Raw genomic sequence first — 56,418 nt, 5'->3', positions numbered from 1 at the left:
TTTGGAAACAGTTAACTTACTGAAGACCCTTATAAAAGAAGAAAATGAAAACAAGTCCGAAGTAAAGAAAAATTTGATTTCAATAAATAAGGTATTTGGAAATGCTCTTGAAAATAAGACTCCAATGCAATTAGCTGGAGGTGTTTTATAATGGCAAGAACTTCCAAAAGATATATTGAAAAGAAAAGTGAAAAGATAGAAAGAAAAGTCTTTAAGGCCGGAATTTATACAAGACTATCTAACGAAAGAACAGAAGAGTGGAGAGAAAAATCATACTCAATAGAAACTCAAATCCTATCTTGTAAAGAATATGCATTAAAAGAAAATATAGATGTTTTAGAAGTTTACACCGACTATGAATATAGTGGGACAAACTTTGAAAGACCATCATTTCAGAATATTATGCAAGATATTAGGGATAGAAGAATCAATTGTATTATTATCAGAGATTTATCAAGACTTGGAAGAGAATATCTTGAAATGGGAAGATTGATTGATAAAGTGTTTCCATTTTTAGGTGTTAGATTTATTTCAGTTAATGATAAATTGGATACAGTCAAAGAAACAGATTCAAAGAAATCTTTTGAGGTTACTCTTAAAAATATTATCAACGATATGTATGCTAAGGATATTTCAGTTAAGATAAAAACCTCAAAACACAATAGAGCAAGAAATGGATACTTTATTGGATCTGTTCCACCTTACGGGTACAAGATTAAAAAATCTAAAGAAGGTCAAAAGCTTGTAATTGATGAAAATGTTAGATTTATAGTTGAAGAGATGTTTGATTTAACTCTTCAAGGCAAAAGCCAGTATGAAGTAGCAAAGCATTTTAATGAAAAAGGGTATGCTCCTGGAATGATTTACTATAAAACTGGGAGAGTTTACAGAGAAAATGATGATCCTGAATGGAATAAAGGGACAATTTCTAAAATGCTTACAAATCCAGCTTATACGGGGACTTTAGTACAAGGAGTTAAGCAACAAAATCTTGCAAAAGGAATTAAACAACATTTTGTAGACGAAAGTCAGTATATAATTTGTGAGAATGCACATGAAGCAATCATTTCTAAGGAAGTTCATGAAAGAATATTACAAGAAAGACGAGAAAGAAAGAAAAATCATGTTTTCAGTTCGCCAATGCACAATTTTGAAAATAGGGACTATGAGAACAGATTTAAAGGTCTTGTAATCAATAATAATACTGGCAAAGAACTTAATAGAAGAACTCGTATCTATGGTAAGAATAGAGATAGACTTTACTATTCATTTCAGAATGAGAGGTTTAGTGGAAGTATAAAACCCGAAAAATCAGTATTCATTATGGAAAGAGATTTAGATCAGGCTATTAGTGATAAGATTTCTGAGTTTATTATGAAGACAACTAGCAAGACAAAATTTGTTAACCGAATTAAAGCTAGATTTAATAACGCAATAGATACTTTTAAGAAAGACATTGAAAATCTTAAAAGAAAAAATCTAAATGAAGAAAATATCATTCAAAGAGCCTATGAAGAATATAGTCTAGGCAAGATTGATAGAGACGAGTATCTATTAAAAAGAGAGATTGCTCAAAGTCATATGTCTACATTTGATAACGAGATTTCAGCAATTGAAGTTAATATATCAAAACTTAAAAAAGAAAGATCAAAATCAACAAAATGGATAAATGATTTATATGCTTCAAAGAATTTGGAAAAGCTATCTGGCGATTTAATCCATAGCTTAATCGAAAAAATAATAGTTTATGATAAACACGAATTTGAAATAGTCTTTAAATTCAATATAGATAATTTGGTAGGAGGAATAGACGATGAGTAAGATAGCTCTTTATATTAGATTATCCGTTGAAGATATGATAAAGACTGATGAAAGTGAAAGTATCATAAACCAAAGAGCATATTTAAACGATTATCTCGACAAGAATGAAGAATTTAAAAACTTCACAAGAGAAGAATATGTCGATGATGGATATTCTGGAACAAATGAAAATAGACCAGCCTTTCAAAGAATGCTCGAAGATGTAAAGAAAAATAATATCCAGACGATAATTGTAAAAGACTTATCCAGATTTATGAGAGATTATATAACACTTGGAGATTATCTTGAAAATATATTTCCATTCCTTGGAGTAAGATTTATTGCCATAAATGATGGCTATGATAGTAAGAAAGAAAAGGGAAATGGAACAGATTTAGACATTCAATTCAAGGGACTATTATATGATTTCTACACAAAAGATATTTCTGAAAAGGTAAAGTCATCTATGACTACACTTAAAAAACAAGGAAAATTTTTAGCTTGGAGTCCACCATTGGGATATATGAAAGATCCTAATGACAAACACAAAATCATAGTTGACGAAGAAACTGCTTGGATAGTAAAGAAGATTTTCAAACTTGCACTTGATGGCATATCTTCAAGAAATATAGCTAAGATATTAAATGAAGAAAAGATTCCGACACCATCAAAAAGAAAGAGTGAACTAACAAATCTTGATTTTGAATATTCGATAATTAGAACAGCTAAAAAGCCTAGACCAACTTGGACTAATGGCAATGTAATAGATGTATTGGCAAATGAAAATTATACTGGAACTTACACTTTCAATATGCAAGATAAGTCAGTATTAAATCCATCTTCTTTTAAATTCAAACCAAAAGAAGAATGGGGAAGAGTTGAGAATAATCATGAAGCTATTATATCTAAAGAAGACTTTGAAAAAGTTCAGAAGATTAAAGAGAAGAATCTATTTATGAAAGGTAAAAATACCGATTATGAATGGAGAAAGAAATCTCCACTACAAGGTTTTGCAAAATGTCCAACTTGTAATCACATTTTAGGATGTACTCAATCTAAACACAAAAGACCTGATGGAAGCCTTAGAGTACACACATATTTTACTTGTAGGATATGTAAGTGTAATAATGTAAAACATAAGAACTCAAGAGCAGGAAGCCTTGAAGAGCAAGTATTTGAAGCTATAAAAGAAAAATATGGTCTAGAAGATCCAAACAAGGATGAAAAAGTAAAAGTTAAACCTATGGGAAAATCTATCGAAGATCTTGAAGCTAAGAAAATGCAGAATTTTGAGAAGTATAAATTAGGTAAGATGAGTAGACAAAAATTCATTGACTCTAAAAATTTGATAGATGAAGATATACAAGCAATAAAAGAAAAAATACAAAAAGCAAAAGAAGAAAAAGAAGTAATAGACAACACTAAACTTACCAGAGAATTGATGGAAAAATATATAGACTCAGTATTCTGTGAAGGAAACGAAGTGTTGAACATAATATGGAAGTAGCAAAGGGAGTGAGCAATCACTCTCTTTTAAATTACATAACAATAACCTCTTTTTTGTCATAAGCTTGACATGAGAGGGCAGCGGGTCACTCCTTCTACAGATGAAAAAACACTTCCAGGCCCACATCATTGAAGAAGGTTTTTTTGGCCAGGAAATCAATATGACTAATTTCAACCTGGCCCGGATGAACATGTTCCTCCATAATATCAACTACAACAACTTCTCCATCAAGCGGGGCGACACCCTCCTAAACCCCCTGCACCTGGAGGAAAAACCCTTTGACGCCATTGTTTCCAATCCCCCCTACTCCATCAAGTGGGTTGGGGATGCAGACCCCACCCTCATTAATGACGACCGCTTTGCCCCGGCCGGCAAGCTGGCCCCTAAAAGCTACGCCGACTACGCCTTCATCATGCACGCCCTCAACCACCTGTCCAGCAAGGGCCGGGCCGCCATCGTCTGCTTCCCGGGCATCTTTTACCGGAAAGGGGCCGAAAAGACCATCCGCAAGTACCTGGTGGATAACAACTTTATAGACTGCGTCATCCAACTGCCGGATAACCTCTTCTTCGGCACCTCCATCGCCACCTGCATCCTGGTCATGGCCAAAAACAAGACGGAAAATAAAATTCTCTTCATAGATGCCGGCCAGGAATTCAAGAAAGAAACCAATAACAATATCCTGGAAGAGAAAAATATAGATAAGATTGTGACCACCTTTAGCCAAAAGACCGACACCCAATACTTTTCCAGATACGTCCCCCTGGCTGAAATTGAAGAAAATGACTACAACCTCTCCGTCTCCACCTATGTGGAAAAAGAAGACACCCGGGAAAAAATCGACATCAAGGCCCTGAACCGGGAAATCGCCGAAACCGTCGCCAGGATTGACACCCTTCGGGCTTCTATTGATCAGATTGTAAAGGAGCTTGAAGATGAGTAGGATTGATGAACTCTTGAAAGATGAGCCGGTGGAATGGAAGAAAATATGGGAGGTGACTATTTGGGATAAAAACTTTCAAGGTGTTGAAAAATATAAACAAGCTGAAGTTCACAAGTATCATTATTATTTAGCTAAAGATATAAAAAAAGTACAATCAGAGCATGGAAATATTAAAATTCTTACGACAAATAAAAGTGACATTTACGCAGATTATGAGCTGGTTAAGAGTCATATAAAAGTAGGAGAAGTTGTGTATATCCCTTGGGGCGGGAACCCAATAGTTCAATATTATAACGGAGAATTTATCACGAGTGATAATCGTATTGCTACGTCAAAAAATACGACAGTGCTTAATAATAAGTTTTTATACTATACGCTTGCTAACAGGATTGAGGAAATAGCAAGTTATTATAGAGGGTCTGGGATTAAGCACCCGGATATGAGGAGGATACTAGAGATGGAAATTCCTATCCCCTCTCTTAAAACCCAAGAAAAAATCGTAAAAACACTTGACAATTTCACAAATTATGTTACTGAATTACAGGCTGAATTACAGGCTGAATTACAGGCTCGTATTAAGCAATATGATTATTTTAGAGACCTGCTAACAAGTCAAGACTACCTGGAAAAATTAGTCAAAGACCCCGGTATGCTTGGCAACCAGGAAGTCAAGTTAACCAGGCTAGGGGATATTGGTCAATTTACCAGGGGAAATGGTTTGCAGAAAAAGGACTTTCAACCGCAGGGCAGGCCGGTTATTCATTATGGGCAAATCTATACCAAATATGGATTTTCGGCGGAAGAAACCATTTCTTATACTGATGAAGAGACTTTTTCTAAGCTCAAGAAGGCAAAACCTAATGATATTCTGATGGCAACTACATCAGAGAATATTGAAGATGTGGGCAAGGCGGTTGTTTGGCTTGGAACCGAAGAAATAGGCTTTTCCGGGGATATGTATAGTTATCGGACCAGTGAAAATGCGAAGTATCTAGCCTATTACTTTCAGTCAGCAGCTTTTCAACGGCAAAAAGAGAGAAAGGTTACCGGTACAAAGCTTATTCGTATTCATGAAAATGATATGGCTAAATTTACGATACATCTTCCGCCGCTAGCCATTCAACAGCAAGTGGTTCAAATCCTGGATAAGTTCCAGGCCCTGATGGCCGATATCCGGGGGCTCTTGCCCCGGGAGATTGACCAGCGGCAAAAACAGTATGAATATTATCGGGACAGGCTCTTGACATTTAATCAGGTATCTGGTAGCAAGCAAGCAAGCAAGCAAGCAAGCAAGCAAGCAAGCAAGCAAGCAAGCAATTAATACCTAAAGACTATTTTGTCCTGCTTGAAGAGGCAGCCAATATTGTCGGGCTTAGCCTGTTTTCAATTGCCGATAAAAAATTGGGCGATGTTGTCCAGGTTGTATTGGGCGGAACGCCTAATAAGCAAAAGCAGGACTACTGGGAAGGGGGGACTATCCCCTGGATGAGTAGCGGTGAAGTTAATAAAAAGACCGTTTATGAGACAGAAGGCTTTATTACACAAAAAGGATACGATAATTCTAGTGCGACCATGGTACCGGCAGAATCAACAGTCATTGCCTTGGCAGGGCAAGGAAAGACCCGAGGCATGGTTGCTCGGATTAAAATCCCCTTGTCTACGAACCAGTCTTTGGCAACCTTAATTCCCAATGAAGGGTTGTTGAATGATTTTCTTTATTATTACTTGCAGGGGGAATATTTGAGGTTGCGTGATGTATCATCAGGGGATGGGTCGCGAGGTGGCTTGAATAAAGAGATATTAAAAAAATATCCGATTCTTATTCCCTCCCTCCACATCCAGGCCCATATTGTTGGTATCCTTGACCAGTTTGAGGCCCTGGTCCATGACCTATCTCAAGGACTACCGAAAGAAATAGCCTTGCGCCAAGACCAGTACGAGTATTACCGGGACCGTTTACTAGACTTCCCGAGACCTTAAAGGGGTGATTGTATGCCGGAAGACCAAGCCGGGTATGAACTGGCGACGATAGCGGAAATGACCGGGGGGATTATTCTCTCCCATTACAAAAGAGAAGATGGTGTCCAGGAAACGGCCTACCAGACGGAGGCGGAGCTGGAGGACCGGCTCATGGCCAACTTACAGGCCCAGGGCTATGCTTATCTGGCGGCCCGGACCTCGGCAGACTTATATGCCAACCTAAAAATCCAGCTGGAAAGGTTGAACCAGGTGGTTTTTTCGCCCAATGAGTGGCGGCGGTTTCTGCTGGAGTACCTGGATGCCCCCGGTGATGGGATGATTGAAAAGACGGCTAAAATCCAGGAAGACCATATCTATGACTTTACCTTTGATGATGGCCATGTGCAGAATATTAAAATCCTGGATAAGAAGAATATCCATAATAACTTCCTCCAGGTGACCCACCAGGTGGAGCAGGCAGGGACCCATGCCAACCGCTATGATGTGACCATCCTGGTCAATGGCCTGCCTCTGGTCCATGTTGAGCTGAAAAAGCGGGGGGTCAACCTGCAAGAGGCCTTTAACCAGATCCACCGGTATAGCAAGGAAAGCTTTAATGATGGGAACTCCCTCTATAAGTATGTCCAAATCTTTGTGATTTCCAATGGGACCTATACCCGCTACTTTGCCAATACCACGGCCCGGAGTAAAAACAATTACGAATTTACCATTGAATGGGCGGATGCCCGGAACCGGGTCATCCGGGACTTGGAGGACTTTACCAAGACCTTCTTTGAAAAGCGGGTGGTTTTGGAAATTTTGACCAAGTACTGTGTTTTTGACAGCTCCAATACCCTCCTGATCATGCGGCCCTACCAGATTGCGGCCACAGAGCGGATTTTGTGGAAAATCCGGTCCGGCTATGAGGGGAAAAAGGCGGGGACCATTGATGCCGGGGGCTTTATCTGGCATACGACCGGGTCCGGGAAGACGCTGACTTCTTTTAAGGCGGCCCGGCTGGCCTGTGGTCTGGACTTTATTGACAAGGTCTTCTTTGTGGTGGACCGGAAGGATTTAGACTTTCAGACCATGAAGGAGTACCAAAAGTTCCAGGCGGACAGTGTCAATGGGAGTGTGGACACCAGGGCCTTAAAGGCCAATATTGAAAAGGATGACAACCGGATAGTGGTCACCACCATCCAAAAGCTCTACGAATTCATCAAGAAAAACCCCAACCATCCCATTTACCAAAAGCACTGTGTCCTCATCTTTGATGAGTGCCACCGGTCCCAGTTTGGGGATGCCCAAAAGGGGATACGGAAGTCTTTTAAAAGGTACTACCAGTTTGGCTTTACCGGGACGCCTATTTTTGCGGAAAACTCTCTGGGTGGGGAGACCACTGCCGGTATTTTTGGGGCCCAGCTCCACAGCTATGTGATTACGGATGCCATCCGGGATGGTAAGGTGCTTAAGTTTAAGGTGGATTATAATAACACCCTGCCTAAGTTTAAATCCGGAGAGAAGGAAGTTGATGAGGGCAAGCTGGCCCATTTGGAAAAGAAAATGTTTCTGCATCCGGAGCGGATTGCGGAAGTGACTCGGTATATCTTAGAGGTGTACGACAGGAAGACCCACCGGAACGAATATTATGACCTCAAGCACCGGCGGCTGAATGGCTTTAATGCCATGTTTGCGGTCCAGAGTGTGGATGCGGCCAAGCTTTATTATGAGGAATTTGAAAAACAGCAGGCCGGGCTGCCGGCAGACAAGCGGCTGAAGGTGGCGACCATTTATAGCTTTGCGGCCAATGAAGAGCAGTCGGCCCAGGGGGAAATCCCGGAAGAAGGCTTTAATGTGTCGGCCATGGATTCATCGGCCAAGGCTTTTTTAGATAAGGCCATTGCGGATTATAATGCCTACTTTAAGACCAACTTTTCCACCCAGGGGGCCGAGTTTCAAAATTACTACCGGGACTTATCGGCCCGGGTCAAGGATAAGCAGGTGGACTTGCTTATTGTAGTGGGGATGTTCCTCACCGGCTTTGATGCCCCGACCCTGAATACCCTTTTTGTAGATAAGAACCTGCGCTACCATGGGCTGATCCAGGCCTTTTCGCGGACCAACCGGATTTTGAACAAGGTCAAGGCCTTTGGGAATATCGTCTGCTTTAGGGATTTGGAGGAGGCAACCAAGGATGCCATCAAGACCTTTGGGGATGAGAACAGCCTCAATATTATTTTGGAAAAGAGCTATGAAGAGTACATCCATGGCTATGAGGATGAGCTGACCGGGGAAACCATGCGGGGCTATATCGACATATGCCAGGAGCTTTTAGACCGGTTCCCTGACCCGAGCAACCTGGCCTTGGAATCTGAAGAGAAGGACTTTGTCAAGCTTTTTGGTGAATTCCTGCGGTCGGAGAATATTTTGCGGAACTTTGACGAATTCCAGCAGATGGATCCCCTTATTTCTGACCGGCAAAAGCAGGACATGAAGAGCGCCTATATGGAGATTCGTAACAAGCATGCCCGGCCGGGTGGTCGGGACGGGGATGGGGCGTCTCAGGTGGACTTTTCGGATGTGACCTTTGAGATTGACCTCTTAAAGACAGATGAAATCAACCTGGATTATATTTTGGCTCTGATTTTAGAAAAGCTCAAAGATAATGATGACATTGACCAGCTGAAAGAGGAAATCCGCCGGGTCATCCGGTCCAGTCTGGGGGCCCGGGCTAAGGAGCATTTGATTATTGACTTCATCAATCGGACGGACTTGAGTGCCTTAAAAACAACGGATGATATCCTGGAGGCCTTTTACAGCTTTGCGCGGGCTGAAAAGGAAAAGGATATCCACCAATTGGTTGCCGATGAGCAATTGAAGGGGTCGTCCAAGTATTTTATTGAGCGTTCCATTGAGAAGGGCTTTGTCGAATATGCCGGGGATGAGCTGGATAAAATCCTGCCGCCCACCTCCAGGCGACATGGGGCCCGTGAACGAAAAAAGGAATCTGTTTTGGAGAAAATTCACCATTTGGTAAATGTATTTGTAGGCATTTAAAGGAGGTCAAATGCCGCTTTGCCTATGTACGAAAAAACCGCCCCTTACCCGGGCCTAGCCGGGTAGGGGGCGGTTTTATGTGCTTTTAGCAGGATCAGCCTTAGTTGGCGCTGACGCCGCCATCGACGGTGATGGCGGTGCCGTTGACGAAGTCGGCTTTTTCGCTGGCCATGAAGAGGACAAGGTCGGCGATTTCCTGGACGTCTGCCTGGCGGATGTTGGCGTCCAGACCGCTCATGACGCGCTGGATGCCCTTTTCGCTGGGATGGGAGGCGTATTTGCCTACCTCGGTTTTAACGCCGCCGGGGCAGATGGCCAGGCAGCGGATGTTGTCGTGGGCGTACATGTAGGCGGTGTTTTTGGTGAGGCCTACCAGGGCGTGCTTGGAGGCGGTGTAGGCGGCACCGGCCCGGCAGCCTTCCAGGCCGCCGATGGAGGCGATATTAATGATGACGCCGCCCTTGCCGTCTGAAAGCATGTGGTTGACAGCGGCTTTCATGGCGTGGCGGGGGCTGTCCAGGTTGATTTTGAAGACTTTATCCCAAAGGGCGTCGTCTACTTCGCCAATGGGCATGAATTCGTCCATCATGCCGGCGTTGTTAATGAGTACGTCAATCCGGCCGCCTTCTTTAACGGCGGTTTCGACCATGAGGCTGTTATTTTCATCGACCGCGAGGTCGGCGGTAACAGGTACGAGGACACCGGAGGCGTCTTTAAGGCTTTCTTTCAGCTCCTCAAGGCGTTCGGCCCGGCGGGCAACGGCGATAACGGTAGCGCCTTCTTTAACAAAGCTTTGGGCAATGGCATAGCCCATGCCGGAGCTGGCACCGGTAACAACGACGGTTTTGTTTTTAAATTGGAATTCCATAGTAGACCTCCTTAGTGTTTGACAGGCAAATAGCTGTTACATAATAGTATAAGGCTTTATGAAACAGAATGGTGAAAAAATGCCAGCAAACGAAATCTTTTATGGAAGGGGTTTTCGACCGCCGGCTAGAGGTCCAGCTCCTGGCTGATGGTGCCGAAGAAGGCCAGGGCGCAGCAGAGGATGGCTTCTTTCTTCTTGGCGTAGTAGCTGGACCGCTCCAGGTGGAGGTCTTCCATGAGGGCCATGTCGGTGGGCCGGGGATAGGTGCAGTAGTAGCCCTTGAGGATGGCGGCGTAGAGGGGGCCGGGGCCCGGGTAGCGGGCGGTGGCGTCGATGGCCTGGCCGACCATGGTGGTTAAAAAGAGCTGGTGGCGGCGCCGGTGGCCGGCCCGGGCGTGGGGGCTGTTTTTGTCCATGAGCCGGTCGAGGATGAGGAGGGCCTGGGTGGTGTCTTCGGGGGTGAAGGCTTCCCGTTGGCAGGGGCGGTTTTGTTCTTCGGCCAGCCATACCAGGCCGGCGTAGTCATCGAGGAGGGCTTTCATTTGGGGGATGGCGGTGGAGCAGTTGAGGCCGATACGGCGGGCCTGTTGACGGAGGCGGCGGGCATCTGATCCTAGGCGGGGCATGGCTGTCTTCCTTTCTAATTTGAGGATATGTTGATAGGCTCAGTATAACAGAACGTACGTTCTAGAGCAAGGGAGAATCCTAGTCTTGGGCGCTGGAATCTTCCAGGGCGGCGCGGAGCCGGGCCAGGGCGCGGTGTTTCCTTTTATGAACGGCGGCCGGTGAGAGGCCCAGGTCCTTGGCTAGGGCCCGTTCGCTGGTTTCACCCAGGACGAGCTGCCAGAGCCGGTCTTGGGCGGTGGGGGAGAGGGTGGCCAGGGCCCTTTCCAGGGCGGCCCGGTCCAGCCGGGCCAGGTAGTCGGCTTCGCCGCCGGAGACGCTTAGAGGGCCTAGGGCGTCTTCGGGGACGCCGCTGGCGGCCAGGTCGGTCAGGCTCCAGGTGTGGCAGGCGGCCTGGCGGTCTTGGTAGCGGGCCTGTTCATGGCCCTGCCAATAGGCCCGGTAGACGGCTTCGGTAACGGGGACGGCTTCTTGCTTGATGTAGATGATTTTGGTTTTTTTCATGGGATGTCCTTTCTCGTTTCTGGTGACGGGCATAAAAAGGACACCTGGTGGGGCACGGGCATGGCGGTCTATCCTTTCAATAAAAAAAGCGCCTGTGCCAAGCACAGACGCTTGTCTATCTCGAGGATAGAACGTTTGTTCTGAATATGGAGTAGGGGGCCAGCCCGGGAAGGGTCGGTCAGGGGTGGGGATGGGGTCGGCGGCGGAGGAGGGCCAGGGCGATGGCGGACAGGGAGCCGCCGGAGAGGGTTAGGCCGGTGGCCAGGTCACCCTGGGCCAGGGAGTCAAAGCCGCCCAGGCCGGCCAGGATGGCCAGGAGAAAGGTGAGGAGGAGTTCGGCCAGGTCCCGGCGGGCGGCGCTGCGGAGGGCCAGGGCCCGGAGCTGGTCCTGGCGGGCCGCCCGTTCCCGGGCCAGTTTGACCAGGCGGGAGGCCAGGCCGGGGGCGATGCTTTCATACCGAGCCAGGTCGTCGGGATCGGGCAGGGGGCCCAGGTGCCAGTGGGCCAGGGTGGCAGACGCTTGATCTTCAGTCGGCAGGCCGGTTGGCTGGTCAGGGGCGGTGGGAATGAAGGCGGGGTCCCGGTCATTTTTGGGCATGGCGGTCACCATGGAGGCGGTAGAGGAAGGCCAGGACTTCTTCCCGGCTGGCCGGGGCCTGGTAGGCGGGGCCATCTGCCCGGCCCCGGAGGAGGCCGGTGGCTTCCGCCCACTTGACAGCCTCCCGGGCCCAGGGGGAGGGGGCCGGTGCAGGCTGGGGCGTCGGCTGGGGTTGGGCCTCGGCCTGGAGCCGGTTGACGGTGGTCCGGATGGCCTGGACAAAGGCCGGCCACCGGCCCTGGCCCAGGATCAGGCGGGGGCAAAACTTGCCGCTCCAGTCCTGGTGCTTATAAATCTGCCAATTGGGGTAGGTGATGAGTAAGGCGGCGTTTAAGAGGATGGCATTGGCTTCAGCGGCGGCCGCCTGGCTTTCGCAGATTTCTATGGCGACGGTGGACATATTGCCGGGGCCCTGGCCATCGCCGGCGTGCCAGGCCACTTCATTGATGGGGAGGGTCTGGACAATGCGCCGGTGGTCGACAAAGAAGTGGGCACCGATGTAGGCCTCGTTCCGGGCCTCGACCCCGGCCAGCCAGTGGGCATGGGCCCGGGCGTCGGCTGTGGGGGAAGGGTTACCGGTATTGTGGTTGGTGATGCCCCGGATGCTGGTCATGGGGATGCCGGTGCGGACGTAGGGGCTGGCATCCTTGGGGATGATGGCCCTTTCCAGGGGGATGCCGGCAATGGCCGGGTCGGTGATGATGCCGTTTTGGATATGGAGCATGGGCTTTTCCTTTCTGGTCAGGTTTGACCGTAAAAAAATAAGCGGGGCCGGAGCCCCGCTGGCGGTTATTCGCTTGCTGCCCGGTAGAGGTCGCTGGTGGTCCGGGTGACCAGTTGAGCCAGCTCGCCCTTGGCGTAGAGGGCCTCACCGTTTTTAAAAACGGTACTGGTGACCATGTCTTCCATGGCCTTTTTGGCTTGTTGGGCGGTTAGGTCATCTTTGGGGTTGGCCAGGGTCATGCTGGCCTTCTTGCCTTCAGAGGTTAAAAAGGTTAATACGAGGGATTTTTGGTCATTCATGGCTACACCTCCTTTCAGGTGGACAGGTTAAGAATGGCTTAACCGGCAGTGAGGACTTCTTCCGTTACCAGGGTAAATTCTTCCGGGCTACCGGTGAGTAGGCTGGCGACGGCGGCACAAGCGGCGTAGCACTGGCTTTCGCTGGCGTTGTGGTTGATATTGGTAAAAGAACGGGACCGGATGCGTTTTTTGCCCTTGTCGTCTTCGCCGATATTCATAGCCAGCCGCAGGCGCTTGCTTTTTAAGGTCAGGGCCATGGTTTTCACCTCCTTTATGGTTTTCAGGGGACGCTTGCCCCCTCATATCCTTAAGGAAAAAAGAGGGGGTTTGCTTACCCCGGCGTATAAAAAAACATTCTGGGTTCGGCCTTTAGCCGGGGGATTATAATGAAAGGAGGGAGAAGTATGCTGAAGCGTTTATTTTTAGATGGGGGTATTTTTATGGGCATCCTGGGCCTGTGTCTGCTCCCGGCGTGGATTCTTTACCGGGCCTTTAACCAAAAAGGCGACCGCTAGGGCGCCGGGGTATAGGGCCGGGATATTGGGTTATAGTAGCTTTGGATAGGCCAGTTAAGTATCTTCTGTATTTTTTGAAAGTGTGCTATACTAGCGGTAAGGCCGCGGAAGCGGTGCGGTTTTTTCGTTTATTCTGTCCAAGAAATTAAGGAGTGAATTGATTGAAAACTGAATTAAAAGAAACAAAACACCTGATCACAGAACAGTACGAATCTGAACAGGCCTTTTTAAAAGAGTTCCGAGATGGCAACTACACCTATGACAAGCCCTATGTCAAGGCCAACCCCTATCTCATCAACCCGATGGCAGCTGTTCTCTGCTTTAACACCGATGCAGAAACGGAAGTCACAGTAACCGTCAAGGGGAAAACCCCTGAAGCCGATATGGGCCACACCTTCCCGGCAGCCAAGGAACACGTCCTGCCGATTTACGGCCTGTATGACGGCTATGAAAATACTATCGAAATCAAGCTGGCCGATGGCAGCACTGCTGAAGTGAAGCTGGCCATTGAAGAACAAAACATCAACCGGGCTTCCTTTGTTGAAACGACTCCGGAATACTTCGGCAACGATGTCATGTTCGTTTCCACCACCACCCCCCTTATTGAATCCTGCAAGACCATCGCTGTGGACTATGCCGGCGATGTCCGTTGGATGAACATCAACCTGCAGAGCTGGGACATTAAAAAAGCGGCCAATGGCCGTCTCTTGTATACCTCTCACCGGACCATCCAAAAGCCCTACTACACCATCGGCATTTGCGAAATGGACATGAGCGGTAAAATCTACAAAGAATACCGGCTCCCGGGCGGTTTCCACCACGATGTCTTTGAAATGGAAAACGGGAACCTCCTGTGCGCCTCTGACAACGACTTTGACGATTCTGTTGAAGATTATGTTGTTGAAGTGGACCGGAAAACCGGTGAAATCGTTAAGAGCTGGGACCTCCAGCCCATGCTGCCCCGGTCCGGTGGGGACGCCGGCGACTGGAACAACCACGACTGGTTCCACAACAACTCTGTATGGTATGACAAGCCGACCAACTCCATCACCATGAGTGGCCGTCACAAGGACGCTGTCATCAACTTTGACTATGATACGGCTGAACTGAACTGGATCATCGGTGACCCGGAAACCTGGCCGGAAGAATACCAAAAGTACTTCTTCAAAAATGTCACCAAGGGTGACTTCGACTGGCAGTATGAACAGCACGCCGCCAGCATTTTACCCAATGGGGACGTCTTCCTCTTCGACAACGGGACCTACCGGTCTAAGAGAGAAGAAAACCGGGTAGAACCGGATGACAACTTCTCCCGTGGGGTCATCTACCGGATCGATACCGATAAGATGGAAATTGAACAGGTTTGGCAGTATGGTAAGGAACGTGGGGCTGAATTCTACTCTCCCTACATCTGCAACACCGAATACTATGCCGATGGCCACTACATGGTCCACTCCGGCGGGATTGCCACCTATCGGGGCGTTCATACTGACGTCCTCGGCGCCTCCCTCTTAAACAGCTACCCCCATATCCACCTGAAACTCTGGAGTGAAACCGTTGAGCTGGTCGACGATGAAGTGAAATTCCGGATGATCGTTGAAGGTGGGAACTACTACCGGGCCCGCCGCCTGTCCCTCTATGATGACCAGACCAAGCTAGACCTGGGCAAGGGCCAACTCATGGGCTCCTTAGGCGTGACCCCTGAATTCATGAAGGTTAAGTTCAAAGATGCCGGTGAAGTCCCGGCCATCCATGAATTAAAAATGGAACTGGAAGAAGACCGGCTGGCCTTCCGGGCTATGTTCCGGGAAGGCAGTGAAGTCATCATCGAACTGCGCGGGGAAACAGACCACTTCTACAACCTGCCGACAGAAGTACATGACGTCACCGCAGCCTGCGTGGCCTTTGAAGAAGAAAACGACAACGACTTCCAATTCTACATCCACCGGGAAGGCCTGGAAGGTGGCACTTATGATGTCTACCTGGACGTTGATGGCAAACGCTACGACACAGGCTACACCGTAAATATGTAATCTAATTGAATAAGCAGCAGCTAGTTTTGACCAGCCTCCCTTTTCTTGGTACCAAGGAAGGGGAGTTTTTTTGTGGTCAAAGGGGTGATCTGGTGAGTGGTTCTGGCTTCTTAACGGATGCCGGCATTTGTTGAATTTACCAGTCAGTAATTCAAGCTTTTGGAAGCAGCGGTCACTGGACTTGGAGAGGGGTGGTCTTATTTTTTGACCGGTTGGTTTTATAGGGGTTGGTCGGAGTGAGGGATTCGGTCAAGGGCACCGTCGGGGGCAATATTCCTGGTAAAATAGTGGGCTTAAAGCTGGACATTCTTTTTTGTCGGTTACGGGATGGTATCGGGGGTTGGGGAGGCTTATAACCTTGACGGGATGTAGGAAGACTTGCCGTCCTGACGGGAGTTAGTCAAAAGTTGAAAAAGTGACCTGGTGGGGAAGAAATGGTTTTGTAGATCCCGGCTAGGGCGTATAGTATAGGTAGTCACGATGATGACGGAGAGGGGGTGAAAAAATGGTTGATTTTATGAAAGAAAGTAAGAGGGCTTGGAACTGGCTTCGGTTGATTATCCTGGCTTTTCTTTTCTCAGTAGGACTCGGGGTCGGTGGCATCCTGCCTCTGCAGGCGGCTGATTTGCCGGGACCAGGGGATTTGCCAGCAAGCATTGATGATTCAAAACGGGCTACGACTGACTTGTCGGCAAACCTGGTGAAGGCCGAGGCGGCAGAACCGGGCCAAGCCGGTCAACAATCGACTAGCTATCAGGTTGATTCGCCGGAAAGCTGGCAAGCGACGATTGAGGCGATCAATCAAAACTCGGCTGATGCAATTATCGACCTGACTGGTGAGATTACCCTCACGGAGGGGGTAAGTTTTGCAGATCAAGCTAAAAAAATAATCATGCGCTCTGCTGGTCAAGAGGCTGGGATTATCTATTCACCGAAGGATGACACTATTGTCAAGCCCTTGCTGGATGTTCCTGAGGCCATTAACTTTCTGATTGAAGGTGAGATTACCTTTTCGGGTAAGGGTGCAGGAAAAAACGTTGTCTCTGCTTTGAATAGGCAAGGGGCCTTTATCAATAAGCAGGGGGGCAGCATGACCTTGGAGGGGGCTCGCTTTCAGGACTTGTCTATCGGGTCCGGCGACCATCCGACGGCGGCTGTGGTTCAGACCGGTGGTCTTTTGACGATGAAGGATGTCATCTTTGCTAATGTTCATATCCCATATAGTGCCCGGGGCGGTGCCCTATTCTTGCAAAAACAGGCTAGGGCAACAATTTCCGGCAGTCGGTTTGAAAATAACCAGGCGAAAAATGGCGGAGCTATCTTTATTGACGACGGCAGTCATTTGGAGGTTCAGACTGGGACTGCCTTTCGAGTAAATAGTGCAGATACAGGTATCCGGGAGGATAGTGTGGAAAAGACCGGCGGCAAGGGGGGAGCTATCATCGTTAACGGTGAAGGCAGTTCCTTGACCCTTGGCCAAGAAGGTGACGATCCTGACGGCGGTTCCATCAGTTTTGAAGGGAACCGGGCCTTTTACGGTGGGGCGATTTGTGTCCAACAGGGGGCCAGGCTTCTTCAAAATACGGGACAGGTTATCAATAACTGGGCCCGGAAGGGGGCCGGCATCCATGTCAATGATGGCGGCTTTTTTGAAATGAATGGTGGCTTGATTGACGGTAATATGGCTGAAGGGAACCCGGATGGGGCCGATGACATGACGAAGTATATTCAAGCTACAGGCGGCGGCATCCGGATTGAAAAAGCCAAGGCTACCTTAAACCATGGGACCATCAGCAATAATATTGTCCGTGGTTATAAAAATGGGCCAACCGGTCATGGAGCCGGAATCCATGTGGTGGGCCACTTAACCGGTCCCGACTACCAACCGGACGTCCTCTTGCTTAAAAATGCACTGATTTATGACAATTATGCCAGGTACGAGGGAGGTGGCATTTGGATTTGCCCTACCGGCCGGGCTAGGGTAGAGACCGATACCGGCTTTTCCTCCAGTGTCTTGGCACGTTTGTCTGACAACCGGGCGGATGAGGCCGGGGATGATTTGTATTTTAAGGTGGTTGAACCAGACCATCCCGGACCTGCAGCCCTTCAGTTTTATTATCGGGAAGAGGATGACTTTCTAAACTTTGTTAAAGACGATGCTGATCACCGACAGCGAGCCGGTGGAGAAGGGGTCTTTTTGAAAGCTGGCCTTTATGCTAAGGACTTTGGGGTTAAGAATGTAGCCTCTCAGGAGGCGATTGCAGGAAGGCTTAACCAGTTGGACTTAAGCCAACGGGTGGTCATTACCGGTAACCGGAATGAATCCGGTTATGGTGGCGGTATTGGGACAGACGGGTTGGTCTTCATCAGTGATGCTCCTCGCTTTAAGGCCTTGCGGCTTGATTTGCTTAAAGTTTGGGACGCGGATACGCCAGACTTGCCAGCGGAGGTTTACTTTGATATCTACAATAAGGAGACCCGGCAGTGGCTTGGTCGTCTGATAGCAGATCCGAATGAAAAAAACCAGTGGCGAGGGATTTACAAGGATCTTCTCGATCTGTCTTCTTTATCCGTTACAGAAGAGGATATCAAGGCTAATCCGGCTTCGATTTTAGATGCCATCCAATTGGTAGAACGTTTTCCGGAAGGCTACCCCTATGCAAGTCAAGATTTCAGCCCAGTCTTTGAAGTGGCCTATAATGATAAATTAGGTGATTTAACCCTCAAGGTAAAAAATAATTTTGCTCCTCAAGCGGCTTATGATTTGACTATCAAGAAAACGGTTGAAGGCAAGACCGGTGACCGTGCCTTTCGCTTCAAGCTTAGGCTTTTTGATGAACATGGGTTGGCCATGACGGAGCCCCTTAAGGGGATTCATACCGATGCAGGTGGCCAGGAAAGCAAGGTAGATTTAGTAGCCAAAGATGGGATTTATCTGTTATCCTTAAGGAACCAGGAATCTATCCGGGTGGCTGGCTATGATAAGTGGCGGTTTGAACTTGTTGAAGAAGAACCGGGTGATTATGCGGTCAAGTATTACCTGGATGGTGTCCAGGTGGATAAGTCCTTGGCCGGTACTTGGGAACAGGCGGCCTTAGAGGTAGTGGTCCTTAATCGTAGCCAGTCTGAAAATGGTGATCGTCCATTGCCAATGCCGGATTCTGGCCCCGAACCCCGCCCCAGTCCTAGTCCGAACCCCGGTCCGGGTTCTGAACCCATGCCGGAACCTATGCCGGGACCTATACCGGAACCGACTCCGGGACCTGGCCCGCTTTTGTCTCCTGAACCGGTACCGGCAGAAAGACCGGATTCTGATGCAGGGCAAGCAGTTGAGACAGCGGCAAGGCCTGGAAGCCTTGAGCTAGTTGCTGCTAAACCGATTCCTAAAACCGGTAACCCATACGGATATACTGCTCTGGGTCTTTTGCTATTCGGGCTTTTTTGCTTGAGTCGGAAGGAATCCTAGAGGCAGGATAGGTTACTTTTATACCGGTTTGCCAAATGATACTTGCTTGCATTGGATGGACTCTTATGTTAAACTAAGCCTATATTTCCGCAGTGATCGGGTGTCGGAGGCATGTGACTGTCACAGAGAGAGAGGGCTGGGTTGAGACCCTCTTGGCAGGATTGCCCGCGGCTTTCGCCCGGGAGCGGTCGGTATTGAAGTCTTAGGATGGGTAGGTACCGGCGTCCGGCAGCGTTAATGCCATTGAGTGATTTCTGCTGTGCGGAAATAATTAGGGTGGTACCACGAGCACTTCGTCCCTTGGGGCGGAGGGCTCTTTTTTATTTAAAGGAGGATAACAGTGAAAGAGCAATTACAGGCAATCCGGGAAGAGGCCCTGGCAGATATTAACCGGGCCACGACCGTGGCTGAATTGAATGATGTCCGCATCTCTTACATGGGCAAGAAGGGGAAGGTAACGGCCATCCTCAAGGGGATGGGCAAGCTGTCCCCGGAAGAGCGCCCGGTCATGGGCCAGTTGGCCAATGAGGTCCGGGATGCCATCGGCCAGTCCCTGGAAGAAAAGCAGGCGACCCTGGCCAGAGAAGCCATGGCGGCCCGGCTCAAGGATGAAAAGATAGATGTGACCATGCCCGGCCGGGCCTTTCCGGTGGGGTCTGTCCACCCCCTGACCCAGGTCATCCGGGATGCAGAGCGGATTTTTGCGGGCCTGGGCTTTGAAGTGGCCCAGGGGCCAGAAATTGAAAGCGATTATTATAACTTTGAGGCCTTGAACCTGGCCAAGGACCATCCGGCCCGGGACATGCAGGATACCTTCTATATTAATCCCAATGTCCTCCTGCGGACTCAGACCTCCCCGGTCCAGGTCCGGACCATGGAAGCAAAGGCCGGGGTAGCCCCGGTCAAAATCATCTGCCCGGGTAAGGTCTACCGCCGGGACGATGACGCCACCCACTCCCCCATGTTCCACCAGATTGAAGGCCTCTGCGTGGATGAGGGCATCACCATGGGTGACTTAAAAGGGGTCCTCTTGAGCTTTATCCACCAGATGTTTGACGACAGCATTGACATCCGCCTCCGGCCTTCCTACTTCCCCTTTACGGAACCCTCCTGTGAAGTGGATATTTCCTGCGTGAACTGCGGCGGCAAGGGCTGCCGGGTCTGCAGCCACACCGGCTGGTTGGAAATTTTAGGCAGCGGCATGGTCCACCCCAATGTTCTCCGCTATGGCGGCTATGACCCGACCAAGGTCAGCGGCTTTGCCTTCGGCATGGGGGTTGAGCGGATTGCCATGATCAAGTACGGGATTGATGACCTCCGCCTCTTCTTTGGCGGCGACTTACGCTTCCTGTCTCAATTCAAGGAGGGCTTATGTTAGTATCCTATAATTGGTTAAAAGAATATGTAGATATCAGTGAAAGTCCGGAAGTCTTGGCGGAAATGATTACCCGGGCCGGGGTGGAAATCGGCGGGATCAGCTACCCGGCTGAGGGTATCAGCGGGGTTGTCGTGGCTGAAGTCCTGACCTGTGAACCCCTGGCAGACTCGGACCACTTGAACCTTTGCCAGGTGTCCACCGGCAGCGGTGACCCCCTCCAGGTGGTTTGCGGGGCGCCTAATGTGGCCGCCGGCCAGAAGGTCTGCTTTGCCCAGGTGGGGGCTGTCCTGCCGGGCAACTTTGAAATTAAAAAGGCCGAGCTCCGCGGGGTGACCTCCAATGGGATGATCTGCTCCATGCAGGAGCTGGGCGTTGACGATGCCCTGGTGGCCCCGGCCGACAAGGATGGGATCCGGGTCTTACCGGCAGATGCCCCCCTGGGGGAAGATGCCCTTGCCTACCTGGGCTTAAATGACGCTATTTTTGACTTAGACTTAACTCCCAACCGGTCTGACTGCCTGTCGGTCTACAATGTAGCCCGGGAAGTCGGGGCCCTCTTAAACCGGCCGGTCCGGCCCCTGGATGTGGCTTTTTCCGGCCAGGCGGCCTCAGATGAAGGCATTCAGGTGACGGTGGACGCTCCGGAACTCTGCCACCGCTATATCGGGACGCGGCTCCTAGGGGTCAAGCCGGGCCGGTCCCCTCTATGGATGGAACAGCGGCTCCAGGCTGCCGGCATGCGGCCCCTGGGCGTCCTCGTTGACATCACCAACTATGTCATGCTGGAAACCGGCCAGCCCCTCCACGCCTTCGATGAAAAAGACATCGCCGGCCGGGAAATTATCGTTCGCCGGGCCAAGGACGGGGAACACATCGTCACCCTGGATGATGTGGACCGGGAACTGACTAACGAGATGCTCCTTATTTGTGACCGGGACCGGGCTGTCGGGATTGCCGGGGTCATGGGGGGCGAAAATACGGAAATCAAGGACGATACGGAAAACATCTTCCTGGAATCTGCCTACTTTGAACCCCGGAATGTCCGTCGGACTGCCCAAAAGCTGGGCCTGCGGACCGAGGCCTCCATCCGGAATGAAAAAGGGGTTTCCATTAAAGGGGTTGAACTGGCAGCCCAGCGGGCAGCGGCCTTGTTTGAACGCCTGGCCGGCGCCCAGGTCATTGCCCCGGCCCAGGACGTTTACCCGGTTGAACAGCCGGACACCCTTGTGCCCCTGCGCTTTGCCCGGGCCAATGCCCTCCTGGGGACCGATATCCCGCCGGAAACCATGGTCAGCTACCTGACCCGGCTCCAATTCGACCTGGTCGAAGAAGGGGAAGAAGGGGTCCAAGTCCGGGTGCCTGACTGGCGGATGGACGTGACCATTGAAGAAGACCTCATCGAAGAAATTGCCCGCTTTTACGGCTATGATGAGATCCCGGCCACCCTTCCCTATGGGTCCACTAACCCCGGTGGCCTAACGGAAAAACAACGGCTCCAGGAGGCTATTGGTCGTCACCTGGTCGCTGCCGGCCTCCACGAGGTCCTGACCTATAGCTTCGTGGCCGAAGACTTTGCCGATAAGCTCCACATGGACCCGGCCGACCGGCGGCGGGAAGTCATCGCCATCGATAACCCCCTATCGGCCCAGCTGGCAGTCATGCGGACCAGCCTGGTCCACAGCATTTTAGAGGCGGTCCAGGTCAACCGGAGCCACCAGGTGGCAGACGTGGCCATTTTCGAACGGGCCAAGACCTACCGGGCTGAAGGCGACCTGACCGACCGCCAGCTGGCGACGGAAGAAGACCACCTGGTCATTGCCCTGGATGGGGGCAGCAACCGGGACTGGCTGGGCAGCCGGCAGGCATACGATTTCTTCTATCTAAAGGGGATCATCGAGCAGCTCTTCACCCGCCTGGACCTGGCAGGCCTGCGCTGGGAAGCCTGCACCGATGACCCGACCTGGCATCCCGGCCGGACTGCCCGGGTCTATCTGAATGACACCCTCCTGGGGCTGGTGGGCCAGGTCCACCCCCTGGTTTGCCAAAACTATGACCTCAGCGAAGCCGTTTACTGTGCTGAATTAAACCTGGAACCCCTCTATGCCCTGGGCGTTGAGGCCCCCAAGGCCGAAACCCCGAGCCGGTACCCGGCTGTTATGCGGGACCTGGCCCTGGTTGTGCCGGCAGACCTCAGTCATGCCGATATCAGCCGGACCATCCGGGCAGCCGCCTCTAGCGACCTCCGGGATATCGTCCTCTTTGACCGGTACACCGGCGACCAGGTGGCCGACGGCATGGCCTCCATGGCCTATAGCCTGGCCTTCCAGAATAAAGAGCAAACCCTAACCGATGACCAGGTTGAAAAAGACATGGAGGCTATCCTGGCGGCTTGTAAAGACTTAGGCGCAACTATCCGTGAATAATAAATGAAGATACCCCATGATGTTTCTTCCTTTGGTAAATGGGGTAAGAGTTTAGCAATGTGGCTTTTTATGTTGTTGTAAGCACCGCCCTCTAGCGGTTCCGGCTGAAAGGAGCAAGTGTGGATCCGATTGCATTTCAAATAGGCCCCCTGGCGGTTCGCTGGTACGGGATTCTTATTGCCCTGGCCTTTCTCATCGCCTTGATGATGACCGGCCGCGGGGTCAAGAAGGCCGGCCTGGATGAAGAAAAATATTATAGCCTGGTGATGGTCATGATTGTCATGGCCATCCTGGGGGCCCGGCTCTACTATGTGGTTTTTAACTGGCCCTACTACGCCGCCCACCCGGGCGAAATCATGGCCATTTGGCATGGGGGGCTGGCTGTTCACGGCGGGCTTATCGCCGGGACCCTGACCCTCTTTTTAGGCAGCCGCCACTATGGCTTTCGTTTTTGGCAGCTGGCGGATATCATTGCCCCCTGGATGATTTTAGGCCAGGCCATTGGCCGCTGGGGGAACTACTTTAACCGGGAAGCTTACGGCTATGCGGTAGATAAGGCCGATGTGCCCTGGGCCATTGAAATCAACGGCCAGTGGCACCATCCGACCTTTTTATACGAATCCCTTTGGGACCTCCTGGGGTTCGGGATTTTAATGGTCATTGCCCGGCGCCCCTGGGTCCGGGAGGGGGAAGTGGCCCTAATCTACCTGATGTATTACTCAGTTGGACGTTTTGTAATTGAAGGCTTTCGCACAGACAGCCTGATGCTTGGTCCCTTACGGATGGCCCAGGTGATTAGCTTGCTGCTTTTCATTGGCGCCGGAGCAGTCCTGCTTTGGCGCCGGCGGCAAGGGGGCCCGAAGCTGGTCTCTCATGAAAGGAAGGATACGCATGACCACGAACACCACGAATGATGAAATTTATGAGTCTGGGGAAGACTATTTGGAATGTATCTTGCGCCTGCAAAATCGGCAGGGGGAAGTGAAGAGTATTGACGTGGCCAATGCCATGAACTATTCCAAGCCCTCTATCAGCCGGGCCATGAAAATTTTACAAGAAAAAGGCTTCATCATGATGGATAAGAAAAAATTCATCCACCTGACCGATGACGGCCTGAAAAAGGCGCAAGAAGTCTATAAGCGCCACCTCCTCATTAAGGAGGCCCTGATCAGTCTCCTGGATGTCAGCCCGGAAACGGCAGAGCAGGATGCCTGTCGGATTGAGCATATTGTTAGCAAGGAAACCATTGACAAGCTTTCCGCCAAGATGGAAGCCCACTTGATGGCAGAAGAATAAATCGCAGCGTAAGGGTCGCCCCGGTGGGGCGGCCCTTTTTGTATGCCCCGGTCGGGAAACTGAGCCCAGACTACTTGTACTGGACTTCACAATAAAATCAGGATAAGATGGCCGCCGAGGTCATCATTTCAGAATAGTTAAGATAAATAATAATTTTACAATTGCCCGTTTAGAAAGAGGGAAAACTTGTTAAAGCCTTTGGCAACATGATATAATGACCGAAGTACGCTTTCCGGTTTTAATCAGGCAAGAGATGTAAAGGCCATTGGAGAGCGAGCGGAGGAGATATGCTCAAGTTTATTTCATCAATCCGCCTAGCGGTTATTTTAATAGCAACCCTGGCCGGCATGGCGGTTTCAGCAACGATTTTTGACCAGGCGGAGGTCTTTTCCTCGACGCCCTTCCTGGTGGTTGTGGGCCTTTTTTTTGTGAACCTTTTAACTTGTACCCTCAGCATCCTGCCCCGGCTGGCCAAACGCCTGCGCCGGGGGGTCCGGGACCTGCCCGAGGGGGCGGGGGCCTACCAGGCCTCAGAGGCCTCTGAAGAGAGTGTCCGGGCCTTTTTCGCCAAGCACCGGTTTGCCGTCCAGGAAAGCCGGCAGGGGGAGGTCCGCTACCTTTACGGGGTCAGGGGACGGTTGCCCCTCCTGGCCCCTCATGTCCTCCACCTGGCGATATTAATCATTATCGTGGGGGCGGTCTTATCCAACTTTGGGGTCAAGGCCACCATGCAGGTGGCGGAAGGGGATATCCAGGCCGTACCGAAAAAGATTGCTGAGGCAACAGACCTCAAGGAGCTGGCGGTCCAGTCCTTCCAGACGGAATACGACCGCCAGGGCCATGTGGATAACTGGCGGACGACCTTTGAGCTTTTCGGTGCCGACGGGCCGGTTGGCAGCGGGGATACCCGGGTCAACCACCCCTATAAGAAGGGGGGCCTATCCATTTACCAGATGGGCTATGGGCGGCGCTTTGACGTCAACTTTACCACCGATAGTGCGGAAACCAGTGGGGGCTATGCCTTCCCTGAAGACCAGAAGATTCCCCTGGCAGATGGTTACTTTATCCTCCAGGCCATGGGCAAGGAGGCCCTCCTCTATATGGAATATGATAAGGATGGCCAGATGATCCGCCAGGAGGCCTTAAAGCCCGGCGCCGGGCTGAATTTAACCAACGGCAACCGGTTGGATTATATCCGGCCCCTGGAATATACGGTTTTAGAATTAAAGTACGGCCATGGGGTCCAGGCGGTTTTTGCCGGCTTTGTGCTGGCGGCTCTGGCCTCATTTATGCTGCTTTTAGGCCGCTATGCGGCGGTAGGTGTCCGCCTTGACCCGACCGGGGCCGTGGCGGTTCGCCTGGATGCCAAAGGGCGGGAGCGGAAGCGCCTGGCCCAACACCTATCCATAAAGGATGTGACAAAAAGGAATGATTAACTGGCAACACTTACTGATGACGGCCCCTTTGGTCTTGGCCATCTGTACAGCCCTGGCCGGCGCGGCGTCGGCTAAAAAAACGGCCCGTAGCCTGGCAACGGTGACGGCGGTTTTAGGTTTTCTCTGTTCTGCGGGCATCCTGGTGCTCCGGGGCGTTCAAATGAACCACCTGCCCTTATCCAGCGGGCTGGACTTCAGCCTCTGGCTCTGTGCGGTCTTATTCTTATTTACCATTTTCCTCTTGGGCAAGCTGCGGATGCCGGTTGTGGTGGTTTTACTCAGCATCATGATCGCTATTTTAGCGGCCTGGGTCTTATCCCAGAACCACGAAGTGGCGCCGATGGCGCCGGCTTTACGGTCTCCCTGGCTATCGGTCCATGTGCTTTCCGCCATGCTATCTTATAGCGTGCTGACGGTATCCTTTGTTTTATCCCTGGTCATTGTCACCCGGAAGGTGGACAAGACCACGGACCGGCTGGATGAGTGGGCCTATCGCCTGGTCCTCCTGGGCTTACCCCTGCTGACGGTTATGCTCGTGACCGGCTCCATTTGGGCAGAATATGCCTGGGGGAGCTACTGGAGCTGGGACTGGAAGGAAGTCTGGGCCCTGGTGACCTGGCTGGTCTATGCTTTATACTTACACTTGCGAGTGGGTGGGTGGCGCAATAAACAAGCTGCCTATTTAAATATACTCGGCTTTGCTGTGGTGGTCTTTACCTTCTTTGGGGTGAGTTACCTCTTACCGGGCCTACACAGCTATCTCTAACACGGAGGAGGTGGTCGGGTGCTTGAGCTGAAACCTTTTTTGCAGGAGCACCTGAAGACGCTTCGGGATGACTGGTTTGAGCTGACGCTCTCCGCCTATCCGGAAGCCAGCCGTCCTTTTTTCGAAAAGGTGGTGGACGGGTTTAACAACCCGGTTGGCGCCACCTTGTACGAAAGTCTGACGGCGTTATTGGAGGAATTGTTGCAACCGGCACCTGACGAGGACCGGGTCCTTGACCAGGTGGCCAACATCATGGCAGTCAAAGCGGTACAGGAAGTGAGTCCGTCTAAGGCGGTCAGCGTGTTTCCGGCCTTTAAGCAGGTGGTGATGCGGGCCGTTTGCCCCAAGGGGAAATGGCTTGTGGCGCCTGAAGCACTTATTGATTTTTTTGATGAGCTGGACACCGTTGCCCTGTATGCTTTCGATGTTTACTATGAGCGGCGCGTTCAAATTTATGAAATGCGCCTGGCTCAAATCAAGGCCAACAATGATATTTTGGTGCGCGCCAATTTATTAGACCAGGCCCTTGATATGGAGGATTTTATGCGTTGTGCAAGTTCAATGGGGGATGAGGGAAGCGCCGATTGCGGCAGCTGTCCGTCCGCGCGCCATTGCCCATCGGACGAGAGTAAAGGGGTGTAATGATATGGCAAAACTTCCAAAACCGGAGGAGCTGCTCAACATCAGTTATAACCCGCCAGCCACTGGGTGGATGAAAACCAAGACCGATATCCGGGAAGGGTTTTTCTGCCACGCCGGTAAGCCCGAAAGCTTGGAAAAAGTGAGCTTGCCGAATGCCCGTGAATGGCGTGTCCCTGATGATGACTGGAAGCTGCCGCCGGATTGGCAAACAATTATCTTAGATGGCTTACGGGACCGTCTGGACCGGTTCCGGTCCCTGAAGGTCTTTATGGACTGCTGCGTCCGTTGTGGGGCCTGCTCAGACAAGTGCCACTTCTTCTTAGGCAGTGGTGACCCGAAAAACATGCCGGTTTTACGGGCGGAACTCCTGCGGAGTGTTTACCGGAAAGAGTTTACCCTGGCCGGTAAGCTTATGGCCAAGATGGTCGGTGCCCGGGAACTGACGGAAGACGTCTTAAAAGAATGGTTCTACTACTTCTTCCAATGCTCCGAATGTCGCCGCTGCTCTGTTTTCTGCCCTTATGGTATTGATACGGCGGAAATCACCATGCTGGCCCGGGAGCTCTTAAACCTGGTCGGGCTTAATATTGACTGGATTGTTACCCCGGTGGCCAACTGCTTTGAAAAGGGGAACCACTTAGGGATCCAACCCCACGGGATTGTGGACAGTTACGATATGATGCTGGACGATATCGAAGATATCACCGGTGTCCGTTTAGACTTAACCTATAACCGCAAGGGCGCAGAAATTTTATACGTGCCGCCCAGCGGGGATATTTTTGCGACCCCGGGGAACTACACCCTCATGGGTCAACTCATGCTCTTCCACGAGTTAGGCTTAGACTATACCGTCAGTACCTTTAACTCAGAAGGCGGGAACTTCGGGCTCTTCACCTCTAATGAAATGATGAAGCGGCTCAACCAAAAGATTTACGCTGAAGCCCAGCGTCTAGGCGTTAAATTCATCATTGGTGGGGAATGCGGCCACATGTGGCGGGTTATCCACCAGTACATGGATACCATGAACGGGCCGGCCAACTTCTTAGAAGTGCCGAAAAACCCCATCACCGGGACCGTTTTTGAAAACGCCGCCTCGACCAAGATGATCCACGTGACGGAATTTACAGCCGACTGTATCCGCCACAATAAGGTTAAACTAGACCCGTCCCGGAACAAGGGGATTGTGGCCACCTACCACGATTCCTGCAACCCGGCCCGGGCCATGGGGCTCTTAGAAGAACCCCGCTACATCCTCGACCATGTCTGCGAGTGGTATGAAATGCCTGAAGACACCATCCGGGAAAAAACCTTCTGCTGCGGCTCCGGCTCCGGCCTGAACGCTGAAGAAAACATGGAACTCCGGATGCGGGGCGGTTTCCCCCGGGCCAATGCCGTTAAGTATGTCCATGAAAAACATGGGGTCAACATGCTTTCCTGCGTTTGCGCCATTGACCGGGCAGCCCTGCCGCCGCTCATGAACTACTGGGTGCCCGGCGTTGACGTCTGCGGCGTCCATGAATTGGTCGGTAATGCCCTGGTGATGAAAGGGGAAAAAGAACGGGAAGAAAACCTCCGTTTTGAACCCCTGCAAAACCAAGACCCGGTCATGGAGGAGGTAGGCCATGAATAAGCGTAATATCATTATCGGTATCGTGGTCTTTGTCCTGGTGGTAACCACCCCCCTCTGGCTCAACATCGGCCGCGGAGCCCAAGCCTCTGCACCGGAAGTCAGCCTGGATACCCCGGCCATCAAGGCCATGGGCGACGATGCCCACTGCATCTATGATGTTGAATACATGCGGTCCCACCATATGGAAGTCCTGGCCCAATGGAAGAAGCAAGCCATTCGTGGCAATAACCGTGAATTTGTGGCCCCGGACGGGACGGCTTATGAGGTATCTTTACAAAATACCTGCTTAGAATGTCACAGCAATTATGAAGACTTCTGTAAGAAGTGTCACGATTATAATGACGTGACCCCCAACTGCTGGACCTGCCATGTGAACCCGACAGCTGATAACGGTGGCGCTTTAAAAGAGGGCGTTACAGCAGGAGGTGACGAATAATGGCTAAAATTTCAAGAAGACAATTTTTAAAACTATCTGCTGCCACTGCCGGTATGGGTGTGCTCGCCGGCTGCGGCATGAAAACCAAGGGGATTGGCGGCGGTGAATTCATGACCCCCACCAAGGCCGTCAATGGCAAAAACTGGGGGATGCTCATTGATTCGTCTAAACTGACCAAGGCCGATATCGACCGGATGCAGGCCGCCTGCCACCAGGCCCACAATGTACCGGATATCCCCGAAAAGAAACATGAAATCAAGTGGATTTGGGATGAACCCTTTGAGGCCCTCTTCCATAGCCAGGTCAGCCCGGGCTTAAGTGAAAAGTGGCGGGGCGTCCCCTTTACCACCCTATGCAACCACTGCCGGAAGCCGATTTGCGTCAAAGTCTGTCCAACCCAGGCCACCTTTACCAATAAAGAAGGGATTGTCATCCAGGACATGCACCGCTGCATCGGTTGCCGGAACTGTATGGCTGCCTGCCCTTATGGGAGCCGGAGTTTTAACTTTGAAGACCCGCGTCCCTATATTAAAGAACTCAACCCTGCCTACCCCACCCGGAGTAAAGGGGTTGTTGAAAAATGTGACTTCTGTGCAGAACGCCTGGCCAAGGGTGAACTGCCCATCTGCGTAGAAGAATCCAATGGCGCTATTTTATTCGGGGACCTGGATGACCCCAATTCAGAAGTGGCCAAGGCCATCGCCAGTGAAATGGTCATTGCCCGTGAACCGGGTTATGGCACAGAGCCTAAGGTCTACTACCGGGTCAACCTGAAAGGAGGGGAAGAAGCATGATTGAAAAAGCCTTAGTCAAGCGGTCCAGCAAAAAGTACTGGGCCTGGATGTGTTTCTTACTCGCCGTTATTGTCATCGGTTGTGCCGCCTATGCCTACCAGATGATCAATGGTTTCCAGGTGACAGGGCTCTCTCGGGATATATCCTGGGGCCTCTATATCGGTCACTTAACCTTCTTCGTCGGGGTGGCCGCCGGGGGCGTTATGATTGTCCTGCCCTATTACTTCCACAATGTGAAAGAGTATGGCCGGATCACCGTCGTTGGCGAATTTTTGGCCATTGCCGCCCTGGTCATGGCCCTCTTATTCGTCGTCGTTGACGTCGGGGCCCCGCAAAAAATCTTAAACGTTTGGCTTTATTGGACACCCCAGTCCATGCTCTGCTGGGACTCTGTGGTCATTCCCCTCTACCTGGTCCTGAACCTGGTCGTGGGCTACCAAGTCCTGCAGGCTGAAAATAAGGGCGTCCACTATAAGAAATGGGTAAGAGTCCTGGCCATGATTTCTGTGCCGGTGGCCTTCTCCATCCATATTGTTACGGCCTTCCTGTATGCAGGTCTGCCCAGCCGCCACTACTTCCTGACGGCTGTCCTGCCGGCCAAGTTCCTGGCCGGGGCCTTTGCTACCGGGCCGGCCCTCATTATTCTCCTGTGCCTCTTGCTCAAACGCCTGACCGGCTTTGATGCCGGCGAAAAGGCCATGAGAATGCTGGCCACAACGGCTGTCTATGCCTTTATTGCCATGCTCATCATGGAAGCCGGGGAATTCTTTACGGCCTACTACTCCAATGTACCGGCCCACAAGACAGCCCTGACCTATCTTTTCTTCGGTTATGAAGGGAACAACCAATGGGTCCCTTTCCTGACAGTCTTCTGGATCACGACGGTCATCGCCCTGGTCCTGCTTTTACCGACCAAATTCCGCTTTAACTATGCCACCATGGGTGTCGGGTGTGCCTGCTTATTCATCGCCTTATACATTGAAAAAGGGCTCACCTTTGTTATCGGCGGTTTATCTGAAAACCCCTTCGGCGAAATCGTGGATTACATCCCCGGTTTTGCGGAAATCCTGGTCATCATCGGGGTTTATGCCATCGGTATCTTTATCATCAGCCTGCTCTTTAAGCTAATTACGGTGGTTAAGTATGACCGCGATGAAGGCGCCTTCCCCAATAAGTATGACCGGTCCCAGCTGGCCTATGAGCTGAACCGTCGGGGTGGCACCTATGTCGATACCCGTCCCCGGTATGTACCGGAGCCGGAAGAACCGGCAGATGCTGAAGGCAATGATGAAAAGGAGGTTGAATAATGGGATTCATTACTGCTTGCGTGATCGTCCTTGTCATAGCCTTATTCGCAGTGGTCGTCGGTGGCCTCATGGGCCTGACCGGCCTCTTTACGGTGGTCCTGCCTTATTTGGCCTTTACCCTCTTTGTGGTTGGGGTTATCTACCGGATTGCCAATTGGGGCAAATCGCCGGTCCCCTTTAATATTGCCACCACCTGTGGACAGGCCAAGAGCCTGGACTTCATCAAATGGAACCCGGTGGAATGCCCCCGGTCCCGTCCGGCCCTTTACTTTCGGATGTTCCTGGAAGTGGTCTTTTTCCGGTCTTTATTCCGTAACAGCAAGGCGGAACTTGAAAAAGACGGGAATCTGACCTTCCAATGGGAAAAATGGCTCTGGATTTTCGCCATCCTTTTCCACTGGGGGATGTTCTTTACCCTGATCCGCCACTTCCGCTTCTTTACCGCGAAAGTACCGGCCCTGGTGACCCTGCTTGACAAGATTGACGGGGTTATCTTAATTGACTTACACCACTATTACATCACAGGCTTTATGTTCCTAGCCGGGGCCGGCTTACTCCTGCTCCGTCGCCTGCTCCTGCCCAAGGTGCGCTACATTAGCCTCTTAAACGATTACTTCCCCCTGCTGCTCCTGATTGCCATCGCCTTAACCGGGATGGCCATGCGCTACCTGGTACCGACCCGGACCGACGTGACCAGCGTGCGCGAAGTCATGGTGGGCCTTTTGACCTTCCAGCCGGTTGTACCTGAACCGGGGACCTTGAGCATTTTCTTCCTCATGCACCTGACCTTCGTCTGCACCCTCCTGATCTACTTCCCCTGGGGCAAGCTCATGCACGCTGTAGGCGTCTTTATGAGCCCCACCCGGAACCAATGTACCAATAGCCGGGAAGTCCGTCACGTCAACCCCTGGAACCCGGTGGTTGAATTCCATAGCTATATGGACTATGAAGACCAATTCCGTGACCGGATGGTGAAATTCGGCCTTCCTGTTGAGAAAACCCTGGAAGAAGCTGAAGCTGAAAAAGAAGCAGAACGGAAGGCCCTGGAAGACTCCTTGGCCTAAAGGAAATATAAAAGCAGCTGTCATGCAGCTGCTTTTTTTGTGGCCATTATTGACGGAATTTACCGAAAACAAATCTTTTTTTAAAAGCTCTTGACAGAATAAGGATCTTCGTGTAATATTAGTATCTGTTGGGGCTACAAAATAACTGGGCCTGTTGGAGAAGTGGCTTAACTCACCAGCCTTTCACGCTGGCATTCAGGGGTTCGAATCCCCTACAGGTCAGACCCTTCGGATGATTAGCTCAGTTGGGAGAGCATCTGCATCACACGCAGGGGGTCGGCGGTTCGAGCCCGTCATCGTCCACTTTGGCGCAGTAGTTCAGTTGGTTAGAATGCCAGCCTGTCACGCTGGAGGTCGTGGGTTCGAGTCCCATCTGCGTCGTTTGCCTCGATAGCTCAGTCGGTAGAGCAAGGGACTGAAAATCCCTGTGTCGCTGGTTCGATTCCGGCTCGAGGCATTTTTAAGCGGTTTACAGATTACCTGTAAACCGCTTTTTTGTGTTCGCATTTACGGTGTCTTGCTCCGGCCATCCGAAGGCAGCTAGAGCAGGAAGGACCGAGGGCAAATAGCCCCACTGCCTTACATATGGGAGGGCCTCTCATCGGCTAGCAGGGAGCGGCAGATGGCAAGCTTGAATGGACGGTCACTGCTGGGTATAATCGTTGTATAGGTGCTAAGGTGACCTGGAGCCGTAAGCGGGGCAAGAGCAGGCAAATGACGTGTTCGATATTACAAGTAACGGTGATAATCGCCTTATAGGCTCCTCTAGCGACAAGGGTCTCTGTTCCTGCAGGACCGATTATATTTTTATGAGGATAAGCCGGATGAAATAAAAAAAGAAGAAAGGAGCGCAAAAAATGAAAACCATTGATGTTTATCAATGTGAATTGGGGAAGACCATTCCTCTTGAGTATGTAGGAAGAGTCCGATATTTCGGTGAAAGCTTCGGTGTTGATGGGCTGACAGATGGCAAAGACTATAACCTTGTAAAAGACGAAACCGGATATATTAAGGTTGTTGATGACAGTGAAGAAGATTACATCTATTCGCTGTCAAATCCAGCGCCTGCAACAGGGTATTCCCCAGGCGGTATCTTTAAAATTGTGGATGATCCTAGAGAGATTTTAAAAAAGCGTGGTTTGCCTGAGCTATAATATTAAAGGTTCCTAATTCAAAGAAAAAAAAGGACGCACATTGTACCTAGGGAGGAACGCTAAAGATGGTAACAATTGAGGAAATGAAAAAAGCTGCAAAGCATCAGGTTCGCGTTACATTAACGAGCGGAATCATCAGCGAAGGGTTTTGCACTGAATACTTATGGCCGGAGCCCGGGGAAGATGAGCATCACAATATTACTGTTAGGGAGCACGGGATCCTCTATGAAATCAATGACTATGAAATCGAGCGCATCGAAATTCTAGATTAATGAAAACCCTTGCATAGGAATAACTTCATAGGCATCTACTGTGTCCTTAAAGCCCATGAAGTATAATGATGACGTATCTGGGGATATTAAAAGGCTTGTAAAGCGTTTTATAAGGAGAAAAAATGAAAGTTCTAAGTGTGCTGAGTGTAAGCCCTGGCATCCTAACGATATAAAAGATGGGGATAAAAGTGAGCCGGTCATGACTTGTGACGCTTTTCCGGATGGGGAAGGCATCCCAATGGAAATCTTTAAAGCGACCAAGTCTGTTCCTTGCAGCGACCATATATCGTTTGAACCGGAAGACGAATAAAACCACCTGAAAGGGTGGTTTTTTTCATGTCAATCATCAGCAAGGGCGGTGAGGCGGATGAAATTGGCCTTCTATCCAGTAAAAATCTACAGGTGTTTAAAAAATATAGGAAAAATCCCTGAAACAAGCAAATTATCAACAAATTGTGAAAAACCTGTTGGCCCTTATCCTTTTATGGGGTAGAATAGAGGTATATCGCATGTGATCAGCAATAAGGGAGGATTTATATGGATTTCAGCCAAGCCTATCAAGAAAAATTAACCACGCCTGAAGAGGCGGTCCAAATTGTTAAAAGTGGTGACTGGGTCGATTACAGCCAAACCTGTGCTATTCCAGTTCGGCTGGATGAGGCCCTGGCGGCCCGGCATGGGGACCTGTCTGATGTCAAGGTGCGGAGTTCTATTACCATGCAACCCCTCCAGGTGGTGGAGGCCGGCGAGGGGTCCTTTATCTATAATGCCTGGCACTGCTCCGGCTTAGACCGCCGCTATATCGACCAGGGTAAGGCCTTCTTTAACCCCATGCTTTTCCGCAATGTGGGGGCCTATTATCGGAAGGGCTATGCCCCGGTTGATGTGCTGATGTTGACGGTCTCCCCCATGGATGCCTATGGCAACTTCAGCACCGGTCTGACCAACTGCTGTGTCCAGGATATCATTGATGTTGCCAAGTATATCGTCATTGAGGTGAACCCCAACATGCCCCGGGTCTATGGGACGACCGGGGACCATATCCATATTTCCCAGGTGGATAAGATTGTCGAGAGCGATGCCCAGATTCCAACAGCGGCAGCGCCGCCGGCGACGGAGATTGACCGAAAGATTGCCGGCTATATTTTCCCGGAACTCTCTGACGGGATGACCCTGCAGTTGGGGATTGGCGGGATGCCCAATGCCCTAGGGGCCTTGATTGCCGAATCCGACCTCAAGGATATCGGTATGCATACCGAGCTCATGAGTGACGGCTATTTGAACCTCTACCGGGCCGGGAAAATCACCAATATGAAGAAGGAAATCGACCGGGGCAAGGGGGTCTTCTCTATTGCCAACGGGTCTCGGGACCTCTATGACTTCCTCCATGAAAACCAGAGCATTTACTCTGCCCCCATTGGCTATGTCAACCACCCGGACACTATCCGGCAGTTTAAAAACTTTGTCTCCATCAATGGCTGCATTGCCATGGACCTCTACGGTCAGGTCTGCTCGGAGACCGCCGGTACCCGGCAGATTTCCGGCACCGGTGGCCAGCTGGACTTCGTTACCGGGACCTTTGAATCGGAAAACGGCAAGGCCTTCCTGGCTATGAGCTCTACCTTTACCGATAAGGCCGGGGTGGTTCACTCCCGGATTATGCCGACCTTCACTGAGGGGGATGTTATGACAACCCCCCGGACCCAAGTCCCGACCATCGTCACCGAGTACGGGATGGCCCACCAGGTCGGTCTGCCAACCTGGCAACGGGCTGAAAACATCATCAATATTGCCCACCCCGACTTCCGCGAGGCCTTGATCCAGGCGGCGGAAGCCCAGGGTATTTGGCGGCGAACCAATAAACGGTAGTGCCATCAAGAAGAAAGCCCCGACTGCAGGCAGTTGCAGCCGGGGCTTTATCTATTTTCGGTGGCGGCGGAAGGTGTTCCGGTGGCGGTATTCGTAACGGTTGTAGGCCAGGTAGCCCAGGAGGGAGACCAGGGAGGTCCCAATAAAGAGGAGGGCGACCTTGAGGACCTGGCCACTGACGATGGCATCGCCGGCCAGGGCACTGACCAGGGTGGCGGGAATCCGGGCCAGGTTGCTGATGATGAGGAAGTTAACCAGGCTCATATTGGTTAGGCCCAGGAGGTAGGTCAGGGCGTCCTTGGGGGTGCCCGGGATCAGGAAGAAGATAAAGGTCAGGCCATGGAGTTTCCGTGGGTTGGTCAGGAAGTCGTAATTTTCCAGACGGTTGTTCTCAAAGAAGAAATTGACGAAGTTCTCGCCAAAACGCTTGACTAGGGAAAAGGCCAGGCTGGACCCGATGACCATACCCAGGGTGCAGATGAGGGTCCCATGTAAGGGGCCATAGGCAAAGCCGGCGGCGATTTCCATAGGGCCGGCGGGGACGACGGCCACCAGAACCTGGAGGGCCATGCCCAGGACAAAGAGGAGCCGGCCGGCAAAACCGTGGGCTTCGGCCCAGGCCCGGACCGCTTCTGCATCCTGCATGTTGCGGAAGGTGGGGGCCAGATGTCTGGTTACTAAGATGCCCAGGACCACCATAGCTGCGATAAAGAGGAGCAGGAGCAGGCGGCGTAGGCGCTTTTTATTGCGGTCATCCATGAGGGTACCTCCGGGCTATTGTGATGAGGGGCAGCCGGCTGGCCGGCCCCTAGTGTGAGGCAATGATAGCGTGAAAAAGCGTCTCTTGTCAATGAAGCTTGGCCAAGAGACGCTTTTTCTATAAAAGTAAGACCGGCCGGCCTTTAATCAATGAGGTCATGGAGCTCGTAGCCGGCTTCTTTGAGACTTTGTTTGATTTCCTGGACATGGCGGTGGCCATTGGTGGAAACGGTAATATCCACGTGGATATTTGAAAACCGCTCGGTGAGGCTGTAGCGGTCATGGGAGATGGAGATGATATTGGCCCGTAAGTCGGACAGGATGCCGCTGATCCGGTGCAATTCGCCGGGCCGGTCCGGCAGGTCCAGGTAGAACTTAAAGATTCGGTCCCGGAACCGGAGGCCCTTGTTGATCATAGAGGCCACCATCAGCATGTCCACATTGCCGCCGGAAAGGATGCAGGCTACCTGCTTATTGGCAAAGGGGAGTTTGCGGGCGGCGGCTACAGAAAGGAGGCCGGAGGGCTCGACGATGAGCTTGTGTTGCTCGACGGTTTCCGTAAAGGCCTCCATGAGTTCAAAGTCGTCAACGACCAGCCAGTCATCGACAAAGCGGCGGCAGAGGCTGTAGGTTTCGATGCCGGCCTCTTTGACAGCGGTCCCGTCTGCAATGGTGGAGACATCATCCAGCATGACCCGGGCCCCGGTCCGGATAGCGGCCCGCATGGAGGCGGCATTTTTAGGCTCAACCCCGATGACCCGGCAGTCCGGCTTGTGCTGGGCAATGCAGGCGGCAATGCCGGCAATGAGGCCCCCGCCGCCGACTGGCACCAGAATCGCCTCCAGGGCCGGCAGGTCCCGGAGGAGTTCCAGGGCGATGGTCCCCTGGCCCTCAATGACCCCTAAGTCATCAAAGGGGTGGACCATGGTGAAGCCTTCTTCCTTGGCCAAACGGGCGGCCTCGGCAGCGGCATCATCATAAGTGGTGCCAATCAGGCGGACTTCAGCCCCAAGGGCCCTGGTCCGCTTGATCTTGATGAGGGGAGTGGTTTCAGGCATGACCACGATGGCCCTGGCCTTGGCTGCCGCAGCAGCACAAGCCACCCCCTGGGCATGGTTGCCGGCGGAGGCCGTGACCAGACCCTTGGCTCGGGCTTCCTCGCTTAGGGCAAAGATTTTATTGCTGGCGCCCCGAATCTTAAAGGCCCCGGTACGTTGGAGGTTTTCCGGTTTTAAAAATATATGGTTATTGGCTGCCGTTGAAAAATAAGGCGACTCAATAATCGGCGTCGGCAGGAGCATTTGACGGATGCGATGGGCAGCAGCTTCAAAATCAAAAGTTGGATTAGACATCATGCACCTCTTTTTTTGGAAATTGACTTTGCTGGCCTTTTGCAAAAAACCTGGGCCAAAAAATCGGTATGGCTATCATACCACAAAAATCCCCCGTATGCAGGGCATATCGGGGGGAAGTGGGGCTGGCCCTTATTTTTTCTTATTACCGGCTTTTTTAGCCTGGTTGGCGACTTTTTTAGCCTCTTTTTGGACCTGGTCTTTCTTGGCCTGGTTCTTTTTGACGGCTTCACCGGCTTTTTGGCCAATGGCCTTGGCCTCGGGGCTGGTGGCTTCTTCTTCGGCGGCTGCAGCCAGGGTTTGCTCGGCAATGACTTCCCGGGCCTTTTCGCCAACATCCCGCGCCTCTTCAACGATAGCTTCGGCTTCTTCCTTTTCAGCCGCTAAGAGGTCAGCAGCAGCTTGACCGGCCGCCTGGGCCTTGTCCTGCTTGCCGGCCTTGTCTTTGACGTCTTCGGCCTTATCGGCGGCTTTGTCTTTAGCCTCTTCAGCCTTATCTTTGACGTCTTCGGCCTTATCGGCAGCCTTGTCTTTAGCCTCTTCAGCCTTATCTTTAACGTCTTTGGCCTTATCGGCAGCTTTGTCTTTAGCCTCTTCAGCCTTATCTTTGACGTCCGCGGCCTTGTCAGCTGCCTTTTCTTTGACTTCTTCGGTTTTCTCAGCCCCCTTATCCTTGACTTCTTCAGCCTTGTCGGCCAGGACTTCCTTGCCTTCAGCGACCTTGTCGCCGGCTTCTTCAGCCTTGATCTGAGCCGTTTCTTTTAAGTCCTCGGCCTTTTCAAGACCGGTTTCTTTCAGGTCCTGAGCCTTGTCCTTGATGACGTCCTTGGCTTCATCAGCGATGATAGCGGTGGCGATGACGGCTTCTTCGGCCTTATCCTTGACCTTTTCTACGCCGGCCTTCAGTTGACCATTATCGCTACCGGTCTTTTCCTTCAGGTCCTGGGCCTTGTCCTTGGCGACGGCCTTGACGTCCTGGGATAGGTCTTTGGCAGCGCTCTTGGCTTCACCGGCCTTACCCTTGGCGGCATCCTTGGCCTGGTCTACTTTTTCTTCGGCGACGACCTTCAGGTCCTGGGCCTTGTCTTTGGCAATGACTTTGACGTCACCGGCAACCCCTTTAGCGGCGCCCTTGGCTTCGGCGACCTTGTCCTTGGCAGCGTCTTTGGCCTCGCCGGCTTTTTCTTCGACCCGGTCCTTGACGGTCCCCCATTTTTCCTCAGCCTTCTCCTTAACGGTTTCGGCCTTATCCAGGACGCTGGCTGCCTTGGCGGCGGTGGCGGCTTTGACGCCGTCTAACTTACCGCCGGCTTTTTCCTGCTGGGCGGCCTCGGTCTGGGCCCGGAAGAGGTCAGCCAGCTTTTTGGTGGTCTCTTTGACCGTATAGCCCTGGTCCTGGCAGGCCTTTTCTAAGCGGTGGGCGGTGCGCAGGAGCTCCTGGTAAGCGGCTTCAGTGCGTTGTTGGAGGTCTTTTAAGTCTTTCATTGAAATCATCCCTTCACATGGATTTTTAATAGCTGAGTGTGGGTGGTATAAGCTTTCTAATGATATTGTATCATAGCCCTTCTTTATAAGGGCATTTTATTGACGAAATATCTGTAAAATGCTATACTTTTAACAGTTTTAACGGTCGGATAGGGCCTTATCATGGACTTATCTTCGTGTTAGTGCCCGGTTGATGTGTGCGCATCAAACTGGGTTTTTTATTTGTAGAGAGGGGTTGGGAGATGGGAGATAAACTCCGCCTTTATGGATTTAACAACTTAACCAAGTCGCTATCCTTTAATATTTATGATGTCTGCTATGCCCGGACAGAGCGGGAACAGCGCGATTATGTGGCTTATATAGATGAGCAGTATAACTCAAACCGGCTAACGGATATCCTCCTGCACGTCACCGATATGATCGGGGCCCATGTACTTAATGTGAGCAGCCAGGACTATGACCCCCAGGGGGCCAGCGTGACCATTATGATTGCCGAAGAGGCCATGGTCCCCAACCTGGATGGGGAGACGGTGGTGGCCCACCTGGATAAAAGTCATGTAACAGTACATACTTACCCGGAATACCACCCGGAAAACGCGATTGCCACCTTCCGGGTGGATATTGATGTGGCCACCTGCGGGGAAATCACCCCCCTGTCGACCCTGGACTACCTCATCGGCAGCTTTGACTCGGATATCATTACCATGGATTACCGGGTCCGGGGCTTTACCCGGGATGTGGACGGGCGGAAGGTCTTTAATGATATTGCCATGACCAGTATCCAGGACTTCATTGACCCGAAAATCCTGCAAAACTATGATGCCTATGATGTCAATGTCTATAAGATCAACAGCTTCCATACCAATATGCTGATTAACGACATGCAGCTCCAGGACTACTTATTTAATACCGATGTCTATGAAATTCCGCCTAAGCAGCGGCTGGAAATCAGCGATAACTTGCGCAAGGAAATGCTGGATATTTACCACGGTACCAATATTTACTAGACAGGTGAGGAGGTTCCCTTGATGGACCAGGAAAGAATGCCCATTCTTGAGGCCCTGGAGGAATTAAAGGTCAACCGGGTCGTCCCCTTTGATGTGCCCGGCCATAAGCGGGGGCGGGGCAACCCGGAGTTGACGGCCTTTCTGGGTGAAAAATGTGTCTCTGTGGATGTCAATTCCATGAAGCCCCTGGACTTTCTCTGCCACCCGGTGTCGGTCATCAAGGAGGCAGAGGACCTGGCGGCAGAAGCCTTCCGGGCGGCTCACGCCTTTTTAATGGTGGGCGGGACCACCAGCTCGGTCCAGGCCATGGTCCTGTCGGCCCTGGCCCCGGGCGATAGCATTATCCTGCCCCGGAATGTCCACAAGAGTGTCATCAACGCCCTCATGCTGGTCGATGCCAAACCCATTTACATCAACCCCCAAACCCACGCCCGGCTGGGTATCTCCCTGGGGATGCGGGTAGAGGATGTCCGGGCGGCCATTGCCGACCACCCCGAGGCCAAGGCGGTCCTGGTCAATAACCCCACCTATTACGGAATTTGCTCTAACCTGGCTGCCATTGTGGACCTGGCCCACCAGGCCGGCATGCTGGTCCTGGCCGATGAGGCCCACGGGACCCATTTTTATTTCGGCGAGGATATGCCCCTGGCGGCCATGCATGCCGGGGCGGATATGGCCGCCATCTCCATGCATAAGAGCGGCGGGTCCCTGACCCAGAGCTCCCTGCTTTTAACCGGGCCGGCGGTCAACGCCGACTATGTCCGGCAGATTATCAATATCACCCAGACCACCAGCGGGTCCTACCTGCTCCTATCCAGTCTGGATATCAGCCGGCGGAACCTGGCCGTCCGGGGCAAGGAAATGTTCCGCCAGGTCCTGGAGGAAGCCGATTATGCCCGCCGGGAAATCAATGCCATTGGCGACTATTACGCCTATGGGCCGGAAATTATCGATGGGGATGCAGTCTTTGACTTTGACCGGACCAAGCTCTCGGTCAACACCCTGGACCTGGGCCTGGCCGGCATAGAGGTCTACGACCTCCTGCGGGACGACTACGACATCCAGACTGAATTCGGTGACCTGGGCAACCTCCTGGCCTACCTGTCCTTTGGCGACCGGCCCAAGGATATAGAGCGGCTGGTGGCGGCCCTGGCTGAAATCCGCCGGCGCTTCCGCCGGCCCGGCCAGGATATGTTTGACCAGGAGTATATCAGTCCGGTGGTGACCATGACCCCGCACCGGGCCTTTTATGCAGCCAAGGAATCGGTGCCCCTGGCGGAAAGCAAGGGCCGGGTCTGTGCGGAATTTGTCATGAGCTACCCGCCGGGCATTCCTATCCTGGCTCCCGGTGAAGCCATTACGGATGAAATCATCCGCTATATTGAGTACAGCAAGGAGAAGGGCTGCTCCCTAACCGGACCGGAAGATATGGCTGTCAGCCGGTTGAATGTCATTAAGGAGGATTAATATGCAGCTGTGGTTTACCGAACCCCATACCGATACCGTCCAATTTTCGATTAAGGTGGACCGGCAAGTGCACAGTGAGGTCACAGACTTTCAGCGGATTGACGTCTTTGAAAGCTTTGAGTTTGGCCGTTTCCTAACCCTGGATGGCTATATGATGCTCACTGAGCGGGACGAATTTATCTACCATGAGATGATTACCCATGTGCCCATGGCGGTTCATCCCCAGGTTCGTCGGGTCCTGGTTATTGGGGCCGGTGATGGCGGCGTTTTACGCGAATTAAGCCGGTATCCGGAAATTGAGCGGATTGACCTGGTGGAAATAGATGAGCGAGTGGTAGAGGTCTGTAAAGAATACCTGCCCCAAACAGCAGTGGGCTTTGAGGACCCCCGGGTTCACTTTTACTTTGAAGACGGGCTGAAATTTGTCCGGGCGCCGGAAGAGGTCTATGACCTGATTATTGTTGACTCCACAGACCCTTTCGGCCCGGGCGAGGGCCTCTTCACCAAGGAATTTTACGGCAACTGCTTCAAGGCCCTGAAGGCCGACGGCATTATGGTCAACCAGCATGAAAGCCCCTTCTACCCGGATGATGCCCGGGCCATGCAGCGGGCCCATAAGCGGATTGTGGAAAGTTTTGACCATGCCCGGGTCTACCAGGTCCATATTCCGACCTACCCCAGCGGCCACTGGCTCTTCGGCTTCGCTTCAAAAAAATACCACCCGGTCAAGGACCTGGATGCCGACCGCTGGAATGCCCGGGGCCTGGCCTGCCGCTACTACAATACCAACCTACATAAGGGGAGCTTTTACCTGCCCAATTATGTTCAGACCCTTTTAGAGGCGGTGGAAGAATGAGCCCCTTGACCCTGCCTCAGACGACCTTTATTGCCTGTGACGGCGCCTGGGAAGCGGCCGGGACCGTCCTCTTTGGCGCTCCCTTTGACGGGACGACCAGTTTCCGGCCGGGGACCCGGTTTGGCCCGTCAGCAGTCCGCCTGGACAGTGATGGGCTGGAAACCTACAGCCCCTACCAGGACAAGGACTTGGAGGACTATGCCATCTTCGACAGCGGCGACCTGGACCTCCCCTTTGGGGATACAGAGGCCGTCCTCAAGGCCATTGAAGACCGGACCCGGACCATCCTGGAGGCCGGCAAGCGGCCCTTTATGATTGGGGGCGAGCACCTGGTCACCCTGGGCAGTATGCGGGCGGTGGCCCAGGTCTACCCGGCGGTGGAAGTCCTCCACTTTGATGCCCATGCAGACCTGCGGGAGGACTACCTGGGGGTGGCCCTTTCCCATGCGACGGTCATGCGCCGGGTGGCTGACCTCATTGGCCCTGACCGGCTCCACCAGTTTGGCATCCGGAGCGGGACCCGGGAGGAATTTGCCTTTGCCAAGGCCCATACCGACTTCCACCCCTTTGCTGTAACCGCTGTGGCTGCCTGTGCCCAGGCCCTCCAGGGCAAACCGGTTTACCTGAGCGTGGATATGGACGTCCTGGACCCCTCCATCTTCCCCGGCACCGGGACCCCGGAAGCCGGCGGCATTAGCTGGCGGGACCTACTGGGTGCCCTCCTCCAGCTGCGGGGGCTCAATATCATCGGGATGGATGTCAATGAACTCTCGCCCCATTATGACCCCTCCGGCGTCTCAACGGCCGTTTACGGAAAGACCATCCGGGAAATGCTCCTTTTGGTGGAATCAAATAAATAACATAAAAAATAGCCCTTCCAGTGGAGGGGCTATTGCTATGTCTGGGCTTACTTGACCAGGTCTTTTAGGGCCGCTAGGCTTTCCACGACCTGGTCAGCCTCGGCCTGGAGCCGGGACCATTCATGGTCATCCTGGCCTTCAGCCGGGATGGCCAGGGTGGTGAAACCGGCCCGGTGGGCGGTCCGGAGGCCGTCGATGTGGTCTTCAACGACCCAGACCTGGTTGGGATCGGCTTCGATGTCGGCCAGGGCCTGCCGGTAAAGGGCCGGTTCGGTCCGGTCCAAGTGCCCATCGGCGGTGGAGATGATGCCTGCCAGGGCATCGGCACAGCCGGTGCAGTCTGCCAGGAGGCCGGCCAGGTCACTGGAGGCGTCTGACAGGGCGATGACCGGGATACCTGCCGTCCGGCATTGGTCCAGGAAGGCCTGGGCCCCCGGCTGGAGCCGGGCCTGGCGGCGGTAGTAGTCCTCCAGGTCATAGTCAAATTCATAGAGGATTTGGCTGATGCCGTCAGGCACCGAGTAGTTGTGCTTAATGTAGGCGGCACTGGCGGCCAGGGTTCGCTGGCGGAGGATGGCCGCCAGGTCCGGCCCGGCCGCCTTGCCGACGCCGGTCAGGTAGGTCTCGGCCAGGGCGGCCCAGGCGGCGTGGGTATCACAGAGGACCCGGTCCAGGGGGATGATAAGGGCCTGGGGCTTACCGGCGCCGTAGGGGCCAAAGATGGCTTCAGCCTGGGCCCGGAGGGCCTTGGTAGCTGCCAGGGGGTCTCCGGCCCCGTAAAGGGCGGAAATGACCGCAGCCCCGTCACAGCCTAAGCCGGCCAGCTGGTCCAGGTTGTCGCCGGTGATCCCGCCGATGGCCACGACCGGGAGGTCGATGGTGTCGGTAATCTCCTTTAAGACACCCGGCGCCAGGCAGGCGGCATCTTTACTCTGGCTGGGGAAGACGGCCCCACAGCCCAGGTAGGTGGCCCCGCCGGCCTGGGCCTCTTGCGCCTCGGCCAGGTTGTGGGCGGAAATGCCGATGACCTTATCCGGGCCCAGCTTCATCCGGGCCAGGCGGAGGGCGGCGTCATCCTGGCCCAAGTGGACCCCGTCGGCGCCGATTTCCCGGGCCAGTTCGACGTCATCATTGATAACAAAGGGGACCCGGTAGGCCCGGCAGAGGGCTAAGAGGGCCTCGGCGTCCGGTCGGGCCGCTTCCCGGCCCCGGGTTTTATCCCGGAACTGGAGCATGGTGATCCCACCCTCTAAGAGGGCCTTGGTCCGGTCAATGAGGGCTTGGCCGGTGTAATGGGCGCAATCGGTAATGGCATAAAGGCGTAAATCTTCTGCTTTCATAGGTATCCTTTCCAGCTAGTGATTGGAGGGGTGGTGGGTGATATCGATGGTTTCAAAAAACCGAATAATAGCGTTTAAAAAGTCTTCCTCAATGGGCTTGAGGGGGTAGAGGCTGCTGTGAATCAGGTAATAATGGGTGGTGAGGCCGGTATTGTCGGCAAAGGGGCGCCAAATGATATCCCCTGATTCATAGTCCCGGTCCCCCAGGCCGATGAGCTTGGGCAGGGCCACCACATGGGTTCCGGTGCTTAAGATGAGCCGCTTAACGTGGGTCAGGGTATCCACCTCAATATGGGTCCGTTCCTTGAGCCGGCGCTTATTCCGGGAAGTGCCCAACATATAGAGCCGGTTGTAGGCCGTATTGTCCGGCGGCTTGGTCAGGAGGTTGAGTTCAATGCTGGGGTAGGCCAGAAAATCCTCGATGGTCACCTGGTCTTGGCTGGCCAGGGGGTGGTTGGCAGCCATATGGGCTACAAAGTTCTCACTATAAATGGGGGTCGAGCTGATATGGTCCCTTTTCAGCTGGGCCAGGACATCCTCCATGGTCTTTTCCTGGATGGGAACCAGGGCAAAGGTCCCGGGTACATTGGTGAGCTTTTCAACGACCGAGTCGATGATGATTTGTGGCGGAAACTCTTTCAATTCCAGGTTGACCTCCGGGTAGTCTTCCTGAAACTGGGTCATGAGTTCCAGGAGGACCCCAAAGGAAATAGCCGGAATGGTCATCAGACGGATTTTGTCCGGGGGCTGGGCCGCCTGGACCGCCTCGTAAATCCGGGCCTCGCAATTGACCAGCTCAGAGGCAATTTTAACGACGGCCTCGCCCATGGGGGTCGGGTAGACACCGCTGCGGAGCCGTTCAAAGAGTTTGACACCGAGCTCTTCTTCCAGGCCGGAAATAGCCGTGGAGAGGGAGGGCTGGGTGATAAATACATTTTCTGCCGCCTTGGAAAATGACCGCGTTCGGTATAATTCTAATAAATAATGCAGTTGTTCTATACGCATGCGACAGTCCTTTCTCGGAAACCAATCGGCTGGAAGAGGCAGCCTACGCCGTGTTGACTAAATTATAGCATATGGCCCGATCAAATAAAGCCGCGTTCCGGGAAAATAATATTTTTGTTTGACCCCTAGCCGGCAAACCGTTATGATAGAATGAGAGAAACGTACTTCAATCGAGGTGATGGATATGTTATCAGGGAGAAAAGTAACAATCGAAAAGCCGCAGATCCAAGATGCGGATGTTCTCCAAAAATGGTACTTGGACAAGGAATTCCGCTTACTCTATGACGGCTACCGCGGAAATTCATTGGATATGGTTATGGCCGAAATCAAAGCCGGTCGCGACATCACCGATCCCCATGCGGAGCGGTTGAATTTTTTGGTGCGGGCAAAACACAATAATGACCCCATTGGGGTGGCGGCCATCTTAGATATTGACCGGCAGAACGGTCATGCGGCCATTGCCCCGGGGATTGCTGACGAAAGTAAACGTCTTCTAGGCTATGGCTTTGACCTTATGGTGGTCCTGTGCGACATCGTCTTTTATGACTTTGGCTTCCGCCGGGTCTATATGCGGGTCAATGATAACAACCAGTTGGGGCTGCGGTCAGCCCTATCCTTCGGTTTCCAGGCCGAGGGGCAGTTACGGGACCATATTTTTACCGGGGCCCAATATGTGGACCAATGGATGCTGGGCCTCTTGAAAGATGAGTATGAAAATCTTTCTGTGGTGAAACGTTGGAAGGCACGCGCCTAGCCTTGCGCCGGCTGCGTACAAATTGTACAATAATGGCAACGATGGGAGCTTCGCCCCATACGTTGCCATTTTTTATTGCCTGATGCCAAATCGACACCTGGATCTTTCAAGACCGGGATGGGTTGCACAGTCTGCTGTGTGAACCCGACACAAGGAGTGTGCACAATGAAAAACTTATCAACGCAGAAACTGGTGGTGGCCGGCCTTTTGGGGGCGGTCTGTATTGTCATGGGGATGACGGGCCTGGGGATGATTCCGGCGCCGACGCCTTCGGGCCGGGCAACGGTCATGCATATCCCGGTCATCCTGGCCGGCATTTTAGAAGGCCCCCTGGTGGGTGGCCTGACCGGCCTGATTTTTGGGGTCTACAGCTTCCTGACCCCGTCGGGCCTTATTCCCGCTGACCCGATTGTCCGGATTTTGCCTCGGATTTTAATCGGCCTGACCAGCGCCTGGACCTTCCGGGCCCTGTATAAGCGGCAAAGCCTGGCCGCGGCCCTGGCCGGGATTGTTGGGACGGTGACCAATACCATCGGTTTTTTAGGCCTGGGGACCCTCATCGGCTACCTGCCGCCGGAAACCCTGGTTTTATTTATTCCGCAATTCTTAGCGGAGCTGCTTGTTGCAACGATTTTAGTGGTTGTGCTGACCAAGGCCCTGACCCGGTATATTAATATCAAGGGGTAGGCTAGCGGTCATTGCGATGTTTTTTAGGAGGACCCATGCTACTGGCTTTTGATACAGGGAATACGAATACAGTCATCGGCTTATACGACGGGGAAAAGCTCTGTGGCTCCTGGCGCTTTGCGACCGACAGCCGGCGGACCGTCGATGAGTACGGTTTATTTTGCTACGATTTATTTAATTTTTATGAGTACCGCTTTGCTGATGTAGACCATATGATTATCTCCTCGGTGGTGCCGGATGTGACCAGCACTCTGAGGGAAATGGGCCGGAAGTACTTTAAGGTAGAGCCCCTCCTGGTGGAAGCCGGGATCAAGACCGGCCTCCCTATCCGTTATGAAAACCCTAAGGAAGTCGGAGCAGACCGGATTGTCAATGCGGTAGCCGCTATTGATAAGTACGGGGCCCCCTGTATTATTGTCGACTTCGGCACCGCCACCACCTTCTGCGTGGTCAACGCCCAGGGGGAATACATGGGCGGGGCCATTACGACGGGAATAGGGATTTCCATGGAGGCCCTCTTCGAGCATGCCGCCAAGCTCCCCAAGGTCGACCTCCAGGCCCCGAGCTCGGCCATTGGCCGGACGACGGTATCGGCCATGCAGAGCGGCCTGGTTTATGGTTACGCCGGCCTGGTCGATGCCATGATCAAAAGGCTTTGCGATGAGATGGCCTATGACCCCACGGAAACCTTTGTGGTGGCCACCGGCGGCCGGAGTGACCTCATTTGTAAGCATACGGCCTATGTGGACCAGGTGGACATGAAGTTGACCATCCATGGCCTCCGCATCCTGGCCGACCGGAACCGGAGTGATCAGCATGATTGATGTCTGCCTCTTAGGGACCGGCGGGATGCTGCCCCTGCCCAAACGATATCTCACCTCGCTTCTAGTCCGGGTAGAGGGGCAGGCGGTCCTCATTGACTGTGGGGAGGCCACCCAGGTCAGCCTGCATATGACCAACTTTAGCCCGGTGGATATTGGCCATATCCTCTTTACCCACTACCATGGCGACCACTGCAGCGGCCTGCCCGGCCTCCTGATGACCATGGCCAATAGCGGCCGGACCGACCCGGTCCACTTGTGGGGCGTTCCGGGCCTGGAAAAAATGGTCAAGGGTCTGACCGTCATTTGTGAATACCTACCCTTCCAGCTGGTCTTCCATGAAATATCCGCCAAAGAAAAGACCAGCTTCCAGGCCATTGGCCTGGACTGGACCAGCTGCCCGGTCAAGCACCGGGTCCCCTGCCTGGCCTATTCGGCCTACCTGCCCAGAGGGGGCCGGTTTGACCCGGCCAGGGCCAAGGCCTTAGATATTCCCCTGCCCTACTGGTCCCGCCTGCAAGGGGGGGAGGTTATTGAAGCTGAGGGCCGGGTCTACCGGCCGGAAAACGTCCTGGGCCCGGAACGTAGAGGCCTCCGACTCAGCTATGCCACCGACTGCCGGCCTTCAGCGGCCCTGGTGGAAACCGTCCGGGATAGCGACCTCCTCATTGCCGAAGGCCTCTACGGGGATCCGGCCAAGCAGGCCGATGCGAAAAGCAAGGGGCACATGGTCTATAAAGAGGCCGCTAAGCTGGCCAAGGACGCCGGGGTCAAGGAACTCTGGCTGACCCACTTTAGCCCGGCCATGATGAACCCCAAAGAATTTCTACCTGAAACCCGGGCCATCTTCCCGGAAACCCATGCCGGCTTTGACCGCAAGACGACGACCCTGCGTTTTTCTGAGGACGCTTAAAGGAGGCGCCATGTGTATGGAAAGGAAAGCAAGACGGAAGCAAGCCTTTACCCTCATTGAACTCTTAGTGGTCCTATCGATTATTGCTATTTTAGCGGTTCTTCTGGTGCCCCGGCTGGTTAATTACAGTGGCCAGGCCCGGGAGGCTGCGGCCATCCAGAACGCCCAGGCGGTGGTCACCGCTGCAGAACTCTATACCATGGACAGCAAGAATGCCGGTCAAGGGGCCCGGAGCCTAACCGCTGCCGACCTCCAGCCCTACCTGAAAATGCCCAAGGGGGCCGAGGTGACCCTTGATGCCGTCACCGTCTCCCCGGCCGGCGATGTCCAGGGCCAGGTGACCACTAAAAATGTAACCGTCAACCTAGCCGATATGGAAGTGGCCAAAGCCGCTCATTGACAGGCTTGGAAAAAGATGCTAGAATGAATCATCAAATATGCTAAAGGGGAGTAGCACCGGCCCAGGCCGGCGGTTGTTTCGTCAAGACGCGCAATAGCGCCGGAGCAATCGGATCCTAAGGATATCGCAAGACCTTTGCCATTTTTGAACCAAGATATGGTTTGAGTGGCAAGGGTCTTTTTATGCCCTCAAGCAGACACAGAAAGGGGATAGATATGGTTTTAGATTTTTTGTCGCACTTTGATACAGCCCTGCTTTTGCGCTACTTGGCGGTTTTTCTCATCCTGGTCTTTATGGAGGGCCTGCTGTCCGCCGATAACGCCCTGGTTCTGGCGGTCATGGTCCGGCCCCTGCCGGAAAACCACCGGAATGAGGCCCTCTTCTATGGCCTGGTTGGGGCCTTTGTCCTCCGCTTTGGGGCCCTCTTTATTATTTCCTACCTGGCCAATATCTGGCAGGCCCAGGCCATTGGTGGGGCCTACCTCCTCTATGTCGCCGGGAAAAACCTCCATGCCTACAGCAAGAAGGACGAAGAGGTCTCGCCGGAAGACCTGCTCAAGGAGCCGGTCAAGAAAGAGTACTCCCGTAAGACCTTCTGGCTAACCGTCGGCAAGGTGGAATTGGCCGACATTGCCTTTGCCGTCGACTCCATTCTGGCGGCGGTGGCCATTGCCATGAGCCTGCCGCCCCTGGGTCACTCCCACATTGGGGGCTTTGACACCGGTCGCTTCCTGGTCGTCTTCTTAGGCGGTCTGGCCGGACTCATCCTCATGCGGTTTGCGGCCACGGTTTTCGTTAAGCTTCTGGACCAACGGCCCAAGCTCGAAAAGGCAGCCTTCCTCCTGGTCGGCTGGGTAGGGATCAAGCTCTTTGTGGTCACCCTGGCCCATCCGGCTGTGGGTATCCTGCCGGAAACCTTCCCCCATTCAATCCCCTGGCAAGTGGTCTTCTTCGGGGTTATGGCAGCCATCGCTGTATGGGGCTGGATTTCCTCTGCACCGGAGAAAGACAATGCAGCCTAAGTCTCCCTTTGGCCTGGCGCCGATGGCCGGTTTTTCCGACCGGGCCATGCGACGCTTGTCCCGCCGTTACGACTGTGGTTGGCAAATCACTGAAATGGTCAGTGCCAAGGCCCTGGTCTACCACAATAAAAAAACCGCCGGCCTTTTGAATACCGCCGGTGAAGAAGACCCTATTTCCGTTCAAATCTTTGGCAGTGAGCCGGCCATCATGGGTCAGGGGGCAGCCCTGGCCGTTGCCGCCGGTGCCCAAGCCATTGACATTAATATGGGCTGCCCGGTGCCCAAGGTGGCCGGCCACGGGGAAGGCTCGGGCCTCCTTAAAAATCCGGACCAGGCGGTAGCGGTGGCCCGGGCTGTGGTCAATGCCGTAGACGTGCCAGTCAGCGTTAAAATCCGCCTGGGCTGGGACAAGCCTTTGGACGACCTGGAAGCCTTTGCCGCCGGCTTGGAGGCGGCGGGGGTTTCCCTCATCACCGTCCATGGCCGGACCCGGCAGGCCTATTACAGCGGCCAGGCCGACTGGGCCGCCATCCGTCGGGTCGTTGAGGCAGTGACCATTCCCGTCTATGCCAATGGGGACGTCCTGACCCCGGCCGATGGCCCGGCCATCCTGGAAGCCACCGGGGCCGCCGGGGCCCTGGTGGGCCGGGGCGCCCTGGGCCGACCCTGGTTCTTTGCCCAACTGGCGGCCGCCTATGCCGGCGACCCCATTCCCCCGGACCCCGGTCCCGATGACCGGGCTGACCTCATCCTAACCCATGCCCGCCTGGCCATTGAGGACAAGGGCGAAAATATCGCCATGCGGGAACTGCGAAAGGTCCTGGGCCATTATGTCAAGGGCCTGCCCGGCGCCGGCCACTTCCGTGGCCAGCTGGCCCAGGTCAGCAGCTATGCGGCCTTGAAAGACCTGGTTGCAACCTGGCAGCTTCTACAAGCAGAAGCTTAGGCCCTGCCACCTTGTCATTCAGGCCTAAAACAGGTAGAATACAGATAGGAGATATTATAAAATGGGAGGGATTCTGATGAATATACCTGAAATGGATCAGGCGGTCTACAATCGGGCTATTAAAGAGGACAAGGAAACCTGCGTGATTGTCTTTACTAAAGAATCTTGCAATGTCTGCAAAAAATTAGAACCCGTTGTAGATCGGGTGGCTGAAGAATACAAGGCCGAAGGTAAGCCGGTGACCTTTTACCATATGGACGTGCTGCAGCCGGATGCCCGGAAGATTTTCAAATCCTGGGACCTGGTTGGCGTGCCCCAATCGGTTTTCATTCGTGAAGGCGAATTTGTGGATGCCTTGCCCGGTGCCCTGAACGGTGCCGTCTTGAAGAAAGAAATTGATAGTCTTATTAATCCCAAGCAATCCTTCCTGGAACGGGTGAAAGGGATTTTTGGCTAAAAGAAAATAAGAGGCAGGCCTCTTTCAAAAAAGATCCCAGCGCTAGACCGGCGCCGGGGTCTTTTTTTATGGCTACAAGAAAGGGAAAATCAAAAAGGCCCTGGCCCGGTAAGCGGGTCAGGGTCTTGGTCTATCAGGAATTATTCGGAAACCACCCAGGTGATAAAGCTTGAAATCACCGTCAGGATGAGGGCCCCCAGGGTGGCGGTCCAAAAGCCGCTCACAGCCATTTCCGGGACCAGGAAGGCGGTCACCTTGAGCATGAGCCCGTTGACCACGAAGGTAAAGAGGCCCAGGGTCAGGACATTGACCGGGAGGGTCAAGAGTAAGAGGATGGGGCGGAGGATGGCGTTTAAGATGGAGAGGACCACCGCGGCCATAATCACCGCGCCGATGGAATCAAAATAAATACCGTCCACTAAGGTTGCGGTGAGGTAAAGGGCCAGGGCAAAGGCGCCCAGGCGCACTATAAAAGATTTCATTTGCTATTCATCCTTTCGAGACAAGCCTTACGGACGGGCATTCTTCAGACGCAGCCGCGCCTGTAAATCTTGGTGGGTGCGGAGGTAGTCATGGATGGTTTGGGCCAGGGCCGGGCTAATCCCGGGGGCCTTGGTTAAGTCCTCTACGTCTGCACTTTGAATTTTACTAAAAGAGCCAAAGTAGGTCAATAGGGACTGGCGGCGTTTCGGCCCGATGCCCGGGATATCGTCCAGGATGCTGGCCAGTTGCCGCTTGCCCCGGAGGGACCGGTGGTAGGTGATGGCAAAGCGGTGGCTTTCGTCCCGGATCCGCTGGATGAGGTAGAGGGCCGGAGTATCGTGGGGAATCCGGGTTTCGCTGCCATCCTCATGGACCAGGATTTCCTCCTGCTTGGCCAGGCCGAAGGTGGGAATGGCGCTATAGCCTTCATTGGCCATGGCCCGGCGGGCATAGCCCAGCTGGCCCTTGCCCCCGTCAATGATGACCAGGTCCGGCAAATGGGAAAAGCGGCCCTCGTCCTTATCTGAAGCCCGTTCCTGGCTGGCATGGCGGAAGCGGCGAGTGATGACCTCAAACATACTCTCAAAGTCATTGGGCCCCTCGACGGTCTTGATCTTAAAGCGCCGGTACTGGTCCTTTTTAGGTCGCCCCTTTTCAAAGACCACCATAGAGGCGACAGAATCGCTTCCCTGGATATTGGAGATGTCATAGCATTCAATCCGGTTGGGCGGGTCCGGCAGGTCCAGGTAGGCGGCTAGGTCGGCCAGGGCCCCCTCGGTCCGGGCCTTTTTTTCATCCTGGGAGAGCCGCCACTTGCTGAGGGCCTCCTGGGCATTCTTTTGGACCAGGTCCAGCAGGGCCTTGTTGTCTCCCCGCTGGGGCACATGGAAGGTCGTCCGGCGGTCAAATTTTTCCGTCAGGTGGGCGGCCAGGGCCTCGGTATCGCTGGTTTTCCGGTCGATATAGATAGTCGGCGGGACCCGCTCCTGGGAAAGGTAAAATTGTTTGAGAAAGCTGGATAAGACTTCATCATCACTGCTTTGGCCAATTTGCCGCATGGGATAAGACTCCCGGCCGAGGATTTTTCCGGCCCGGACAAAGAAGACCTGGATGACGGCCCCCCAGTCATTCCGGGCCATGGCGACAATATCCCGGTCGTCATTGGTTTGCAGGGAGGCCTTTTGCCGGGCATTCAGGTGGTCAATGGCCTTGAGCTGGTCCCGGTAGACGGCGGCTTCTTCATACTCAAACCGGTCGCTGGCTGCCTGCATCTTGGCCTGGAGCTCGGCCTCCAGGTGCTCGGTTTTACCGCTAAAGAACCGGGCCACTTCCTTGACCATTTGCCCATAGGCTTCTTCGCTAATGCCGCCAACACAGGGGGCATCGCAGAGGTTGATGTGGGCATTGAGGCAGGCCTCGCCCTGGTTAAACCGGGCCTTGCTGCAGGTCCGCCAGCAGTAGATGTGGTAGAGGATATTGATAATCTGCCGGAGTTCATAGACATTGGGGTAGGGGCCAAAGTAGCGGGACCCGTCTCGGACTACATGGCGGGTGACGAAGATCCGGGGCCACTGCTCCTTGGTGATCCGGACATAGGGGTAGGTTTTCCCGTCTTTTAGGTTGATATTGTAGCGGGGCTTGTATTTTTTTATGAGGTTCATTTCTAAAACCAGGGCCTCTGTTTCCGACCCCACCACGATATATTCAAAATCCTCGATGTGGCGGACCAGGGCCTTCGTCTTAACGGCCTCCCGGGGCTGGGTCCGGAAGTAGGACCGGACGCGGTTGCGCAGGTTGACGGCCTTGCCCACATAGATGACCTGGTTCTCGGCATTTTTCATCAGGTAGACGCCGGGGGAGCTGGGCAAGTTGGTCAGCTTGTCTTGGATCACTTCATTCAAGAGAGGGTCCTCCTTTCATCTTATCGGTTATTTAATCATACCATAGAACGGGATAAAGGGCAGGGAAAAAATCCTGTTTAAAGCAGGAGACAGACGGTTATAAAAGAAAATGAAAATAATTTGACGTTTTTTGACCTTTGCCCCTTTACAAGAAAGGTCAAAGATGGTAAAATATAGTTAACGTCAGAGAAGGTCAAAAATAAAAAGCCTGAATACCACAAAGGAGGTGAGCTTGTGGCCAGTTTATCCAAAGAGATTGAGCTTTACCTGAAAAGACGTTTGGCAGACCAGGAGGCCGGGATGCTAGAAATTCAGCGGAGCCTCTTGTCAGAACTCTTTGACTGTGTGCCTTCCCAGATTAACTATGTCCTAGCGACCCGGTTTTCATTAATGGATGGCTACCTGGTTGAGACCCGGCGGGGCGGCGGCGGTTATGTCCGTATTGTAGCCATTCCCCTGGAAAGCCGGGATGATATGCAGGCCCTCCTGGAAGCTGTCGGTGATGCGATCAGTGAAAGGGAAGGGGAGCGGCTCTTAAAACGCCTGGTCGAGGCAGACCTCCTGCCGGCCCGGACAGCGGACCTCTTCGGGTCCATCTTTAAGGACCGGGTGATGACCCTGCCTGAAGGGCCAAAAGCCTCAGCCTTACGGGCCCACTTGCTCAGACAATTGATTGCAACCTGTACCGCTATGAACCAAAGCGAAGAAAAATAGAAAGGGTGACAGAGATGCTTTGTCAACATTGTCATAACAATCAAGCCACATACCATACCGTTTCAGTGATCAATGGTCAGAAGACAGAAGAACACCTTTGTGGAGACTGCGCTGCGGCGCTGGGTAAGGTCGGCATGGCAACATCTCAGCTTGGCGGCTTTAGTCAGCTCTTTAATGACGGCTACGAGCCCTTTAACCTGGCTCAGATGATGAATAGCTTTTTTACCGGCAGTCCGGAATCAGCTGTTTCCGCCGGCCAATCGGCCCAAGAACCCCTGCCCTGTCCCTCCTGCGGGATGACCTGGCGGGCCTTCCAGCAAAATGGCCTCCTGGGTTGTGCCGAATGCTACGACCACTTTTCCGACTTGATCCCGCCCCTCCTGCGGCGGCTGCACGGGCATACCGAGCATGTCGGCAAGGTGCCGGAAGGAGTCAGCACCGCCTACAGTGAAAAGCGGGCCATTGACCGGTTGCGCCAGGCCTTAAAAGAGGCCATTGCCAATGAAAATTACGAACGGGCAGCTGAATTAAGAGATGAAATCCGGGCCGAAGAAAACCAGGCCGCGGCGCCCATTGATCAAAATAAGGAAAACGAGCAAGCAGAAGATAAGACAGACCAAGACCAGGGAGGTGGCAGCGATGCCTGATTTAGTCGACCGGCTCCAGGCCCCGGAAAGCCCCTGGACCAGCGGTGAAGGGCCGGATAAGGACGTGGTCCTGTCCTCCCGGATCCGCCTGGCCCGGAACTTTAAGGCCGAGCCCTTCCCCAACCGGGAAGACCGGGAAAGTGCCCTCCGGGTTTGGAAGATTATCAGTGACTTTTGCAGCGACCACCCCGGCTACCAATTCATTGACCTGAGCCGCCAGTCGGCCCTGGTCCGCCGGGTCCTGGTGGAAAAACACTTCATCAGTCCTGACCAGGCCAAGGATGACGATCGCTACCGGGCCCTCATGCTGTCAGATGATGACGGGGTCTCGGTCATGGTCAATGAAGAAGACCAGCTCCGGATCCAGGTCTTTGAGCCGGGGCTGAATCTGGGCGCCGCCTGGCAGCGGGCCAATGCCCTGGATGATGGCCTGGGGGCCGCCAGCCCCTACGCCTTTGATGAAAAGCTGGGCTACCTGACCGCCTGCCCGACCAATATCGGCACCGGGCTCCGGGCTAGTGTCTTGGTCCACCTGCCGGCCCTCCGGCTGACCGGCGGCCTCCGGCTCATCCAAGACTTCTCTCAGATGGGCCTAGCTGTCCGGGGCCTCTTTGGCGAAGGCAGCGAGGCTGTTGGTGACTTCTATCAGATATCCAACCAGCAAAGCCTGGGCCGGACGGAAGAAGACATCATCAGGACCCTGGAAGGGGCCGCCCGTCGGTTAATCACTGCCGAACGCCAGGCCCGGGAAGACCTGGACAAATCCCGGGGCCTGGCCCTGGAAGATGAAATCTGGCGGAATTACGGCATTTGTGCCTATGCCCGCCGGCTGAGTTCGGCCGAGGCCTACAAGCTGCTCTCCCCCCTCCGGATGGGCGCAGCCACCGGGACCCTGGCCCCCCTCAGCCTGGCCCAAGTCGACCGGGCCTACCTGCTCGCCCAGCCGGGCTACCTCATGCTCAAAGAGGGCCAGCCGGCCGATGAAGCGGGTAGGGATGCCCTCCGGGCCAGTCAATTAAGACAACAACTACACTTACCTGTCGATCATTCGACAAAGGAGGCGTGAGCTTATGTTAAATAACTTTACTGAAAGAGCCATGCAAGTCATTGCCTTGGCCCAACAAGAAGCCCTTGCCATGCACCAGCCGGCAGTGGGCACCGAGCATCTCCTGCTCGGG

53 protein-coding genes, 4 tRNA genes and 2 pseudogenes (1 of these 59 cut by a window edge) are annotated in these 56,418 nt (G+C 53.1%); 45 read left to right on the top strand and 14 right to left on the bottom strand.

The genetic code is table 11. The annotated features are described in order from the left end of the window. Nucleotides 1-150: 150 nt before the first annotated feature. From ACKQTC_RS05130 to ACKQTC_RS05105, 6 genes and pseudogenes are all read left to right on the top strand, one after another. Nucleotides 151-1,821 (top strand): recombinase family protein, encoded by a 1,671-nt coding sequence (locus ACKQTC_RS05130; RefSeq protein WP_000124679.1) that lies wholly within the window; start codon nt 151-153, stop codon nt 1,819-1,821. Further along, nucleotides 1,814-3,307 (top strand): recombinase family protein, encoded by a 1,494-nt coding sequence (locus ACKQTC_RS05125; protein ID WP_050265750.1) that lies wholly within the window; start codon nt 1,814-1,816, stop codon nt 3,305-3,307. The genes ACKQTC_RS05130 and ACKQTC_RS05125 overlap by 8 nt, the downstream gene beginning before the upstream one ends. A 76-nt stretch (nt 3,308-3,383) precedes the next feature. Beyond that, nucleotides 3,384-4,250: pseudogene (locus ACKQTC_RS05120) on the top strand (type I restriction-modification system subunit M); the annotation flags it as partial. After that, a complete protein-coding gene (locus ACKQTC_RS05115) occupies nt 4,243-5,571 on the top strand; it encodes a restriction endonuclease subunit S (RefSeq protein WP_408977356.1) in 1,329 nt (442 codons plus the stop codon). The pseudogene ACKQTC_RS05120 and the gene ACKQTC_RS05115, both read left to right, overlap by 8 nt. Nucleotides 5,572-5,651: 80 nt before the next feature. Then, nucleotides 5,652-6,230 (top strand): restriction endonuclease subunit S, encoded by a 579-nt coding sequence (locus tag ACKQTC_RS05110; RefSeq protein WP_408977355.1) that lies wholly within the window; start codon nt 5,652-5,654, stop codon nt 6,228-6,230. A gap of 12 nt (nt 6,231-6,242) precedes the next feature. Beyond that, a complete protein-coding gene (locus ACKQTC_RS05105; RefSeq protein ID WP_408977354.1) occupies nt 6,243-9,266 on the top strand; it encodes a type I restriction endonuclease subunit R in 3,024 nt (1,007 codons plus the stop codon). Between the two features lie 100 nt (nt 9,267-9,366). On the opposite strand, the gene ACKQTC_RS05100 is transcribed toward ACKQTC_RS05105, so the two are convergent. The 7 genes from ACKQTC_RS05100 to ACKQTC_RS05070 form a co-directional block, all read right to left on the bottom strand. Further along, a complete protein-coding gene (locus ACKQTC_RS05100) occupies nt 9,367-10,134 on the bottom strand; it encodes an SDR family NAD(P)-dependent oxidoreductase (protein ID WP_408977353.1) in 768 nt (255 codons plus the stop codon). A gap of 125 nt (nt 10,135-10,259) precedes the next feature. Continuing rightward, a complete protein-coding gene (locus ACKQTC_RS05095) occupies nt 10,260-10,760 on the bottom strand; it encodes an ArpU family phage packaging/lysis transcriptional regulator (RefSeq protein WP_408977352.1) in 501 nt (166 codons plus the stop codon). Nucleotides 10,761-10,839: 79 nt separating this feature from the next. Continuing rightward, the gene (locus ACKQTC_RS05090; RefSeq protein ID WP_408977351.1) at nt 10,840-11,262 is read right to left on the bottom strand and encodes a sigma factor-like helix-turn-helix DNA-binding protein; all 423 of its coding nucleotides are present in this window, start codon (nt 11,260-11,262) and stop codon (nt 10,840-10,842) included. Between the two features lie 178 nt (nt 11,263-11,440). Then, complete coding sequence (locus tag ACKQTC_RS05085; RefSeq protein WP_408977350.1) at nt 11,441-11,860, bottom strand: DUF2335 domain-containing protein; 420 nt, start codon at nt 11,858-11,860, stop codon at nt 11,441-11,443. Continuing rightward, a complete protein-coding gene (locus ACKQTC_RS05080) occupies nt 11,847-12,584 on the bottom strand; it encodes a peptidoglycan recognition protein family protein (protein WP_408977349.1) in 738 nt (245 codons plus the stop codon). Before ACKQTC_RS05080 ends, ACKQTC_RS05085 begins: the two co-directional genes overlap by 14 nt. A gap of 65 nt (nt 12,585-12,649) precedes the next feature. Next, complete coding sequence (locus ACKQTC_RS05075) at nt 12,650-12,883, bottom strand: DUF2922 domain-containing protein (protein ID WP_408977348.1); 234 nt, start codon at nt 12,881-12,883, stop codon at nt 12,650-12,652. Nucleotides 12,884-12,921: 38 nt separating this feature from the next. After that, nucleotides 12,922-13,140 carry a DUF1659 domain-containing protein gene (locus ACKQTC_RS05070; RefSeq protein ID WP_408977347.1) on the bottom strand — a complete coding sequence of 73 codons (219 nt, stop codon included), beginning with the start codon at nt 13,138-13,140 and terminating at the stop codon, nt 12,922-12,924. Nucleotides 13,141-13,559: 419 nt separating this feature from the next. On the opposite strand from ACKQTC_RS05070, the gene ACKQTC_RS05065 reads away from it, so the two are divergent. From ACKQTC_RS05065 to ACKQTC_RS04960, 22 genes are all read left to right on the top strand, one after another. Then, the gene (locus tag ACKQTC_RS05065; RefSeq protein WP_408977346.1) at nt 13,560-15,431 is read left to right on the top strand and encodes an aryl-sulfate sulfotransferase; all 1,872 of its coding nucleotides are present in this window, start codon (nt 13,560-13,562) and stop codon (nt 15,429-15,431) included. 505 nt (nt 15,432-15,936) lie between these two features. Then, complete coding sequence (locus ACKQTC_RS05060; protein WP_408977345.1) at nt 15,937-18,897, top strand: DUF7601 domain-containing protein; 2,961 nt, start codon at nt 15,937-15,939, stop codon at nt 18,895-18,897. 340 nt (nt 18,898-19,237) lie between these two features. Next, on the top strand, nt 19,238-20,275 hold the full coding sequence (gene pheS, locus ACKQTC_RS05055; RefSeq protein WP_408977344.1) for a phenylalanine--tRNA ligase subunit alpha: 1,038 nt from the start codon (nt 19,238-19,240) through the stop codon (nt 20,273-20,275). After that, on the top strand, nt 20,269-22,698 hold the full coding sequence (gene pheT / locus ACKQTC_RS05050) for a phenylalanine--tRNA ligase subunit beta (RefSeq protein WP_408977343.1): 2,430 nt from the start codon (nt 20,269-20,271) through the stop codon (nt 22,696-22,698). The genes pheS and pheT overlap by 7 nt, the downstream gene beginning before the upstream one ends. A 119-nt stretch (nt 22,699-22,817) precedes the next feature. Beyond that, entirely contained in the window at nt 22,818-23,612 is a 795-nt protein-coding gene (gene lgt / locus ACKQTC_RS05045) for a prolipoprotein diacylglyceryl transferase (RefSeq protein WP_408977342.1), read from the top strand. Beyond that, nucleotides 23,590-23,994 carry a metal-dependent transcriptional regulator gene (locus ACKQTC_RS05040; protein WP_408977341.1) on the top strand — a complete coding sequence of 135 codons (405 nt, stop codon included), beginning with the start codon at nt 23,590-23,592 and terminating at the stop codon, nt 23,992-23,994. Before lgt ends, ACKQTC_RS05040 begins: the two co-directional genes overlap by 23 nt. 287 nt (nt 23,995-24,281) lie before the next feature. Beyond that, entirely contained in the window at nt 24,282-25,430 is a 1,149-nt protein-coding gene (locus tag ACKQTC_RS05035) for a cytochrome c biogenesis protein ResB (RefSeq protein ID WP_408977340.1), read from the top strand. Further along, nucleotides 25,423-26,196: a cytochrome c biogenesis protein CcsA gene (ccsA, locus tag ACKQTC_RS05030; protein ID WP_408977339.1), complete on the top strand. Its 774-nt coding sequence runs from the start codon at nt 25,423-25,425 to the stop codon at nt 26,194-26,196. Before ACKQTC_RS05035 ends, ccsA begins: the two co-directional genes overlap by 8 nt. A gap of 18 nt (nt 26,197-26,214) precedes the next feature. Further along, on the top strand, nt 26,215-26,838 hold the full coding sequence (locus tag ACKQTC_RS05025) for an RsbRD N-terminal domain-containing protein (RefSeq protein ID WP_408977338.1): 624 nt from the start codon (nt 26,215-26,217) through the stop codon (nt 26,836-26,838). 4 nt (nt 26,839-26,842) lie between these two features. Then, the gene (dsrK, locus tag ACKQTC_RS05020; RefSeq protein WP_408977337.1) at nt 26,843-28,468 is read left to right on the top strand and encodes a sulfate reduction electron transfer complex DsrMKJOP subunit DsrK; all 1,626 of its coding nucleotides are present in this window, start codon (nt 26,843-26,845) and stop codon (nt 28,466-28,468) included. After that, nucleotides 28,461-28,904 carry a sulfate reduction electron transfer complex DsrMKJOP subunit DsrJ gene (gene dsrJ / locus ACKQTC_RS05015; protein WP_408977336.1) on the top strand — a complete coding sequence of 148 codons (444 nt, stop codon included), beginning with the start codon at nt 28,461-28,463 and terminating at the stop codon, nt 28,902-28,904. The genes dsrK and dsrJ overlap by 8 nt, the downstream gene beginning before the upstream one ends. Further along, entirely contained in the window at nt 28,904-29,698 is a 795-nt protein-coding gene (gene dsrO / locus ACKQTC_RS05010; RefSeq protein WP_408977335.1) for a sulfate reduction electron transfer complex DsrMKJOP subunit DsrO, read from the top strand. Before dsrJ ends, dsrO begins: the two co-directional genes overlap by 1 nt. After that, the gene (gene dsrP / locus ACKQTC_RS05005) at nt 29,695-31,005 is read left to right on the top strand and encodes a sulfate reduction electron transfer complex DsrMKJOP subunit DsrP (protein WP_408977334.1); all 1,311 of its coding nucleotides are present in this window, start codon (nt 29,695-29,697) and stop codon (nt 31,003-31,005) included. Before dsrO ends, dsrP begins: the two co-directional genes overlap by 4 nt. Beyond that, nucleotides 31,005-32,069: a sulfate reduction electron transfer complex DsrMKJOP subunit DsrM gene (gene dsrM, locus ACKQTC_RS05000; protein WP_408977333.1), complete on the top strand. Its 1,065-nt coding sequence runs from the start codon at nt 31,005-31,007 to the stop codon at nt 32,067-32,069. The genes dsrP and dsrM overlap by 1 nt, the downstream gene beginning before the upstream one ends. 148 nt (nt 32,070-32,217) lie before the next feature. Then, nucleotides 32,218-32,291, top strand: a tRNA-Glu gene (locus tag ACKQTC_RS04995). An 8-nt stretch (nt 32,292-32,299) separates the two neighbouring features. Beyond that, nucleotides 32,300-32,372, top strand: a tRNA-Val gene (locus ACKQTC_RS04990). A 4-nt stretch (nt 32,373-32,376) separates the two neighbouring features. Then, nucleotides 32,377-32,450 (top strand) — tRNA-Asp (locus ACKQTC_RS04985). Nucleotides 32,451-32,453: 3 nt separating this feature from the next. Then, a tRNA-Phe gene (locus ACKQTC_RS04980) sits at nt 32,454-32,526 on the top strand. A 400-nt stretch (nt 32,527-32,926) separates the two neighbouring features. Beyond that, complete coding sequence (locus tag ACKQTC_RS04975) at nt 32,927-33,223, top strand: hypothetical protein (RefSeq protein ID WP_408977332.1); 297 nt, start codon at nt 32,927-32,929, stop codon at nt 33,221-33,223. Nucleotides 33,224-33,288: 65 nt separating this feature from the next. Continuing rightward, nucleotides 33,289-33,495, top strand: a complete 207-nt coding sequence (locus ACKQTC_RS04970) for a hypothetical protein (RefSeq protein ID WP_408977331.1) — start codon at nt 33,289-33,291, stop codon at nt 33,493-33,495. A gap of 55 nt (nt 33,496-33,550) precedes the next feature. Next, on the top strand, nt 33,551-33,805 hold the full coding sequence (locus tag ACKQTC_RS04965; RefSeq protein WP_408977330.1) for a hypothetical protein: 255 nt from the start codon (nt 33,551-33,553) through the stop codon (nt 33,803-33,805). A 227-nt stretch (nt 33,806-34,032) separates the two neighbouring features. Continuing rightward, nucleotides 34,033-35,364, top strand: a complete 1,332-nt coding sequence (locus ACKQTC_RS04960; RefSeq protein ID WP_408977329.1) for an acetyl-CoA hydrolase/transferase family protein — start codon at nt 34,033-34,035, stop codon at nt 35,362-35,364. 51 nt (nt 35,365-35,415) lie between these two features. Here ACKQTC_RS04960 and ACKQTC_RS04955 read toward each other — a convergent pair whose 3' ends face one another. The 3 genes from ACKQTC_RS04955 to ACKQTC_RS04945 all read right to left on the bottom strand — a co-directional run bounded on the left by ACKQTC_RS04955 (nt 35,416) and on the right by ACKQTC_RS04945 (nt 38,960). Further along, on the bottom strand, nt 35,416-36,123 hold the full coding sequence (locus ACKQTC_RS04955; RefSeq protein WP_408977328.1) for a TVP38/TMEM64 family protein: 708 nt from the start codon (nt 36,121-36,123) through the stop codon (nt 35,416-35,418). A 143-nt stretch (nt 36,124-36,266) separates the two neighbouring features. After that, nucleotides 36,267-37,475, bottom strand: a complete 1,209-nt coding sequence (ilvA, locus tag ACKQTC_RS04950; protein ID WP_408977327.1) for a threonine ammonia-lyase — start codon at nt 37,473-37,475, stop codon at nt 36,267-36,269. A 132-nt stretch (nt 37,476-37,607) separates the two neighbouring features. Then, complete coding sequence (locus ACKQTC_RS04945) at nt 37,608-38,960, bottom strand: hypothetical protein (protein ID WP_408977326.1); 1,353 nt, start codon at nt 38,958-38,960, stop codon at nt 37,608-37,610. A gap of 242 nt (nt 38,961-39,202) precedes the next feature. Between ACKQTC_RS04945 and speD the strand changes: the two genes are divergently transcribed. Genes speD through speB form a run of 4 tightly spaced genes read left to right on the top strand, consistent with a single transcriptional unit; the run spans nt 39,203 to nt 43,150 of the window. Then, nucleotides 39,203-39,967, top strand: a complete 765-nt coding sequence (gene speD / locus ACKQTC_RS04940) for an adenosylmethionine decarboxylase (RefSeq protein ID WP_408977325.1) — start codon at nt 39,203-39,205, stop codon at nt 39,965-39,967. Between the two features lie 21 nt (nt 39,968-39,988). Beyond that, on the top strand, nt 39,989-41,434 hold the full coding sequence (locus ACKQTC_RS04935) for an aminotransferase class I/II-fold pyridoxal phosphate-dependent enzyme (protein ID WP_408977324.1): 1,446 nt from the start codon (nt 39,989-39,991) through the stop codon (nt 41,432-41,434). Between the two features lies 1 nt (nt 41,435). Beyond that, nucleotides 41,436-42,290, top strand: coding sequence for a polyamine aminopropyltransferase (gene speE / locus ACKQTC_RS04930; RefSeq protein WP_408977323.1), 855 nt, complete (start codon nt 41,436-41,438; stop codon nt 42,288-42,290). Then, nucleotides 42,287-43,150, top strand: a complete 864-nt coding sequence (gene speB / locus ACKQTC_RS04925; protein ID WP_408977322.1) for an agmatinase — start codon at nt 42,287-42,289, stop codon at nt 43,148-43,150. The genes speE and speB overlap by 4 nt, the downstream gene beginning before the upstream one ends. Nucleotides 43,151-43,197: 47 nt before the next feature. On the opposite strand, the gene thiE is transcribed toward speB, so the two are convergent. Continuing rightward, the gene (gene thiE, locus ACKQTC_RS04920; RefSeq protein WP_408977321.1) at nt 43,198-44,490 is read right to left on the bottom strand and encodes a thiamine phosphate synthase; all 1,293 of its coding nucleotides are present in this window, start codon (nt 44,488-44,490) and stop codon (nt 43,198-43,200) included. A 15-nt stretch (nt 44,491-44,505) separates the two neighbouring features. Further along, nucleotides 44,506-45,495 (bottom strand): LysR family transcriptional regulator, encoded by a 990-nt coding sequence (locus tag ACKQTC_RS04915; protein ID WP_408977320.1) that lies wholly within the window; start codon nt 45,493-45,495, stop codon nt 44,506-44,508. A gap of 184 nt (nt 45,496-45,679) precedes the next feature. Between ACKQTC_RS04915 and ACKQTC_RS04910 the strand changes: the two genes are divergently transcribed. From ACKQTC_RS04910 to ACKQTC_RS04875, 8 genes are all read left to right on the top strand, one after another. Then, the gene (locus tag ACKQTC_RS04910; RefSeq protein ID WP_408977319.1) at nt 45,680-46,249 is read left to right on the top strand and encodes a GNAT family N-acetyltransferase; all 570 of its coding nucleotides are present in this window, start codon (nt 45,680-45,682) and stop codon (nt 46,247-46,249) included. Nucleotides 46,250-46,414: 165 nt separating this feature from the next. Then, entirely contained in the window at nt 46,415-46,936 is a 522-nt protein-coding gene (locus tag ACKQTC_RS04905; RefSeq protein WP_408977318.1) for an ECF transporter S component, read from the top strand. Nucleotides 46,937-46,971: 35 nt separating this feature from the next. Then, nucleotides 46,972-47,760, top strand: coding sequence for a type III pantothenate kinase (locus ACKQTC_RS04900; protein ID WP_408977317.1), 789 nt, complete (start codon nt 46,972-46,974; stop codon nt 47,758-47,760). Further along, complete coding sequence (locus tag ACKQTC_RS04895; protein WP_408977316.1) at nt 47,753-48,670, top strand: ribonuclease Z; 918 nt, start codon at nt 47,753-47,755, stop codon at nt 48,668-48,670. The genes ACKQTC_RS04900 and ACKQTC_RS04895 overlap by 8 nt, the downstream gene beginning before the upstream one ends. A gap of 16 nt (nt 48,671-48,686) precedes the next feature. Then, the gene (locus ACKQTC_RS04890) at nt 48,687-49,070 is read left to right on the top strand and encodes a type II secretion system protein (protein ID WP_408977315.1); all 384 of its coding nucleotides are present in this window, start codon (nt 48,687-48,689) and stop codon (nt 49,068-49,070) included. Between the two features lie 215 nt (nt 49,071-49,285). Continuing rightward, nucleotides 49,286-50,092 carry a TerC family protein gene (locus ACKQTC_RS04885; protein ID WP_408977314.1) on the top strand — a complete coding sequence of 269 codons (807 nt, stop codon included), beginning with the start codon at nt 49,286-49,288 and terminating at the stop codon, nt 50,090-50,092. Then, nucleotides 50,082-51,038, top strand: coding sequence for a tRNA dihydrouridine synthase DusB (dusB, locus tag ACKQTC_RS04880; protein WP_408977313.1), 957 nt, complete (start codon nt 50,082-50,084; stop codon nt 51,036-51,038). The genes ACKQTC_RS04885 and dusB overlap by 11 nt, the downstream gene beginning before the upstream one ends. A 76-nt stretch (nt 51,039-51,114) precedes the next feature. Further along, nucleotides 51,115-51,495 carry a thioredoxin family protein gene (locus ACKQTC_RS04875; RefSeq protein ID WP_408977312.1) on the top strand — a complete coding sequence of 127 codons (381 nt, stop codon included), beginning with the start codon at nt 51,115-51,117 and terminating at the stop codon, nt 51,493-51,495. A 140-nt stretch (nt 51,496-51,635) separates the two neighbouring features. On the opposite strand, the gene ACKQTC_RS04870 is transcribed toward ACKQTC_RS04875, so the two are convergent. Then, complete coding sequence (locus ACKQTC_RS04870; RefSeq protein ID WP_408977311.1) at nt 51,636-51,977, bottom strand: phage holin family protein; 342 nt, start codon at nt 51,975-51,977, stop codon at nt 51,636-51,638. A 27-nt stretch (nt 51,978-52,004) separates the two neighbouring features. Then, a complete protein-coding gene (gene uvrC / locus ACKQTC_RS04865) occupies nt 52,005-53,870 on the bottom strand; it encodes an excinuclease ABC subunit UvrC (protein ID WP_408977358.1) in 1,866 nt (621 codons plus the stop codon). Between the two features lie 243 nt (nt 53,871-54,113). Here uvrC and ACKQTC_RS04860 point away from each other — a divergent pair, with 243 nt between their 5' ends. From ACKQTC_RS04860 to ACKQTC_RS04845, 5 genes and pseudogenes are all read left to right on the top strand, one after another. Continuing rightward, entirely contained in the window at nt 54,114-54,593 is a 480-nt protein-coding gene (locus ACKQTC_RS04860) for a CtsR family transcriptional regulator (protein WP_408977310.1), read from the top strand. A 14-nt stretch (nt 54,594-54,607) separates the two neighbouring features. Further along, nucleotides 54,608-54,691, top strand: a pseudogene (locus ACKQTC_RS09260) (UvrB/UvrC motif-containing protein); the annotation flags it as partial. Nucleotides 54,692-54,727: 36 nt separating this feature from the next. After that, nucleotides 54,728-55,240 (top strand): UvrB/UvrC motif-containing protein, encoded by a 513-nt coding sequence (locus tag ACKQTC_RS04855; RefSeq protein WP_408977309.1) that lies wholly within the window; start codon nt 54,728-54,730, stop codon nt 55,238-55,240. Then, nucleotides 55,233-56,306 (top strand): ATP--guanido phosphotransferase, encoded by a 1,074-nt coding sequence (locus ACKQTC_RS04850; protein WP_408977308.1) that lies wholly within the window; start codon nt 55,233-55,235, stop codon nt 56,304-56,306. The genes ACKQTC_RS04855 and ACKQTC_RS04850 overlap by 8 nt, the downstream gene beginning before the upstream one ends. A gap of 4 nt (nt 56,307-56,310) precedes the next feature. Next, nucleotides 56,311-56,418: the start of an ATP-dependent Clp protease ATP-binding subunit gene (locus tag ACKQTC_RS04845; protein WP_408977307.1), read on the top strand. It continues 2,343 nt past the right edge of the window; 108 of the gene's 2,451 nt are visible here — the first part of the coding sequence; the start codon lies at nt 56,311-56,313; its stop codon lies beyond the right edge, outside the window.

The organism is Peptococcus simiae (assembly GCF_046097595.1).
GTDB classification, from domain to species: domain Bacteria; phylum Bacillota; class Peptococcia; order Peptococcales; family Peptococcaceae; genus Peptococcus; species Peptococcus simiae.
Note: the sequence above shows the minus strand (reverse complement) of the source record. Positions and strands in the feature narration are given on the sequence as shown.

What these genes read in the sequence shown, in the direction of transcription:
- ACKQTC_RS04900 (WP_408977317.1), top strand. Translation starts at nt 46,972, where the DNA reads ATGCTACTGGCTTTTGATACAGGGAATACGAATACAGTCATCGGCTTA.
- ACKQTC_RS04895 (WP_408977316.1), top strand. Translation starts at nt 47,753, where the DNA reads ATGATTGATGTCTGCCTCTTAGGGACCGGCGGGATGCTGCCCCTGCCC.
- dsrM (WP_408977333.1), top strand. Translation starts at nt 31,005, where the DNA reads ATGGGATTCATTACTGCTTGCGTGATCGTCCTTGTCATAGCCTTATTC.
- ACKQTC_RS05075 (WP_408977348.1), bottom strand. Translation starts at nt 12,883, where the DNA reads ATGAATGACCAAAAATCCCTCGTATTAACCTTTTTAACCTCTGAAGGC.
- ACKQTC_RS05090 (WP_408977351.1), bottom strand. Translation starts at nt 11,262, where the DNA reads ATGAAAAAAACCAAAATCATCTACATCAAGCAAGAAGCCGTCCCCGTT.
- ACKQTC_RS04970 (WP_408977331.1), top strand. Translation starts at nt 33,289, where the DNA reads ATGGTAACAATTGAGGAAATGAAAAAAGCTGCAAAGCATCAGGTTCGC.
- ACKQTC_RS05105 (WP_408977354.1), top strand. Translation starts at nt 6,243, where the DNA reads ATGCCGGAAGACCAAGCCGGGTATGAACTGGCGACGATAGCGGAAATG.
- ACKQTC_RS05095 (WP_408977352.1), bottom strand. Translation starts at nt 10,760, where the DNA reads ATGCCCCGCCTAGGATCAGATGCCCGCCGCCTCCGTCAACAGGCCCGC.
- pheT (WP_408977343.1), top strand. Translation starts at nt 20,269, where the DNA reads ATGTTAGTATCCTATAATTGGTTAAAAGAATATGTAGATATCAGTGAA.
- dsrP (WP_408977334.1), top strand. Translation starts at nt 29,695, where the DNA reads ATGATTGAAAAAGCCTTAGTCAAGCGGTCCAGCAAAAAGTACTGGGCC.
- ACKQTC_RS04890 (WP_408977315.1), top strand. Translation starts at nt 48,687, where the DNA reads ATGGAAAGGAAAGCAAGACGGAAGCAAGCCTTTACCCTCATTGAACTC.
- ACKQTC_RS05080 (WP_408977349.1), bottom strand. Translation starts at nt 12,584, where the DNA reads ATGCTCCATATCCAAAACGGCATCATCACCGACCCGGCCATTGCCGGC.
- ACKQTC_RS04935 (WP_408977324.1), top strand. Translation starts at nt 39,989, where the DNA reads ATGGACCAGGAAAGAATGCCCATTCTTGAGGCCCTGGAGGAATTAAAG.
- speE (WP_408977323.1), top strand. Translation starts at nt 41,436, where the DNA reads ATGCAGCTGTGGTTTACCGAACCCCATACCGATACCGTCCAATTTTCG.
- ACKQTC_RS05060 (WP_408977345.1), top strand. Translation starts at nt 15,937, where the DNA reads ATGGTTGATTTTATGAAAGAAAGTAAGAGGGCTTGGAACTGGCTTCGG.
- ACKQTC_RS04885 (WP_408977314.1), top strand. Translation starts at nt 49,286, where the DNA reads ATGGTTTTAGATTTTTTGTCGCACTTTGATACAGCCCTGCTTTTGCGC.
- dsrO (WP_408977335.1), top strand. Translation starts at nt 28,904, where the DNA reads ATGGCTAAAATTTCAAGAAGACAATTTTTAAAACTATCTGCTGCCACT.
- dusB (WP_408977313.1), top strand. Translation starts at nt 50,082, where the DNA reads ATGCAGCCTAAGTCTCCCTTTGGCCTGGCGCCGATGGCCGGTTTTTCC.
- ACKQTC_RS04945 (WP_408977326.1), bottom strand. Translation starts at nt 38,960, where the DNA reads ATGAAAGACTTAAAAGACCTCCAACAACGCACTGAAGCCGCTTACCAG.
- ACKQTC_RS04960 (WP_408977329.1), top strand. Translation starts at nt 34,033, where the DNA reads ATGGATTTCAGCCAAGCCTATCAAGAAAAATTAACCACGCCTGAAGAG.
- ACKQTC_RS04870 (WP_408977311.1), bottom strand. Translation starts at nt 51,977, where the DNA reads ATGAAATCTTTTATAGTGCGCCTGGGCGCCTTTGCCCTGGCCCTTTAC.
- speD (WP_408977325.1), top strand. Translation starts at nt 39,203, where the DNA reads ATGGGAGATAAACTCCGCCTTTATGGATTTAACAACTTAACCAAGTCG.
- ACKQTC_RS05115 (WP_408977356.1), top strand. Translation starts at nt 4,243, where the DNA reads ATGAGTAGGATTGATGAACTCTTGAAAGATGAGCCGGTGGAATGGAAG.
- ACKQTC_RS04975 (WP_408977332.1), top strand. Translation starts at nt 32,927, where the DNA reads ATGAAAACCATTGATGTTTATCAATGTGAATTGGGGAAGACCATTCCT.
- dsrK (WP_408977337.1), top strand. Translation starts at nt 26,843, where the DNA reads ATGGCAAAACTTCCAAAACCGGAGGAGCTGCTCAACATCAGTTATAAC.
- ACKQTC_RS04915 (WP_408977320.1), bottom strand. Translation starts at nt 45,495, where the DNA reads ATGCGTATAGAACAACTGCATTATTTATTAGAATTATACCGAACGCGG.
- ilvA (WP_408977327.1), bottom strand. Translation starts at nt 37,475, where the DNA reads ATGTCTAATCCAACTTTTGATTTTGAAGCTGCTGCCCATCGCATCCGT.
- ACKQTC_RS05040 (WP_408977341.1), top strand. Translation starts at nt 23,590, where the DNA reads ATGACCACGAACACCACGAATGATGAAATTTATGAGTCTGGGGAAGAC.
- ACKQTC_RS04850 (WP_408977308.1), top strand. Translation starts at nt 55,233, where the DNA reads ATGCCTGATTTAGTCGACCGGCTCCAGGCCCCGGAAAGCCCCTGGACC.
- ACKQTC_RS05035 (WP_408977340.1), top strand. Translation starts at nt 24,282, where the DNA reads ATGCTCAAGTTTATTTCATCAATCCGCCTAGCGGTTATTTTAATAGCA.
- dsrJ (WP_408977336.1), top strand. Translation starts at nt 28,461, where the DNA reads ATGAATAAGCGTAATATCATTATCGGTATCGTGGTCTTTGTCCTGGTG.
- thiE (WP_408977321.1), bottom strand. Translation starts at nt 44,490, where the DNA reads ATGAAAGCAGAAGATTTACGCCTTTATGCCATTACCGATTGCGCCCAT.
- ACKQTC_RS04855 (WP_408977309.1), top strand. Translation starts at nt 54,728, where the DNA reads ATGGCAACATCTCAGCTTGGCGGCTTTAGTCAGCTCTTTAATGACGGC.
- ccsA (WP_408977339.1), top strand. Translation starts at nt 25,423, where the DNA reads ATGATTAACTGGCAACACTTACTGATGACGGCCCCTTTGGTCTTGGCC.
- ACKQTC_RS04965 (WP_408977330.1), top strand. Translation starts at nt 33,551, where the DNA reads ATGAAGTATAATGATGACGTATCTGGGGATATTAAAAGGCTTGTAAAG.
- ACKQTC_RS05125 (WP_050265750.1), top strand. Translation starts at nt 1,814, where the DNA reads ATGAGTAAGATAGCTCTTTATATTAGATTATCCGTTGAAGATATGATA.
- ACKQTC_RS04905 (WP_408977318.1), top strand. Translation starts at nt 46,415, where the DNA reads ATGAAAAACTTATCAACGCAGAAACTGGTGGTGGCCGGCCTTTTGGGG.
- ACKQTC_RS05085 (WP_408977350.1), bottom strand. Translation starts at nt 11,860, where the DNA reads ATGCCCAAAAATGACCGGGACCCCGCCTTCATTCCCACCGCCCCTGAC.
- ACKQTC_RS04875 (WP_408977312.1), top strand. Translation starts at nt 51,115, where the DNA reads ATGAATATACCTGAAATGGATCAGGCGGTCTACAATCGGGCTATTAAA.
- ACKQTC_RS05130 (WP_000124679.1), top strand. Translation starts at nt 151, where the DNA reads ATGGCAAGAACTTCCAAAAGATATATTGAAAAGAAAAGTGAAAAGATA.
- ACKQTC_RS04955 (WP_408977328.1), bottom strand. Translation starts at nt 36,123, where the DNA reads ATGGATGACCGCAATAAAAAGCGCCTACGCCGCCTGCTCCTGCTCCTC.
- speB (WP_408977322.1), top strand. Translation starts at nt 42,287, where the DNA reads ATGAGCCCCTTGACCCTGCCTCAGACGACCTTTATTGCCTGTGACGGC.
- ACKQTC_RS05070 (WP_408977347.1), bottom strand. Translation starts at nt 13,140, where the DNA reads ATGGCCCTGACCTTAAAAAGCAAGCGCCTGCGGCTGGCTATGAATATC.
- ACKQTC_RS04910 (WP_408977319.1), top strand. Translation starts at nt 45,680, where the DNA reads ATGTTATCAGGGAGAAAAGTAACAATCGAAAAGCCGCAGATCCAAGAT.
- ACKQTC_RS05100 (WP_408977353.1), bottom strand. Translation starts at nt 10,134, where the DNA reads ATGGAATTCCAATTTAAAAACAAAACCGTCGTTGTTACCGGTGCCAGC.